Source organism: Leclercia barmai (genome assembly GCF_049312895.1).
Taxonomy (GTDB): Bacteria; Pseudomonadota; Gammaproteobacteria; order Enterobacterales; family Enterobacteriaceae; genus Enterobacter; species Enterobacter barmai.
Genome location: NZ_JBMNWZ010000008.1, coordinates 57506 through 104688, shown reverse-complemented (window position 1 = coordinate 104688; position 47183 = coordinate 57506). Strand labels below are relative to the sequence as shown.

49 protein-coding genes (1 of these 49 cut by a window edge) are annotated in these 47183 nt (G+C 47.3%); 17 read left to right on the top strand and 32 right to left on the bottom strand.

The window, feature by feature from the left end; all coding sequences use genetic code 11:
• Positions 1-633 precede the first annotated feature (633 nt).
• The 5 genes from ACOYA6_RS21670 to ACOYA6_RS21650 all read right to left on the bottom strand — a co-directional run bounded on the left by ACOYA6_RS21670 (position 634) and on the right by ACOYA6_RS21650 (position 3058).
• Positions 634-831, bottom strand: coding sequence for a hypothetical protein (locus ACOYA6_RS21670; protein WP_422655403.1), 198 nt, complete (start codon positions 829-831; stop codon positions 634-636).
• Positions 832-884: 53 nt separating this feature from the next.
• Entirely contained in the window at positions 885-1316 is a 432-nt protein-coding gene (locus ACOYA6_RS21665; protein ID WP_234115809.1) for an antirestriction protein, read from the bottom strand.
• A gap of 356 nt (positions 1317-1672) precedes the next feature.
• On the bottom strand, positions 1673-2095 hold the full coding sequence (locus ACOYA6_RS21660) for a DUF1380 family protein (protein WP_422655402.1): 423 nt from the start codon (positions 2093-2095) through the stop codon (positions 1673-1675).
• Between the two features lie 52 nt (positions 2096-2147).
• A complete protein-coding gene (locus tag ACOYA6_RS21655) occupies positions 2148-2369 on the bottom strand; it encodes a hypothetical protein (RefSeq protein ID WP_148569892.1) in 222 nt (73 codons plus the stop codon).
• Positions 2366-3058, bottom strand: coding sequence for a DNA methylase (locus tag ACOYA6_RS21650; RefSeq protein ID WP_422655401.1), 693 nt, complete (start codon positions 3056-3058; stop codon positions 2366-2368). Before ACOYA6_RS21650 ends, ACOYA6_RS21655 begins: the two co-directional genes overlap by 4 nt.
• On the opposite strand from ACOYA6_RS21650, the gene ACOYA6_RS21645 reads away from it, so the two are divergent.
• Complete coding sequence (locus tag ACOYA6_RS21645) at positions 3057-3188, top strand: hypothetical protein (protein ID WP_262364825.1); 132 nt, start codon at positions 3057-3059, stop codon at positions 3186-3188. The genes ACOYA6_RS21650 and ACOYA6_RS21645 overlap by 2 nt on opposite strands.
• 258 nt (positions 3189-3446) lie before the next feature.
• On the opposite strand, the gene ACOYA6_RS21640 is transcribed toward ACOYA6_RS21645, so the two are convergent.
• Entirely contained in the window at positions 3447-3914 is a 468-nt protein-coding gene (locus ACOYA6_RS21640) for a hypothetical protein (protein WP_422655400.1), read from the bottom strand.
• Between the two features lie 351 nt (positions 3915-4265).
• On the opposite strand from ACOYA6_RS21640, the gene ACOYA6_RS21635 reads away from it, so the two are divergent.
• Complete coding sequence (locus tag ACOYA6_RS21635) at positions 4266-4757, top strand: DinB family protein (RefSeq protein ID WP_422655399.1); 492 nt, start codon at positions 4266-4268, stop codon at positions 4755-4757.
• A gap of 183 nt (positions 4758-4940) precedes the next feature.
• Here ACOYA6_RS21635 and ACOYA6_RS21630 read toward each other — a convergent pair whose 3' ends face one another.
• From ACOYA6_RS21630 to ACOYA6_RS21605, 6 genes are all read right to left on the bottom strand, one after another.
• Complete coding sequence (locus ACOYA6_RS21630; protein WP_422655398.1) at positions 4941-5261, bottom strand: hypothetical protein; 321 nt, start codon at positions 5259-5261, stop codon at positions 4941-4943.
• 57 nt (positions 5262-5318) lie between these two features.
• Positions 5319-5456, bottom strand: coding sequence for a hypothetical protein (locus ACOYA6_RS21625; RefSeq protein ID WP_422655397.1), 138 nt, complete (start codon positions 5454-5456; stop codon positions 5319-5321).
• A gap of 231 nt (positions 5457-5687) precedes the next feature.
• Entirely contained in the window at positions 5688-5891 is a 204-nt protein-coding gene (locus ACOYA6_RS21620; protein WP_148569878.1) for a hypothetical protein, read from the bottom strand.
• A 27-nt stretch (positions 5892-5918) separates the two neighbouring features.
• On the bottom strand, positions 5919-6182 hold the full coding sequence (locus ACOYA6_RS21615) for a hypothetical protein (protein WP_422655396.1): 264 nt from the start codon (positions 6180-6182) through the stop codon (positions 5919-5921).
• 12 nt (positions 6183-6194) lie between these two features.
• Positions 6195-6593 carry a plasmid partitioning/stability family protein gene (locus ACOYA6_RS21610; RefSeq protein WP_375148022.1) on the bottom strand — a complete coding sequence of 133 codons (399 nt, stop codon included), beginning with the start codon at positions 6591-6593 and terminating at the stop codon, positions 6195-6197.
• A gap of 4 nt (positions 6594-6597) precedes the next feature.
• Entirely contained in the window at positions 6598-7554 is a 957-nt protein-coding gene (locus ACOYA6_RS21605) for a plasmid segregation protein ParM (RefSeq protein WP_404528507.1), read from the bottom strand.
• A gap of 239 nt (positions 7555-7793) precedes the next feature.
• Between ACOYA6_RS21605 and umuD the strand changes: the two genes are divergently transcribed.
• Together umuD and ACOYA6_RS21595 are read left to right on the top strand one after the other, a co-directional pair.
• Positions 7794-8225, top strand: coding sequence for a translesion error-prone DNA polymerase V autoproteolytic subunit (umuD, locus tag ACOYA6_RS21600; RefSeq protein ID WP_422655395.1), 432 nt, complete (start codon positions 7794-7796; stop codon positions 8223-8225).
• Complete coding sequence (locus ACOYA6_RS21595; RefSeq protein WP_234115801.1) at positions 8225-9496, top strand: Y-family DNA polymerase; 1272 nt, start codon at positions 8225-8227, stop codon at positions 9494-9496. Before umuD ends, ACOYA6_RS21595 begins: the two co-directional genes overlap by 1 nt.
• A 579-nt stretch (positions 9497-10075) precedes the next feature.
• Here ACOYA6_RS21595 and ACOYA6_RS21590 read toward each other — a convergent pair.
• The 8 genes from ACOYA6_RS21590 to ACOYA6_RS21555 all read right to left on the bottom strand — a co-directional run bounded on the left by ACOYA6_RS21590 (position 10076) and on the right by ACOYA6_RS21555 (position 17607).
• Positions 10076-11035, bottom strand: coding sequence for a ParB/RepB/Spo0J family plasmid partition protein (locus ACOYA6_RS21590; RefSeq protein WP_422655394.1), 960 nt, complete (start codon positions 11033-11035; stop codon positions 10076-10078).
• Positions 11035-12201 (bottom strand): plasmid-partitioning protein SopA, encoded by a 1167-nt coding sequence (gene sopA / locus ACOYA6_RS21585; RefSeq protein WP_148569871.1) that lies wholly within the window; start codon positions 12199-12201, stop codon positions 11035-11037. Before sopA ends, ACOYA6_RS21590 begins: the two co-directional genes overlap by 1 nt.
• 692 nt (positions 12202-12893) lie before the next feature.
• Complete coding sequence (locus ACOYA6_RS21580) at positions 12894-13754, bottom strand: RepB family plasmid replication initiator protein (RefSeq protein WP_148569870.1); 861 nt, start codon at positions 13752-13754, stop codon at positions 12894-12896.
• A 771-nt stretch (positions 13755-14525) separates the two neighbouring features.
• Positions 14526-15317 carry a site-specific integrase gene (locus ACOYA6_RS21575; RefSeq protein ID WP_422655393.1) on the bottom strand — a complete coding sequence of 264 codons (792 nt, stop codon included), beginning with the start codon at positions 15315-15317 and terminating at the stop codon, positions 14526-14528.
• Entirely contained in the window at positions 15307-16134 is an 828-nt protein-coding gene (locus ACOYA6_RS21570) for a hypothetical protein (RefSeq protein ID WP_422655392.1), read from the bottom strand. The genes ACOYA6_RS21575 and ACOYA6_RS21570 overlap by 11 nt, the downstream gene beginning before the upstream one ends.
• 88 nt (positions 16135-16222) lie before the next feature.
• Positions 16223-16636, bottom strand: coding sequence for a hypothetical protein (locus tag ACOYA6_RS21565; RefSeq protein WP_422655391.1), 414 nt, complete (start codon positions 16634-16636; stop codon positions 16223-16225).
• Between the two features lie 50 nt (positions 16637-16686).
• Complete coding sequence (locus tag ACOYA6_RS21560; protein WP_148569867.1) at positions 16687-17376, bottom strand: hypothetical protein; 690 nt, start codon at positions 17374-17376, stop codon at positions 16687-16689.
• A gap of 69 nt (positions 17377-17445) precedes the next feature.
• On the bottom strand, positions 17446-17607 hold the full coding sequence (locus ACOYA6_RS21555) for a hypothetical protein (protein WP_422655390.1): 162 nt from the start codon (positions 17605-17607) through the stop codon (positions 17446-17448).
• Positions 17608-18331: 724 nt separating this feature from the next.
• Between ACOYA6_RS21555 and pifC the strand changes: the two genes are divergently transcribed.
• Together pifC and ACOYA6_RS21545 are read left to right on the top strand one after the other, a co-directional pair.
• Entirely contained in the window at positions 18332-19420 is a 1089-nt protein-coding gene (gene pifC / locus ACOYA6_RS21550; protein WP_422655408.1) for a transcriptional repressor PifC, read from the top strand.
• Position 19421: 1 nt separating this feature from the next.
• Positions 19422-21650, top strand: coding sequence for a KAP family P-loop NTPase fold protein (locus ACOYA6_RS21545; RefSeq protein ID WP_422655389.1), 2229 nt, complete (start codon positions 19422-19424; stop codon positions 21648-21650).
• A gap of 473 nt (positions 21651-22123) precedes the next feature.
• Here the strand turns inward: ACOYA6_RS21545 and ACOYA6_RS21540 are convergent, their stop codons facing one another.
• Both ACOYA6_RS21540 and ACOYA6_RS21535 read right to left on the bottom strand, forming a co-directional pair.
• The gene (locus tag ACOYA6_RS21540; RefSeq protein ID WP_422655388.1) at positions 22124-22837 is read right to left on the bottom strand and encodes a siderophore-interacting protein; all 714 of its coding nucleotides are present in this window, start codon (positions 22835-22837) and stop codon (positions 22124-22126) included.
• Complete coding sequence (locus ACOYA6_RS21535; RefSeq protein ID WP_422655407.1) at positions 22834-22944, bottom strand: GntR family transcriptional regulator; 111 nt, start codon at positions 22942-22944, stop codon at positions 22834-22836. Before ACOYA6_RS21535 ends, ACOYA6_RS21540 begins: the two co-directional genes overlap by 4 nt.
• Positions 22945-23580: 636 nt before the next feature.
• Between ACOYA6_RS21535 and ACOYA6_RS21530 the strand changes: the two genes are divergently transcribed.
• Together ACOYA6_RS21530 and ACOYA6_RS21525 are read left to right on the top strand one after the other, a co-directional pair.
• Positions 23581-25443, top strand: coding sequence for a beta-glucoside-specific PTS transporter subunit IIABC (locus tag ACOYA6_RS21530; RefSeq protein WP_422655387.1), 1863 nt, complete (start codon positions 23581-23583; stop codon positions 25441-25443).
• Between the two features lie 11 nt (positions 25444-25454).
• The gene (locus ACOYA6_RS21525) at positions 25455-26858 is read left to right on the top strand and encodes a glycoside hydrolase family 1 protein (RefSeq protein WP_422655386.1); all 1404 of its coding nucleotides are present in this window, start codon (positions 25455-25457) and stop codon (positions 26856-26858) included.
• Positions 26859-26959: 101 nt separating this feature from the next.
• Here the strand turns inward: ACOYA6_RS21525 and ACOYA6_RS21520 are convergent, their stop codons facing one another.
• Positions 26960-28141 (bottom strand): MFS transporter, encoded by a 1182-nt coding sequence (locus ACOYA6_RS21520; RefSeq protein WP_422655385.1) that lies wholly within the window; start codon positions 28139-28141, stop codon positions 26960-26962.
• Between the two features lie 100 nt (positions 28142-28241).
• On the opposite strand from ACOYA6_RS21520, the gene ACOYA6_RS21515 reads away from it, so the two are divergent.
• Positions 28242-29036, top strand: coding sequence for an AraC family transcriptional regulator (locus ACOYA6_RS21515; RefSeq protein WP_422655384.1), 795 nt, complete (start codon positions 28242-28244; stop codon positions 29034-29036).
• Between the two features lie 48 nt (positions 29037-29084).
• On the opposite strand, the gene ACOYA6_RS21510 is transcribed toward ACOYA6_RS21515, so the two are convergent.
• Positions 29085-30536 carry a Na+/H+ antiporter NhaC family protein gene (locus tag ACOYA6_RS21510; RefSeq protein ID WP_422655383.1) on the bottom strand — a complete coding sequence of 484 codons (1452 nt, stop codon included), beginning with the start codon at positions 30534-30536 and terminating at the stop codon, positions 29085-29087.
• A 270-nt stretch (positions 30537-30806) separates the two neighbouring features.
• Between ACOYA6_RS21510 and ACOYA6_RS21505 the strand changes: the two genes are divergently transcribed.
• The 3 genes from ACOYA6_RS21505 (at position 30807) to ACOYA6_RS21495 (ending at position 33286) form a co-directional block, all read left to right on the top strand.
• The gene (locus ACOYA6_RS21505; RefSeq protein ID WP_422655382.1) at positions 30807-31478 is read left to right on the top strand and encodes a helix-turn-helix transcriptional regulator; all 672 of its coding nucleotides are present in this window, start codon (positions 30807-30809) and stop codon (positions 31476-31478) included.
• A 180-nt stretch (positions 31479-31658) separates the two neighbouring features.
• Positions 31659-32039 (top strand): RidA family protein, encoded by a 381-nt coding sequence (locus ACOYA6_RS21500; RefSeq protein ID WP_422655381.1) that lies wholly within the window; start codon positions 31659-31661, stop codon positions 32037-32039.
• 80 nt (positions 32040-32119) lie between these two features.
• Complete coding sequence (locus tag ACOYA6_RS21495) at positions 32120-33286, top strand: MalY/PatB family protein (protein ID WP_422655380.1); 1167 nt, start codon at positions 32120-32122, stop codon at positions 33284-33286.
• A 130-nt stretch (positions 33287-33416) separates the two neighbouring features.
• Here the strand turns inward: ACOYA6_RS21495 and ACOYA6_RS21490 are convergent, their stop codons facing one another.
• Positions 33417-33782, bottom strand: coding sequence for a transcriptional repressor (locus ACOYA6_RS21490; RefSeq protein ID WP_422655406.1), 366 nt, complete (start codon positions 33780-33782; stop codon positions 33417-33419).
• A gap of 115 nt (positions 33783-33897) precedes the next feature.
• On the opposite strand from ACOYA6_RS21490, the gene ACOYA6_RS21485 reads away from it, so the two are divergent.
• The gene (locus ACOYA6_RS21485) at positions 33898-34263 is read left to right on the top strand and encodes a transcriptional repressor (RefSeq protein ID WP_422655379.1); all 366 of its coding nucleotides are present in this window, start codon (positions 33898-33900) and stop codon (positions 34261-34263) included.
• 50 nt (positions 34264-34313) lie between these two features.
• On the opposite strand, the gene ACOYA6_RS21480 is transcribed toward ACOYA6_RS21485, so the two are convergent.
• Together ACOYA6_RS21480 and ACOYA6_RS21475 are read right to left on the bottom strand one after the other, a co-directional pair.
• Positions 34314-35519 carry an MFS transporter gene (locus ACOYA6_RS21480; protein WP_422655378.1) on the bottom strand — a complete coding sequence of 402 codons (1206 nt, stop codon included), beginning with the start codon at positions 35517-35519 and terminating at the stop codon, positions 34314-34316.
• Positions 35520-35619: 100 nt separating this feature from the next.
• Entirely contained in the window at positions 35620-36807 is a 1188-nt protein-coding gene (locus ACOYA6_RS21475; protein WP_422655377.1) for an MFS transporter, read from the bottom strand.
• 86 nt (positions 36808-36893) lie between these two features.
• Between ACOYA6_RS21475 and ACOYA6_RS21470 the strand changes: the two genes are divergently transcribed.
• Entirely contained in the window at positions 36894-37685 is a 792-nt protein-coding gene (locus ACOYA6_RS21470; protein ID WP_422655376.1) for an AraC family transcriptional regulator, read from the top strand.
• Here the strand turns inward: ACOYA6_RS21470 and fhuB are convergent.
• From fhuB to fhuA, 4 genes are read right to left on the bottom strand one after another with little or no spacing between them, the layout of a single operon-like run.
• Entirely contained in the window at positions 37668-39617 is a 1950-nt protein-coding gene (gene fhuB, locus ACOYA6_RS21465; protein ID WP_422655375.1) for a Fe(3+)-hydroxamate ABC transporter permease FhuB, read from the bottom strand. The genes ACOYA6_RS21470 and fhuB overlap by 18 nt on opposite strands.
• Positions 39614-40531, bottom strand: a complete 918-nt coding sequence (gene fhuD / locus ACOYA6_RS21460) for a Fe(3+)-hydroxamate ABC transporter substrate-binding protein FhuD (protein ID WP_422655374.1) — start codon at positions 40529-40531, stop codon at positions 39614-39616. Before fhuD ends, fhuB begins: the two co-directional genes overlap by 4 nt.
• On the bottom strand, positions 40521-41318 hold the full coding sequence (locus ACOYA6_RS21455) for an ATP-binding cassette domain-containing protein (RefSeq protein ID WP_422655405.1): 798 nt from the start codon (positions 41316-41318) through the stop codon (positions 40521-40523). The genes fhuD and ACOYA6_RS21455 overlap by 11 nt, the downstream gene beginning before the upstream one ends.
• A gap of 35 nt (positions 41319-41353) precedes the next feature.
• Positions 41354-43558, bottom strand: coding sequence for a ferrichrome porin FhuA (gene fhuA / locus ACOYA6_RS21450; RefSeq protein ID WP_422655373.1), 2205 nt, complete (start codon positions 43556-43558; stop codon positions 41354-41356).
• Between the two features lie 487 nt (positions 43559-44045).
• Here fhuA and ACOYA6_RS21445 point away from each other — a divergent pair, with 487 nt between their 5' ends.
• The 3 genes from ACOYA6_RS21445 to lpxC all read left to right on the top strand — a co-directional run bounded on the left by ACOYA6_RS21445 (position 44046) and on the right by lpxC (position 46545).
• Positions 44046-44183 carry a hypothetical protein gene (locus tag ACOYA6_RS21445; protein WP_422655372.1) on the top strand — a complete coding sequence of 46 codons (138 nt, stop codon included), beginning with the start codon at positions 44046-44048 and terminating at the stop codon, positions 44181-44183.
• 86 nt (positions 44184-44269) lie between these two features.
• Complete coding sequence (locus ACOYA6_RS21440; protein ID WP_422655371.1) at positions 44270-45508, top strand: FAD-dependent monooxygenase; 1239 nt, start codon at positions 44270-44272, stop codon at positions 45506-45508.
• 113 nt (positions 45509-45621) lie between these two features.
• The gene (gene lpxC, locus ACOYA6_RS21435; RefSeq protein WP_422655370.1) at positions 45622-46545 is read left to right on the top strand and encodes a UDP-3-O-acyl-N-acetylglucosamine deacetylase; all 924 of its coding nucleotides are present in this window, start codon (positions 45622-45624) and stop codon (positions 46543-46545) included.
• A 106-nt stretch (positions 46546-46651) separates the two neighbouring features.
• On the opposite strand, the gene ACOYA6_RS21430 is transcribed toward lpxC, so the two are convergent.
• Positions 46652-47183, bottom strand: the 3' portion of a protein-coding gene (locus tag ACOYA6_RS21430) for a flavin monoamine oxidase family protein (RefSeq protein ID WP_422655369.1). 563 nt of this gene lie beyond the right edge of the window; only the last 532 of its 1095 coding nucleotides appear in the window; its start codon lies beyond the right edge, outside the window; it ends in the stop codon at positions 46652-46654.

Sequence of the window (47183 nt, the reverse complement as noted above, 5' to 3'; positions counted from 1 at the left end):
AGCGTGCATTTCACCCCTTGGATGACGACCCGACGGTGCTACGACCAGCCCTCCGCGGGAGGACACACAGGGTGATGGCCTCACCGGGGGAACAGGATGCACGCACCCGACACGTCGGAACGGCGTGGCGGCATCAGAGCGACGACATCAGCCGGCGCGGTGGAGGCGACGCGACCGGCACGGTCGCTGTGAGCCGGGAAGTTGACCTTCGCCATCAGACCCTAGCGAAGCCCGAAACCCGCAGGGGTTCGGCGGAGACTGGCCGGTGCGCAGCAGCGGCCCTGGCGGAGTGGGGCTCGACGACTGAACCGCGCAGCGGGTCAGGAGCCGAAGGGGGCCATGTGTAATATTCCGGATAATTTGCTGATCGGGTTTCACTGCCCGGGCCGGCCCGTAAACCCGGGCAAACGGAGCCTGCTGGCCTTCACACCCTGCAGATCAGCAAATGACATGATTTCCGGCAGATACGGCGTTGTTTTTACCCTCACATAATTTACCCGAATGAGTCTGCTGTTGTTCCGGACTCCGGGCGTAGATGCAGCGCCGCAGGCGCTGTCACTTCAGCCCGTCAGCCCGCAGGGATGACAGGGTTTTCAGCGCGCGAACAGGCGGAGCTGTAGCCCCGCCCTGCTGTTACTGTTTGTCGCCCTGCCCGCCCTGAAGAATAAAATGACCGCATAAGTATACGGAACATTGGCGGGTTGCGGACTCACACAATTCTTCCACCACTTTTGCGGTAGTAACCGGGCTGAGTCCCAAATCACGTCGTCTGGTGTTGATCTGGTCTTTGTACTGACGCAGGATATTTCGTGTTTCGGCTGATAATTGCATTACGTCTCTCCTCTTCTTTCAGGATACCGGGCGGCAACGCCGCCCGCGGTCATTCAGTCCAGGGCACGCCAGATGGTTGCGCTTTCCGGGTGAGTGTCAGCAAACGCCATCAGTTGATCATGGCGGCGGCAAAAGTGGCGACACAGTTCTTCGTGGTCATGGTTGCTGTGGTGCCAGCTCCGGTGATTAAGAACCAGCGCAGTGAGGATGATCCCCGCCACTTCCCCGCTGACGGTCTGCTCAAACCAGTTTTCCGCATTGCAAAACGTCAGGCTCTCCATGTCGGGCGCCATAAATCCGCCCCCGTCCGGCAGACGGTAAAACTGCCAGAATCCCCCCACATAGTCGGGGCAATAGCGTCTGGCATAGGCATAGATGGATGCCTCGGACGTTATAAAATCGCCGCCAAACACATCCGGTAAGAAAGTCAGACGCTGCGCGCCCTCAAGACGAACGGCATCACAACGGGTCAGGGTCTGGTTCATACATCCTCCACGGTTAACATATTCTCGGTTCCGGCATCGCCGTGACGACACAGAAGACCGGCGAAAAGCGGAGGACGCAGGGGCGACGCCGCAAGCCGCAGCGCAAAGCCTTCACGGGCTGAATGCACCGTGAAGGGTGCGAACGGGTGAGGACGGCGGCGAAGCGAACCCTTGTGGCCGATGCGGCCGGGCTACAGTGAAGTCACGGCGCATGCCGCCACCGCACGGTATGTCAGGGGAGTTTTACTGTCCCGCCGCGGCCCGGCGGGCTGCGGCGGATAAAAGCGGAAGGCACTGACCTCCTTTTTCGCAGTGGATGGCCACTGGCAAACCGGGGGCATCCCCCCGGCTCACTATCAGGCAGCAAGCGCCTCTTTCAGCCGGTACACGTCGTTTCTCGCCTCCTGTACGGCCTGCGGCTCGGGCCGGCCCGCCTCCCATGCCTGACCCGCCCTGTGCTCCAGCTCACACTCATAGTCCTGCAACACGCGTGTGAGCAGGGCCGCCGGCACGCTTACCTGCCGGTTTGCTTCTTTCCTGTGGAGCGTGAGCATGTCGTTCACGCTGGCCTGTGTGACGCCCTTAATCTGGTAAACAGCCATATGCGTGTCACCGATCGCTTTCATTAGCCTGCGTGCTTCCTCTTCAGTCGGGAACTGGTTGTGTTTCCGGCACGCCGCTAATACCGCGTCCGTTGTCCAGACCAGCAGGGTCAGCGGTTCACAGGCAGTGAACATGTTTTCAAGCTTCACACAAAGTTCTTCACGGGTTCCGTACATGTTTTTACTCTCTTATCGGGTTAACAGGCCGGGCATCGCCCGGCAGGGTCAGTCAGTCCTGAAAGGTTTCGTCCAGCACCAGGGCTTCGCGGTACGCTTCCAGTAAAAGGGTGTTTATCCGGCGCAGGGTCTGCGCGGCCATACGTTCAGCCAGCGTGGCCGCATCGTGCCTGTGCTGAGATTCGAGGCGGTTCAGCAGCATCCGCACATCACACATGGCATTGCTGAGGGTGGCGACGTCCGTGCGCAGATCCTCAAGTCCCGCATAGTTCATGCTGCCTCCGGATAGTCGGGATAAAAGGCCCCATCATTTGCGGCCGGCATTCTTCTCGACCTTTCAACCTGCGCCAGGCGACGAACGCCAGCGGCGTGATACTCTTCAAGCATCTCGATCCCGATATAGCGCCGGCTGGTTTCGGCGGCCGCCACGCAGGTGGAGCCGGAACCGGCGAACGGATCCAGAACAATGGCGCCCGGTCGGGTCAGGGATTCAATAAGCGGGCGCAGGCTCTGCACCGGCTTTTCAGTCGGGTGGTGACGGTTGCCCGTATATTTCCAGGGGATCACATCCGGGATGGGACGGTCCGGCGCCTGTGGCCGGCCCTTCGCCAGCAGGTAGGCACTTTCGTGGGCATAGCCGACAAATGTTGATTTCGACGTATACGATTTTGCAAAAACGATATGCCCCACAATCCGGAAGCCAGCCGTTTTCCAGGCATTAAGAAACAAATCTGCCCGGTTCCAGGCGTAGAAGCTCACCATCAGGCTGTCGTTTTTCAGGACGCGATACATCTCATGACAGGCCGGTTGCAGCCATTCCGGCGTGTTGTCGCCGGCAAGGGTACGCCCGGTGCGATCCTTATAGCCGACCAGGTACGGCGGATCGGTCAGAATAAAATCCACTGCACGCGACGGAAAACGGGACATGACCTGCACGCAGTCACCCAGGATAAAACGGGACATGGCACTCTCCTCTCTGATATACGGCACCCTGTTGCGCCGTGCCGCCACAAAAACCCGGCGTAAAGCGGAGGGCGCAGGGGCGATGCCGCAGGCCGCAGCGCAAGCCTTTCACGGGCTGAATGCGCCGTGAAAGGTGCGAACGGGTGAGGACAGAGACGAAGTGAACCCTTGCGACCGTAGCGGCCGGGTTAGCGTGAAGGCACGGCGTTGAATATGCCGCCGGCAGGCGGCCATAAGGCGGAGGGAACCGACATCCTTCGGTACCGGTTCTGATAGCTTATGAGTCCAACAGGGGGATATTCAGTGATGGCAGATTCGTGCCTTTTTCTGGCATGTTTGCCTTCGATTTCAGGACACCCGCCTCCCCGGAGGGTGTCCTTCTTTTTCGTCAGCGCCCCTTCACCCTGTCAATCGCAAACTGCAGCGTGTCCCAGTTAAATCCGATTCCGGCATCGTGGCTGTGGTCGCAGATACGCATGGCTTCTGCAATTTCCTCTTCAGACAGACTTTCATCGAGCGTCAGAAAATCGTCTGCAAGCCAGAATGTCCCCATACACAGAGCATCCTGCGGATACTGCTGCAGTCTGGCGATGAGCGCCGCCACCGTCATATCATCGTGGCAGGCAGGTAGCGACGGCAGCACGCGATCGGCGATGTCGTTCCAGCACCAGTCATCGCCCTCCGGCATAGGTTCATGCAGGGTCTTTGATTCCACGCCCGGGAGCCGGGAAAGCTGCTCCTTAATCTCGCCCAGGCAGAGTCGCTCACTACTGGCATCCTCGCTCCCCAGATAATGGTTGTTGATATACACGGCAAACTCGCCGTTAATGAGTTCAATACAGGTCAGTCTGAACATAGTTGCGTCCTCAGCATCTGGCACACTGTTGCGCCGTGCCGCCACAAAAACCCGGCGTAAAGCGGAGGGCGCTGGGGCGATGCCGCAGGCCGCAGCGCAAGCCTTTCACGGGCTGAATGCACCGTGAAAGGTGCGAACGGGTGAGTAAAGAGACGAAGTGAACCCTTGCGACCGTAGCGGCCGGGTTAGCGTGAAGGCACGGCGTTGAACACGCCGCTGGCAGACAGCTGGAAGGCGTAGGAAACCGGCATCCTTTATTTGGTCACAGTCTGCTATGTGCCAAAAGCGGAAGTAAGTAGAGAACCCTTTATGTTACTGATAGGATAACAAAATGTATAAAAGAGGTGACGCATGGATACTGACAAGTTAGTTACGCTGTTTAGATACAAGCGCTGGATAGATATTGAAACACTACAAGCGATTAAAAGAATCGATGCGTCTGCAAATGCAGAAAAGCACCACCTGACGCTCAGATTGATGAATCACGTTCATGTGGTTGATTTGATCTTCAGAGCTAACGTTACCGGTCAGAAGCATTCCTTCACAGCATTGAACACGCCAGAGACCCCCTCTGCTGATGAGCTTCTGATAACGATGACTGAATGTACAGACTGGTATATTCAACATGTCAATTCCATGTCTTCCGCTGATCTTGCTGAAACAATCAAATTCCAGTTTGTTGATGGCGGATATGGTGAGATGAAGGCGGTCGATATGCTCAATCATGTGCTTTTTCACGGGACATATCATCGTGGCGCAGTGGGTTGGCTAACCTCAGAAAGTGGTGTAACCCCGCCCAAGGACGTATTGACCGTTTTTCTAAGAGATCATAACCACGAGTAAACGAGACTGGCAGGGGCATGCAAATTTATAACTCCATTGAGCCCTTACACAAAAATAAGTGCAAAAATGAATGTCATTGAGTGTCCGCTTCTCGCTCACAGCGGACCTTCAGCTCAGTTGCCTGGTCCGCTTCGTGTCAGTAGCAGCCCCTTCGATTGTGCAGAACTGTGATGAAAAGGAAACTCATACCTCTTCCGTTTTGAGTATGCGGATATGATGCGCAGCACCTGCAAAAATGACCGTACATCTGCCTTTGTATCGGGTATTCCCACAACCTCCCTGTATGTTATGTGCCCCCATAATACCGCAGCGGGAAAACAGCAAATCAATTAAGTCGCTGTTTTCACCTATTTTTCCGGAAAGAACAGCCCATCGGGTTAGCAGGTGAGTTCCCCAGTTACGGCTCTCTGTTGGAAGTTCAAAGGCCAGTTCAACTGGCAGGGTGTCCCTCAGACGTTCCAGGATTTTTGGCTGCGAAGAAAGAGAAGCATCCAGGTCTGCCACAGGCAAATGGTCAGGGAATTCGCAGGTATAGACTCTGGGAGTATGAACAGGAAGACGCTATATCATATGAGCGTGGTAATCGGCACCGTCAAAATTATCAATAAACCAGAACGCCAATCCTGTACCCTCGCCTGTACCAAAAAACTGGGGGTCAAAACTGTCAAATAACGCGCGTGAACCGTGATAAATTTTCACAACAGCTCCTGTCTGCTACCCGTAAATCAGATCGTTATTAATCTCGTTGATTACTGTTTTGACTACTTTATGTATGCAGGAATCCGCAGCATAAGGCATTAATCAGAGAAATTTTACTTGAGGTTAGATTGTGTTTTACATCACAATTTAAAACTCTATAATCGCCGAAAAATTGAGCGCTCGTTTTAACGGCAGGGATGAGATTTCTTCCTGCCGTTTTTTATGCTGCTTTTATCGCGCGGGCGCTGCCCCAATACGACGCAGCGCGTCCTGCACTTCATGCAATCCAAAAATATCATCCGGAGGCGGGGTTTTTCCGGCCAGCTGGCAGAACGTAAAGGCGGCATTGGATGCAGTTAACCGCTCGCGGTGCAGCGCCTGCAGGGCCACCACAACCAGCGTTCGGTCTTCATCTTTCAGTTCTTCGAGTCGCATACTGTTTCCTGTAGGTTGATGTTCATATCATGACCGTCCTTTTGCCGTTTTATTGTCAAAGGCCAGGATAACTCCGAGGCACATCAGACAGGCATAGGCTAGCTGCAGCACAATGGTCACCGGCAGGGGCATCGCATCGACGAGTAATAACGGGACGACCAACGCCACGCCCAGCAGGATCATTCCCCTGCCAGTCTTTTTGACGAGGTCCGCCCACTGGTCCTCTGGAACGTTTCTGGCACGCAGAACATGGCAGATCATGCGTTCAGCATGGTGCTTTACGAGTGACATAATGGATTTACCTTATTTATCCTTCGCGCCACCAAACATGGCCCGGGCATTGCTCAGGGTTTCATTGTCATCTTCCGGGGGCGCGGGCGGTGCACTGCCCTGCACTTTTGCTGGCGTCTGCGCTGCTGGTCGGCGGTTGCCGAACGCTTTCATTTCTTCCGGGAAAACCGCCTGCATCAGCAGAACCATCTCCTCGAACGTGGTCGATTCATTCAGCTGGGCTGCCAGCAGATGCGGCAGCCTTTCATCCTGTTTTCTCAGGGCAAAGCCGGACAGAAGCGCAGCACGCCAGACGTTCCCCCGCTCCCCCTGGGGCAGCCTGTCTGTTTCATCGCAGACGTAGCGCTCAGCAGCGTTGCTTTCGGGGTTCAGGTAAAACGTAATTTTTCTACGGGTGTCCGGTTTATCCATCTCATTAACCAATTGCGAACATGCCATTGACCAGGTCAAACTGGGGATCTTCGCTCAGGTAAAACCTGTCATCGCGCACCCCACAAAATTGTCTGACCGCACTGGCGATGAGTTCGGCACCGCCACCAATTACCATAACATGAGAATAACTTTCAAAGCTCTTCACGGCATCGATCACCCGGTTCACAAGACGGTGATGTGAATCGCGAAGCGCTTCCTGCACGACGGCCAGTCTGGAGGCATCGTTAATGCGCTGCCGCATAAAATTCTCGTCTTCTCGGTGGATGATGAGTTCGTCAGCAAGATAGCTGCTGCCCCGCGTTCTGGCCACTGCCATCGCCGCCCTGACGTCCTGCGTCATCAGTGATACCCCCAGGCCGGAGTCGCCAAAGATACGCGAAATCCCCCGCATTTTGGCCCTGACATGTGAAATATCGAGCGTGGTGCCTCCCAGGTCAACAATGAGCAGTGAGTCAAGGTCGTCCAGTTTGCTCACCACATCAAAGCCTGCCGGAATGGACTCAGGCATGACGCGCACACTGCGAACGGTGAAGGTCAGTCCGTCATTCAGGGTGACCGGCCGCATCAGGTTTTCCTCTTTGCGCCGGATATTCTCAGCACAGGGTTGATTGTCACGGTTGTAATACTCCGCGAGCGGCAGCGTCACGACAATATCGACCTCCCGGGGTTCAAGTCCGGTCTGCAGCAGCGCATGGTGGACGGCAATGACGTTCACATCACTGTACTGCCATGCAATGTTGGTCGTGACCAGCGCATCGGCGCTGATGGGATCGAAGGTGTAGTGCTCTCCATTGAGCGAATAGTTAAAAACGCGCTGGCCACCAAAGCAAACCGCCCACTCACGCTTGAAACTGTTCGGACTGATCGCCCGATGAACTTTTTCTCCGTCCTGCCACATCAGCTTAATGTTGGTTGATCCATCATCGATGAAAATTTTCATATAACCTCACGGTAATTTCAAATACAAAATCAGGTTTTTATTTGAGAAGTATAAGAGAACAATTTGGAATTTACACAGTGTGATGGGGTTTATCAAGGACAATCTAGAGAAAAACTAGAGAACAATAAGGGTTGAATGTGGGACGTGTTAAAAAAGGGCATTCTGCGCTCGAAGTTGATCGCTTACGGTAAAAATACTACTGTATATAAAAACAGTATAATTAAAGTCGTGAGGGATACATGAAGTTACAGTTGCTTAGGCCGGGGAAAGAGATTCCGCCGCAAACGCACCCTTTTTTTTCAGATCTGGCCAACTGCGGATTTCCCAGCCCGGCCCAGGATTACGTTGAGTCAGATCTGGATTTGCATGACTACTGCATTCGTCATCCGAGTGCGACCTACTATCTGCGCGCGAGCGGCGACAGCATGTCAGATGGTAGCCTGTTTAACGGGGATCTTCTGGTCGTCGACTGCGCGGAAAAACCTCAGCACGGCGATATTGTTGTGGCCAGCCTGCAGGGTGAATTTACCGTGAAGCGCCTGCTGCTGAGGCCGAGACTGATTCTGCAGCCTATGAACGCCGGCTGGGCACCTATCTACCCCGACCCCAATGAGCTGGAAATTTTCGGCGTGGTGACCCACATCATCCACCGGACACGGGAGATGTACTGATGTTTGCCCTCGCTGATGTGAACAGCTTCTACGCCAGCTGCGAGCGGGTATTTCGCCCGGACCTGAAGGGTAAGCCTGTTGTGGTGCTCAGCAATAACGACGGCTGCGTAATCGCCCGCAGCGCGGAGAGTAAAAAATACGTGCGTATGGGTACCCCATGGTTCCAGATGAAAAACGAAAGTTATCCGGAGAAAATTTACGCGTTCTCGAGTAATTACGAGCTTTACGCTTCAATGTCGGCCCGCGTAATGAGCTGTCTCGAGGAACTGGCACCTCGCGTGGAACAATACTCAATTGATGAAATGTTTTTAGATATCAATGGAATACATAAATACAATAACCTGGAAGATTTCGGTCGGCAACTGCGTGGACACGTTTATGACTGCACCCGGCTGACGATCGGCGTCGGTATGGGCCCCACTAAAACGCTGGCCAAATCTGCTCAGTGGGCCTCAAAGGAATGGAAACAGTTCAGGGGCGTACTGGCCCTGACCCCGGGTAATCCGGCCAGAACGCGGAAATTGCTCTCCCTGCAGCCTGTTGAAGAGATCTGGGGCGTCGGCAACCGTATTGCGAAAAAGCTGCATGTTCTGGGAATCAGGACGGCGCTGGATCTGGCTCTGACGAACCCGACCTTTGTGCGTAAAAATTTCTCTGTTGTGCTGGAAAGAACGGTACGTGAGCTGAACGGTGAGAGCTGTATAGCCCTCGAGGAAGCCCCTCCCACCAAACAGCAGATTGTCTGCAGTCGCAGTTTTGGCGAGAAAATCACGGAAGCGGATTCGCTCCGCCAGGCCATTTGCCAGTATGCGGAACGGGCGGCGGAGAAGCTCCGGGGGGAACACCAGTTCTGCCGGCATATTTCTGTCTTTATCAAAACGTCTCCGTTCACCGTTAAAGAGCCTTACTACGGCAACGTGGCCACGGAGAAACTGCTTACGCCCACTCAGGATACCCGGGACATCATTGCGGCCGCCACAACGGCGCTGGAGCGTATCTGGAAGGATGGCCACCGGTATGCCAAAGCCGGTGTGATGCTGAATGACTTCACAAGTTCCGGCGTGTCGCAGCTGCAGCTGTTCGACGAACGTCCGCCCCGACCTCATAGCGCAGAACTGATGAAGGTTCTCGATGGTATTAATCATTCTGGCCTGGGCCATGTCTGGTTTGCCGGACGAGGCATTGCACCATCCTGGCAGATGAAACGCGATATGCTGTCCCCTGCGTACACCACCCGCTGGAAAGATATCCCGATAGCAAGGATTAGTTAAATCCTGCTTTTCAGAAAGAGCCAGTAGTGCTCGCCGCAGCCGAACGACAGGGCGAAGCCCGCGAGTGAGCGAGGAAGCACCAAAGAGACTAACTAACAAACATTACTTACGCGCCTTAGCTAGAAAATACCCATACAAAGGCTTGACTGACTATAGGTTGGTACCAAAGTCCCAGTTGAGTGGTTAGGATCACAGTCCCAGTTGAGTGGTTAGGATGACAGTCCCAGTTGAGTGGTTAGGACCACGGTCCCAGTTGAGTGGTTAGGACCGTGGTCCCAGTTGGGTAGTTGGGACCACGGTCCCAGTTGGGTAGTTGGGACCACGGTCCCAGTTGAGTGGTTGGGACCACGGTCCCAGTTGAGTGGTTGGGACCACGGTTCCAGTTGAGTGGTTGGGACCATGGTCCCAGTTGAGTGGTTGGGACCACGGTCCCAGTTGAGTGGTTGGGACCATGGTCCCAGTTGAGTGGTTGGGACCATGGTCCCAGTTGAGTGGTTGGGACCACGGTCCCAGTTGAGTGGTTGGGACCACGGTCATGAGGATCGTAAATTAGAAAGATAGTTATGAATAATTACTTTTTTACTTAATAGCCAAATGCTCAAGCATTTCTTCAAACTTCCCAATGTCTTTTTCTGAAAGCTTAGAGCGATCTAGGCTAATGATTAATTTATTGCCTTTATACTGCGCTGATGCTCCCGGAATGAAAACGCGCTTTTCAGGGGTCTGATTTAATTTTTTGCTGTGATCTTTTAGTAAGGCTGTAAGAAAATGGATTATTTCATCAGTCTCAAGTACTACACCTGCCTTTCTTTTTTCTGAAAGTTCATAAGCCCCTTCGAGTAAACGAGCCTCGTTCTCAGCAAAAATTTTCTGTAAATTTTCACCAGCTCTGGCAGAAAGCTCGCCTGGATGAGAGAAAAGGGCGATGACATCTCTTGGTAACTTAGAGGAACTGATGCATCTGGTTATGATTTTCCTTGAAATATTTTCAGCGTCAGCCAGAGCAGAAATATTCCCATTAAATTCATTTTCTAATCGCTGAGAATATCGCTTACCTCTTTCATAAGCACTTGTCGGTCTATAATCGTTTCCAAGCTTGCATAAAGCATCCATCTGTTCGTCATCAAGGGCACCGACGAGTATGCGATACTCAGTTGATGTAAGAATGGCAGACATGCGACGGCGGCTACCATCGGCAACCTCTATATGTCCCCCGACCTTACGACCAAAAGCCGGATTTTGTTGGCCAGTTAGTAAAAACGATGGTATGAGATCGTCCAATGCCTCCTCTGTTAAAAATGCCTGATCACGTTCATTACCAACCCAGACCTTTGTAGAGTTTGCTACATCTACTCCTGGTATAGTTTCAAGAACAAACTTTACATCTCGGCCACACACGGGAAGGGTAATAGTATTACCTTTTGCCATAGCGCCCACTCGAGCAATGAGCGTATCAACCATAGGAGCAGCTGGAGCTGTTGCAGTAGTTGCAGGAGCGACTGAAGGATTAGATTTAGGAATAATAGGTGCACGTTTCATTAACGGATCTCCCAACGTGGTTTAATGAGACGATCAAATATTTCATTACAAACCGGCTCCCAAATTGCGAGTGCATTCCTCCATGCTCCAGTAGAAGAACGCTGATCTATGGCTTGTTCGAACACTGTTCTCATTCGGATCTGTCCTTTACCCACTTCATCCGTTTCACGTACTACGTTCTTAAGAACCATGCTTCCCCATGCATCCCTAATTTGCTCTTCCATCCAGGGCGACTGGGAACCATTATTATTGTTATATTTAGTAAGCAAGATCCTGACATCTGGCTCGAAGCCCTTAAGGTCCACGTTCTTCAGCAGATCCCTGAGCATGTCGAAAAACTGAAGAGCAGAGGTATAGTCAAAGAGTTCAGCGGGAGTAGGGACTAACAATACGTCAGCAGCACAAACAACGTTGATTGTGCCGATACCAAGGTTAGGAGCACTATCGATGACAACCACATCATAATCATGCGCAACCGTTTCGATGGCTAGTCTTAGCATCATATGAGGGTCTGTCGGCAGCTTACCATCGTCGTAACGCCCCATAAGCTCAGTTTCAATACGATGCAATGCGAGACACGAAGGAATAATATCCAGACCAGGCCAGCAAGTTGGTTTTATGGCATATAAAGCATCATCTCGTTCACCGAGATAAAAGGGGAGGAGCGTATCTTCAGAGTGAATATGTAAATCGGGAACCCAACCGTGATACATCGATGCCGTACCTTGCGGATCGTTACCTTCAACTAACAGTACACGAAGCCCTTTCAAAGCCAGATCCTGAGCAAGATGAACGGAGACAGATGTTTTATAAACCCCACCTTTATGAGCTGCAACACCAATAACCGGAGGCAGGCTTTCATCAGGACGACGGAGACGGGTACCAAACACATCTCGCATATGATTTATTTGTTCAATGGTATAGCCAACACGCTGCTCTACGCGCCCTCGTAATTCCATATCTGGATGAGGCAAGCGCCCTGCTTTTTCAGCGTCACGAATAGCCTGGGATGACACACCGATCAGATCGGCAGCTTCACCAACTCGCCACCGCCGGGTGATTTTCCTTGCTTCAGGGCTATCATCATTAAATTGAGCGATAGCGATGGCTTTCGTCATCTCATGACCAGCGGTAATGCATTGATTTAGCGTATCCATTAATCCCATAAGAAGTTCCTTTCAATTAACTTTGCATCATTCTATTAAATCTTGAGAAAACAAGCAAAGCAACATAAAACATGCAAACCACCTAGAAAAGTGCAAAGCACATCAAATTTTGCAAAGTTGATAACTTATTAAACAGAATCCTTCTACAAAATGAGGTGATTACGATAGTTTTACGATCAGGAGGCCATAGCTAACCATCAACCCCTCAAAAGACAGGGCATCTTTGGTACGTTCAGATTGGTCTTTTCATAAGTTCGACATACGATGTATCGAATAATTAACACTCACTGCCTTAAAAAGACGAGGTATCCCGGGGTCACTTGTTAAGTCCCATTTCTTGATATGCATCAGACCAGATGTGAGCTATTTTTATGGTCACTTATACGTATCGAGAAGCGCGTTCTGTGAACGCCTTAATCATAAAGGTGGGTCATAGCATGTATAAGGTGTGTTGTAACATGCTATGAAAAAAGATCGTTAAAGGATCTCAAAAAGGTGGGTTGGAACATGTTAAAGGTGGGCAGCGATATGCAAAAGGTGTGTCACAGCATGTAAAGATATCCCAACTGCTCAAAAATCAGCCTAACAAAATACGCTCAAACGCAACTGTGCCACGATACCATGTTATGACACACCTAAAATCATGGTACGACCCGCCAATGCTGAATATCCTGCATAATGCGACCCACCTTCTATGATGCCAATTCTTTAAGTTTTTTGTTTCGCTTATGAATCAACACCGTTAGAGTTCGCCCATCTTTTACAATAGAATATTCAATGTAGCCAATATCTTGTAGTTGCTTAAGTGCAGCCTTGATCAGCCGGTTCTGCTCCTTTACTGGAGAGGTCAGATTTAAACGTTCGATGATGCGATCAAACCGGATTGGGGCAGGGTTATCAGGCAGACTGGCGATATAGGTATAGAGCGTCTGAGCAACCTCTTTACCTTTAAGCATATGATAAGGACGTTTACGCAGAAGGATGTTGTAGTCGATCTGATACAGCTCATGCAAACGCTCATCGGCTTGAAGCGTGATCGTATCGGATTCTCTGGTGTACTTACCGCTCTTAAGAAGCTGAGTGAAAAATTTATCTCCAGTTTTCTTGCTGTTAAACTGAACTGTCTTGGTACCGATCCTGGTAAGTGCATCGAAGATGGTGTCACGCAGGCGCTTGTTAAACTGACGAGAGTCGTACTGACACAATGCGGCGAACTCAGTGAAAGGCAGCTCGATAGTGTTCGATTTCAAACCGTATTTACTGAAGGCACCAATAATGCCCATCCAGACACTAAAGTCCGTTGATATGTTAAGTCGCTCACCAAAGATCCTGACTTCGTCATAACCTTCCTTACGGGCGAATTCAAGCTGAGAAAATGAAGAAGAAACATCAATACCGGACTTCTGCCCCTTGGGTATTGCTCTGCTGCCAGGAACAAAGACACCCAAGCGCAGTAGAATAGCTGGTTGAACTGAAGAATTACTTGTGACTGTTAATTGATGTACCTCTCCTTCATTTGTAATTTGAGAAGGGATAAAATTGTTATCAGTCATAGAGTTATGCCACTTAAGTAGGAATCCATTCAAGGTTATCCACAAAGGGTGAATAGTTCGGTATTTCACATGCTATGACACACCATTTTGCATGTTATGACACACTAAGTGCATGATGTCACCCACTTTGATCATGGTATGGCACACTAATTACATGTTGTGACACACTTACTGCATAATGTGACACACCCAAATCTTCTGTATGCCTTGTCTGGCGTGGTCTGTAACGATCTGGGATCTGTTTGGAACTGTATGGATCCATTTAGGATCTTCAATAGGATCGTATTATTGGATCTAGCTATGTATATGTTGATAACTTTTAAATCAGAGAGTATGAAAGAGGATAGATAACATCATGCCAGTGACAGTATTCATGTTGCAGAAAGACATGATTAAATGTTATGACCCAATACATAGAAATGTGGGCTAAACATAATTGCCTTAGCTTGATCACGTTGATCTGCAAGTGGCTACGCTATCAGTGCACTTGTAATCACCACAACTGCATAGTCCAATGCGAACACACAACGAATATTCGGCTTATCCTGTACATAGCAGATTAATGAGCACGTGGCCGTCTATAGACGCGTCACACTGGCATGCAAAAATACTTTCTACTTTGGACGTGTTGGCACTATCGGAAAAAGTATCCAGAAGATACTTCTGATGATCGGATTTATTTTTATTGATTTAATAGCATATCGTGACTCATTTCTGAACAGGGGAGGGGTTAGACAAGTCCACCAAGCGCTTCAGGTTGCAATCTTAATATTAAGATTGGCCTTTCAATAATGCCACCGCCTCGATCCCCGGCATCTGGAACTGAACCCGGTGCCGTGCAGCTACATCCAGTGCGAACACTTTCGTGTACACCTCCGTTGAGCTTAGCGATTTATGTCCCATCAGGCTCTGTAGTACCTTCAGTGGAATACCTGCATACAGCATGTGCATAGCGTAGGAGTGGCGGAACGTGTGCGGCGTGACCGGTATGGAGAACGTTACTCCATCGGCAGCGGCCGATTCTACCGCTTCATTCAGCCAGGTCCGGACCGTGCGGTCAGTGATCTCCCAGATGCGCGCTTTTTCGTTTCTGCCGGTGCGTTTATTACGGCGCTCCAGCGGAACTTTCAGGGTGGCCACCATCATCTGCAGCTGGCTGACGTACTGATGATCTGACAGCGGCACCAGGCGATGCGCCTGGCTTCTGGCCGGCGCCCGACCAGCCGTCCGCGCGGCTTTCTCCGCACGCTGTTTCAGGGTCGCCAGCTGTACGAACGGCAGTGATGACGTCAGCGAAAAATCGGCCCGGGTGAGCGCCAGCGCCTCGTTGATTCGGGCACCGGTATTCCACAGTGTGGCCAGAAGCATTTTGCGGTGCAAATCAGGCACGTAATGGAGCAGGGCGCTGACCTCCGGTGCCAGCAGATACCTCGGCATTTCTTCATGCACCAGTGCCATCTGGCGCAGCGCCAGTGCGGCCGGATAATCGATGGCGACGGGTAACGAGGCCGCCTGCGACGGGAGGGCGGGAAAGTTATTCATGGTCACTTGGTTATCCTTCATGATCGTCCGTGTGGGTGTTCTTTTGCTGGTCATTCCTGGGAGCATAATGTCGCTTTACCTGATGAACGAGCAAGGACAGCAGCGTAAACGGGGCGCGGATGGCCCGGATAATCAGCTTATGGGGCTGCCGGCGGGTGAGACGAGCTATCTCATCATCTTTGCCCTTAAGCGTACGTGATTTTGCCTCCATATCCAGCCTGTACCTGTCGTTGTCCTCAACAAGTGAAAGCACCCCCCTGTGCAGCAGGACGACATCCGGTTTCGCACGGCTGCCTGCCGGCAGCTTCAGTTCATTAACCGTCAGGGGAAGCGACGTTCTGCTGCCGGGCGGAAAGCGGAACCCCATACCGTGCCAGAAACGGTCACGCCGGGCGTGGTTTACTGCATCTACTTCGTCGCCCGGGTTAGTCCTGATTGTTTTCACCGGCGTATCAGGCGGCAGGGTTTTTGCCCAGCTGACCAGCTGCTGCATGCACCACGAACCGAGTCCGCGGCCCTGCAGTTCTTCCTCCAGAATAACGTAACCGTTGGTCAGATCCAGCTCAGCAGTATTGGTATAGGGGCTGACGTTGAAGCTGGCCGGAAAGGATAATGTACCGTCGCGCCAGAAGAGTTTCAGCTCACATACCCGGCTCTTCAGATGACGCGGACCGCGATTCTCTATGCCCGCAGGTAAATACTCATCTGAGATGATCCTGATGGCCACAAAAGTCAGGGGCCGGGGATAGCATGCCCCGTCCTGCTGTTTTGGCAGGGTGATCAGCCAGGCGTTTTCGTCTTCGCGGTAACGCGTTGTTGCGGAAAGGTGCTCAGTCATGGTCAGCGATGATCCCGATAGTCACTGGAGGTGGTGGATGACAGCAATGAAGGTCACCGGCCAGGGGACGGCGGCCCGGGATGAATCCTTAATGGGCCTGCCACGGCGAGAAGTCGGGCAGTGTGCCCACGACACGGTATTTGCCCGGATATTGCAGCTGGCTGCCGCCGCGCGTCCATACCCTTACCACAAAGTCTCCGCCCTGTTCTGCTTCCGTCTGCAGGCGATCGGACTGCTCCAGAAGGATGTGCACCACGAACGGTGTATCGCTGCCGTCTTCAAAAAGGAGTTCCAGCGCGGCACGGCCTTCAGGCTCGCCCTTGCTGATGATAACGTACTGCGAGCCACGCACCTCCTTCAGGAGCGCTTCAGATGCATCCGGAACCAGTAAGCGAGCGGCACCGGCGTTCCAGCTCAGAAAAAGATACCCGACTCTGGCCTGCTCTGACTGCCAGTAGTCCGTGTGTTTAATAGCCTGTCCTTCATTCACTACAGAAATCATGTCTGAAATCCCTTTTAATAATGTCAGAGGGTGAAATCATTATTTTAAGGTTAGCTGCGTCTTTGTTTTCGTTCATGACGCAGAACACGCAGCATTACAGGTTGCGCTGACCAGGCTGACTTATTGAGACGGGAGCGCGGCAGTTTGCAGAGTCTGCGCAGGAGTCTGGCAAGGTGTATAGCTTTCAGCCCCATCCGTGAAGACTCATATTGCCGTGCACTGAAGTAATATTCGCGATCCGGAGGCCACGAATTTTCCCAGCCATCTTCGATTGCCCGCATTGCCTCATTGCGCATTACCGGCAGCTCCCGGATACGATACATGAGATCTGCCGGTAGGCTCCGCCAGTCACCGGACACCGTTTCAAAATTAAGTGGGACGGGAAAACTTATTTTAGACACGCGCTCAGCTTGTCGGTTAGGCTCATAAAACAGCTCACCGTCATCACTGGCAACAGCTGCACAGTCTTCAGCATACTGCTCTAGGAGAGTAATCAGTTCCGTCGCGATAAAAAGCCGCTCCCGTTCCAACTTATCGTCTGACACCTGTCTTTCACGCTGGAGCGTGAACCGGTGCGTCAGCCAGATACCTGTCAGAGTAATACCGCCGGCCAGCAGACCAGTTATCAGCCCTGTAGCCACGTTTCCCCAAATACCAGTCCCCTGGGTTATCAGCTGCACGGTAACCGGATGGGATATCGCAGTAGCTACGCTATCTGCCGTGGCCTGAATATCTTCCATTGATCTTTTACCTCTTTATATTTCTGAGAAATCCCGCCAGCAGTTTTTGATGGGGGGCGACAGACAATATCAATCATCAAGCGTCGCTAGGTATGAAAGCAGACGATCGACATTCTCGTCACAGAGCGTCAGGTGGAAAAGCTGTTCATCCTTTTCATGCAGCTCTGTTAATCCTTCTCCATCTGGCACACTACCCAGAGGATAGTCGTCCACCAAGGCAGCATTTTTCACGAAACACCATGTATTCAGGCCGCGCTCAAAACGAGCAAGACGTCTGTTTTCAAAAAGTAACCATGAATAACAGATCGCCTGACTTGATGATTCGTAACCAGATACGCTGGTGACCGAGCTGCGCCAGCGACCTATACATGCTCGTCATATCAACTTTCTTCTTACCGCCCATCAAAAGCGTTCCCCTTTAAATAGTCACCAAGAGTAATTATGACGAGCGGTTCAATCGTCTGCCCGCCCCGCATCTGTCATCCGGATGATTTTCCCCTGCCATTATCATTTACAGGCTAATAATAAGCAGCAATATAGAAACTACGTTAAATTACCGGATGACCGTTTTACGTTGATCCGAGTTTTTGCATATTTACAAGTTTCCGGAAGTGTACCGCGGTCAGGAAATAAGCAAAGCGGCAATATCTGCCGCTGCACGACGGGTACCGTTCAGGACCTGAAACACCGCTCAGGCTCTGTCATCCCTAATATAGGTCATAAATTTTTTTCGTATCACGGAAATTTTCCGGCGGCAGGAGAGAAGATCCGGGACTCAGGGTTTTCGGATCTCTGCTGAAATGAGAAGAGAAAGGTACAAGTATACTAACCTCATCATCACTTTCAGCAATGACTGCGCTATCACAAATCACAGCTTTAAAGGACATAAATTAGTAACACACCTTATGAATGCTAGGTTAGCATAATGAGCAAAACAAAGATAAAAGGAACGATGATGCTCAGCCAGCTTAACCTGCGTTTTCACAAAAAGCTGATCGAGGCGCTGAAAGTGCGCGCCGGTCGCGAAAATACTTCGGTCAACGCCCTGGCCGAACGCTTCCTCGATGACGGCCTGAAAACAGTCGCGCCCGGCGACGGGTATTTTCAGCTGATCGCCGATCCGGAGGCCACCGTCCGGCAGCTGTACCGGCATATCATTCTTGGCCAGACCTTCGGTACCGCACTTGTCTCCCGGGATGAGCTGCGCTTCATTCTGGTTCATGCCCGGGAGGCCTTCATGCGCGGGCATAACAGGCTGGCCACCCTCCCGGCCATGGACACCCTGCTCGACATCACCCGCAACCTGCTGGCCTGGCAGGTGGAGCATGACCGTCCGGTGGATGGCCACTATATGAAGGGGATCTTCCGCCTGGCCGGGGAAAACTGGACGGAAGAATTTGATGCCTTCCGGGCAGGGCTGCGCCCGGTCGTGGATCAGATGTATGCCGAACACCTTCTGCGCCCGCTGGAGAGCGACTGTTTTAACCTGACGGAGATGCCGGATGCAGAGCTGGCAGAAATCTTCACCCTGCCGCGGCTGAAGGCCGTTTTGCCGCTGGTTCTGCGCGGGCTGGACTGGACAGAAGGGAATGCCACCGCCCTGGCACAGGATCTGCGCCCGGCGATCCCGGCCGTGACGGAAACTATTGAGGCCGGCACGCTGCGCCTCCAGATCCGCACCGACGGCCAGCATCCCGGCGAGCGCCCGGGGGCCTGGTACAGCACGCCGCGCCTGCACGTGCTCATCACCGGCCAGGACTTCGTGGTGCCGTACGGCTGGGAAGCATTCTCTGAACTGCTGGGCCTGCTCACGCTGTACGCCCGTCATCCGGAAGCCCTGGCGCACGGCCATCAGGGGGAACGCGTGATGTTCTCCCCGCCGGGACACGTATCAGAGGAGGGATTTTTCGGCATCGACGGGCTGCGGATTTTTATGACGGCGGAGGCCTTTGACACCCTGGTCCGCGAGCTCACCACGAAATGTGCGGAAGGCACACTGGCAGAGGCCCTGACCGGGTTGCGCTGCCTGTACGGAGACCTGTGATATGGCTGATACTGACGCAATGAGACTGGATCAGTCTGTCACCAGCCCGGAACAGGATCGCTATGGCTTCCGCTATATTGCCTCACAACTGGCAAAGTCTGTTCAGGCTATTGGTCGCGAAGGAAACGCCGTTATCGGTATTGAGGGAGCCTGGGGCTCGGGAAAAACCAGTCTGCTGAACCTGCTGCGTGCAGCACTGGATGAGGAGGATAAGGAGGATAACACCTATGTCCTGAATATCTCCCCCTGGCTTGATGGCAGTGATACCAGTCTGGTGGCGTCGTTACTGCTTCCGGTTGCTGGCATCATTGCTGCAGAGGAAGAGCGCCGGCTTTCACATGAAGAGCGGGAAAGCCTCGAAAAGAAAAAGACGATGACCCGGACCGCCAGAACAATCATGGACTATACCAGAGCGACGGCCCGCCATCTGGCTCCGCTGGCTCAGGCCGCGACGGTGATCCCGGGCGTACCTGATGCGAGCGGTGCGCTGAACGCGCTGTCGGAAACCGGATGGTTAAAAGAAAAGCAAAAAACCGCCGCGGAGATGCGTACCGAAATCGCAGAAAAAATTGTCGAAATGGATCTCAGCTTTATTATCCTGCTCGATGATCTGGACAGGCTGGAACCCGCACAGGCCGTGGAAGTTGTCCGCCTGGTCAAATCCGTCGCTGATTTCCCCCGTTTCCGCTACATACTCTGCTATGACAAAAGAGTGCTGGCGCAGGCCATCAAGAAAGGACTGGGCGTGGAAGATGGCGAACTTTACCTGCAGAAAATCGTGCAGATTTCGTTCAGTCTGCCAAGGCCGGAATCATTTGACCTGCGCCGGGAGTTTCTGTCAGGCGTTGTAAGGCTGTATGAAACCGTTAATGGAACGCCTCCAGGTGAAGAGTTTATCGATGATTTAAACCGGGTAACGGATATTTACGGTGCGGCACTGAGCACCCCGCGTGAGGTACACCTGGCGCTGAATAATCTGAGCTTCAGGTACAGAGGTATACGCGATTATGTTTATCTACCAGACCTTTGTTTCCTGCAGTTGCTCCGTACAACTAACTCCGGGCTCTATAGCTGGGCAGAAGAATATCTGACAGAGCGGGCTATCGTGGAATCCGGGGACGGAAGTGTCAGCAACGAGGAACAAAAATTACTGGTGCAAAATTTGGTTGATTGTCTGTCTCATTTCCGTTCCTCAGCAGCAAAATCAGCAACCTCCCTGAGTCACTGGATTCCGGGAATTTCAGGGTATCAGGCTGCTAATCTGAAATTGTTCGTTCAGGCAGACGAGGAAGAAAAAGCAATAATGACAGCCAACCGCCGTCTCGGGAGCTCCGCATACTGGCGTTATTACTTTGCATTTTCTTCACCTCAGAACGTTCTGCCGCCAGCGTTTTTTGATGAGTTATTCCGTAAAAGCAGCCATCCCGACGAACATCCATCGATGACCCTGGAACTCTTGGACAGGATTGACAGCAATGGTGTGTCCTCGCGCACCTGGTTTGAGCATATATTGAGCCAGCTGACCTGGCCGATGATAAAAGTACGCACAGCCGCAGAATGTTATGGTCTGCTGGCATTCTTCTTCAATTCAGGTGATGAGATACATGCACGTTACCGGCATAGAAATCGCTGGTTTTCCCGGTATGATCTCGATGTAAACAAAGTAGCTGCTCGTCTTCTGAAAAGGTTGCTGGATATTGACCGGGAGAAGGCGATAGAAACCCTGCTTTCATTGACGATAAAAGGAACCGCCTGGGTCTGGATTGCACATTATCTCCGCGATTTGCTGTGGCAGAATGGGCTGGCCGGCCACCGGCCCGAGCCGGAACGTGAGCGTATACTAAAAGATGATGAACTGAACTCTGTTCGCCATCAATTCTGCGAAAGACTGAACGACGGTGAACTGAAGTCACTGTTTGACCGGGAAGATGTGCTGGGTGGTTTTGTCTGGGCCTGGCAGGACATTGCAGGTCCTGAATCGGTTATATCTTGGATCGCCCAACAAAGTGACAGTGATAAAGCATTTCTGATGTTGTTACTGAGCCTGCGTTCACACATTATCTCCAGTGAAACCGGACACTATCTGGCCCTGAAAATAAGGGATATCGCTCACCTGTTCGGAGAAGAGAACAGGCTCCTGAAAAGACTGGACCGTATAGAGTCCGAAGAGAATTACCCGGATCTGGTAAAAGAAGTCAGGACCGCTATCCACCTCAGTAAGTCACACTGACGCCGCTGGCATGCTGATATTTCAGCTCTGTTCAGGTACCGGACCGGGAACTTCAAATCTGAGTTAGCTGACGTTAAAAAAACAGAAGTGAGGAATGTCCGCTTTGTGCCAGAAGCGGACGTAATTAACCTATCCAAAGCTATCTCGTGCTTACAGCAAGTTTAGCCGCGAAGCATAAAACTCTCCAGTTGCTCTGTCCATACCTTTGATAACGCTACTTTTCTTCAATATGGCTGACTCTAAATGCGTGGAGAAAAATGAGTGTGACTGACCACATAGTCCCAATTATTACGTGGCGATTCACTTAAGGACAAAATGCTCTTCTGAGGCCCGTGTAGCAACGTAAGCCTAAAAAAATACATTCTGGCTTATAAAGGATAAAGATTGTGGATATTATCTAAAACAGCACAGGCCCGAGGCTATCGGTTCCAGCGCTGTTTAAATCACAGAGTGGAGTAACTGCCAGAGCGTGATTAATCATCAATATCGCGATGATCAGCTTCCCCTGATTTCCAGTAAGCCGTAATGGTGGTATTTTTCCTGCTACGGCCAAAAGCCTGAAAAAGATATCTACGCAGAGGAATAACTACGCTGTGCTCACCGGAGCCCCATACCATCTCAGGGCTATTTTCCTGAATCCAGGATATCACATGGTCTGCCAGTTCATTATCATCATTAAGCCAGGTCAGCGATAAGACAGCCCGGGTATCAGGCACCGTATAAGTCGCTTCCGTCTTTTTCGCAACGAAAGCCTTAACAATAACATTTTCTTCTAGCGCTTCGATGATCGCAAAAATCCCCGGTATTGCAGTTTCATCGCCAAATAAGAGTAGAGATTGAATACCTTCAATAGCAAGACCTTCACGTGGGCCGGCAATTCTGATGACATCGCCTTTCTGAGCAGAACGGCTCCAGCTGGCTGCAGGACCTTCGCCATGCTGTACAAAATCCAATACCAACTCATTCTGCGTGCGTGAAATGCTACGAATAGTATAAGCACGTCCTGGTCCTTCTGGCTCATCGGGTCCGGTGAAAAATACCTTTACCCAGGCTGCTGGTAGTGCATCAGCAAATTCCGCAATGGATACCCCCCCGAGGTGGATACGTTTCATACGCTCGTTAAGATCACTTACGTGGGTGACGTGTACCGGTCGTAGTTGTCTAATTTTCTGTTTATTCATATTCATAATCTATCAAGCGCCTCACGCACTACATTCAGACTAACGTCAAAACGACTAGTCAGTTCAGAAATTTTAAACTTACTGCCTGGTATGAACTGGCCTGTAAGTATCAACTCACGTATCAAGGCATAAATCGTCTCGCTTCACGATTTTGCCATGTCACATATTCAGAGGTATCCAATTTTTCATGTGCCTGAAAGCACCTTTTTAAGCATTTATTTTCATAGCCCCGCATGCACCGAATGGATATTCCCACAAAATATCTATTAATGTCAAAAAACATTTCATTCATCGTAGGTCATTTATTTAAATATCTTTTGTTTGTTAACAGATTTTACGGGAAAGCAATGGATGGCATAAAGCCATGATTAAAGGTGGAACAACCGTGGGGTTAAATAGCTTAGCGCTCCACCGATGCAACTGTAAGAGACGTATGATTTTTCTCGAGGATTCATTCCCATTAATAATACGGTTTTAAGTATCTCTTAAGAAAAGTATCTGTAAATCGCCTTTTTATAACGATAATCCGACAAGATGAGTTTGTTATGTTTTTTTTATGTCGTGACTGGTATACAACTTAACTGGCGAAAATGATGATTTTCTTCAGGGCGAAAACTCTGCAGAAGGCGTTATAAATTGTTTTTGTGACAAGACTGGATTGTTACTGCATATGCAGGCAAAACCTACTTCGAACCAATTTGGATTGGTTTGGGTGGGTTTTTTTTTGTTTTTCTGAAAGGTAAATACCTATGAAATATCAGTCACTTGCAGAATTCATAATTGATAGTGTTGGTGGGAATAAAAACATTAAAAGTGTCAATCATTGTGCAACCAGACTGCGCTTTGAGTTAAAAAATAATAGCATTGTTAATAAGAAAGTACTCCACGATCATGCAGATATAATTATGGTTGTTGAGAGTGGTAGCCAGCTTCAGATTGTGATCGGGAACACTGTTTCTGAGGTATTTCAGGCAATTGAAGCTTCAGGGGCTACGGAGGAGATGTTCACTGATAGGGTTGAGGATAAGGGGGATAAAGTAAAAGAAAGTTTATTCTCCCGATTTATTAACGTTGTTTCAGGTATCTTTACGCCTTTTCTGGGTGTACTTGCCGCTTCAGGTATCATGAAGGGGCTGCTGGCCCTTGCAGTAGTCTGTGGAATAATATCGGAATCAAGTGGAGCCTATAAGATTTTCTCAGCTGCCGGGGACGCTCTGTTCTATTTCTTTCCTCTGGTGCTGGGTTACACGGCGGGTAAAAGATTCGGTGGTTCTCCGTTCCTTTCAATGGTGATTGGTGGCGCTTTAATGCACCCAAGCATGATTGCGGCTTTTGAGGCTCAACTACAGTCGGGAGGGACGTCAGACACCTTTTTTGGTATCCCAGTTACATACATTAATTATGCTGGTTCAGTTATACCCGTTATTTTCGCATCCTGGCTAAGCAGTCTTGTCGAGAAGAATTGTAATAAAATACTGCCGTCAGCTGTAAAAAATTTATTTACTCCGTTTATCGCATTGGCCGTCGTCGTACCGTTCTCTTTTTTACTCATCGGTCCCATTGCTACCTGGCTTAGCCAGTCAATGGCGAACGCATTCCTGGCCGCATATGAGTTTGCACCAGCTGTTGCGGGTATCATAATGGGGGCATTGTGGCAGGTCTGCGTTATGTTTGGCCTGCACTGGGGTCTTGTACCCGTGATGCTCAACAATGTCACTGTGTTGGGTCATGACATTATGCAGCCATTGCTGGTGCCTGCTGTTGTAGGACAATTGGGTGCAGCTTTAGGTGTGTTTCTCAAAACAAAGGATTCGAAGCTAAAAGCGCTCTCAGGTTCAGCAGTGAGTGCAGCCATATTCGGCATTACAGAACCAGCTGTATACGGTGTCAACCTACCGAACAGAAAACCATTTATTTTCGGGTGTATTGCTGGCGCTGTTGGTGGGATGATAGTCGGCAGCTTCCACGGCAGTATTTACTCTTTTGGACTGACCAGCTTCTTTACCCTTGCACAAATGATCCCGCCTACCGGTATGGATATGACGGTATGGGGAGGTATTATCGGTACGCTTGTATCGCTGACACTTTCCACTGTCCTGACGCTGTTTTTTGGTTTGCCAAAGGCAGAACAGGTCATGATAGATAAAAATGACAATAGTGAAATAATTATTCAATCCCCGTTAACTGGGAAAGTTATAAACATCGTCGAGGTTAATGACCCCACTTTTTCCAGTGGATTATTAGGTCAAGGTGTAGGGATTATTCCAACATCAGGTAAAGTTGTTGCGCCATTTAATGGCGTAATTTCATCCCTGTTCAGTTCTAAACATGCAATCAACATGGTTAGTGATGATGGTGTCGAATTATTAATTCATGTCGGTATAAATACGGTCAGATTGAATGGTGAAGGGTTTATTGCTCATGTTAAATCTGGCGATAGCGTCAAAGCCGGAGAGCTTTTGCTTGAATTCGATATCGATTTTATTCAGAAGGCTGGATATTTATTGGATACACCAGTATTGATTAACAATAGTGATAGTTACAACGCGATACGTCTGACGGAAGAAGATAAAGTGACTTGTAACGCATTCTTAATGAGCGCCAATAAATGATGGAGGATAAAATGAAAAGATTTCCGGATAATTTTTACTGGGGTGGCGCCATTGCTGCAAACCAAGTCGAAGGGGCATGGAATCAGGACGGAAAAGGACTCTCAACCTCCGATGTTCAGCCTAAAGGTATTTTTGGTGGAGTGATTGCGCGTAAAGAAAACGTTAGCAGTATCAAAGATGTTGCCATCGACTTTTATCACCGGTATCCGGAAGATATAAAGTTATTTGCCGAAATGGGGTTTACCTGTCTGCGAGTGTCCATTGCATGGGCGAGGATTTTCCCTGATGGCGATGAACAAACTCCAAACGAAGCCGGTCTCGCTCATTATGATCGGTTGTTCGATGAGTTACTTAGCCACGGGATTACCCCTATGGTGACGCTATCTCACTACGAGATGCCGTGGAATTTAGTCACGCGTTACCATGGCTGGGGAAACCGGCTTCTTATTGACCTTTTTGTCAAATATGCAGAGACAGTGTTTGAGCGCTATAAAGATAAAGTTAAGTTATGGTTAACATTCAATGAGATAAACATGTCTCTGCACGCACCTTTGACTGGTGTTGGATTACCGGAAGGCAGCAGTCAGTCTGAAATATATCAGGCGATCCATCATCAACTAGTGGCCAGCGCTGTCGTGGTAGGGAAATGCCATGAAATTATTAGCGATGCAAAAATCGGTAACATGCTGCTGGGAGGACTATTGTATCCGCTTACCTGTAGCCCGGATGACGTTCTTAAAGCTATGGAAGAAAATCGCGGTTGGTTGTTCTTTGGTGATGTTCAGAGTAGGGGTTGCTACCCCGGTTATATGCTGCGTTTTTTCCGTGAAAACATGATTGAACTGGATATAACGGAACAAGACCGGGAGCATCTTAAGACGAACACGGTCGATTTTATCTCCTTTAGCTATTATAACAGTGGTTGTGCCAGCACGGATGACGAGATTATTGAAAAATCGCGTGGGAATATACTTAGCATGATTTCAAATCCTTTACTTCCATGCTCTGAATGGGGATGGACTATTGATGCGACGGGGATGCGGATCTTGCTAAATATCCTGTGGGATCGTTATCAAAAACCATTATTTATCGTCGAGAATGGTCTGGGGGCAAAAGACACTCTTAAAGATGACTTCACTGTAGATGATGATTACCGTATTGCATATTTGAACAACCACCTGTACCAGGTATACGAAGCAATAGAAGACGGTGTCGACGTAATGGGGTACACGTCTTGGGGCCCTATTGATCTAGTAAGCAATTCCACGGCAGAACTAGGTAAACGTTACGGATTTATCTATGTTAATCGCGATGATAAAGGACATGGTGATCTTGCTCGTTACCGTAAGGCAAGTTTTTATTGGTACCGTGATGTTATTCGCAGTAACGGAGAAACGCTGGTTCCCAAAATGTGATTTAAAAGAGTAGATGGTTGAGCCTGCTGGTTGCTGTAGGCGGTACCATGAAGCCTGATGGAGTAAACCCCGCTCAAACGAGCGGGGTTAAGGTGAACGTTTCAGATTGTCTTATTTCTACCTGCAAAGATACCAACTAGTGCCATAATTGCAGCCAATAAAATCCCTGCGTACAACGTTGAGAGCCAACTTCCTGAAAGTGCATACATTTTACCAGCCAGGGCAGGTCCAAATGCTCCAATCAGGAAGTTAACACACTGAGCCATACCTGATAGTGATGCGGCTTCTTGTGGGCTGGATGTTCTGAGGCCAATGAACATTAGAGAAATTATCAATGCACCTCCACTGCCCATGCCAAACATAAAAGCCCAAATAAACGCAAATGATGGCTGATAAATGAATCCGCCCAGTGCCACTAACTGAAGGATGCTTAACAGCGCTGCAGCAAGACGCTGATCTCTCATTCTGGCAACAATTGGACCAAGGACTAACCCAGGCACAATTGAGGCAAGTTGCATAAAGCCATGTATAGACCCTGCGGCTTCTCTGGTATTACCTGCGTCCGTTAAAATAGAAGGTAACCAGGTCACAATTGCATAAAAAATTATTGAGTTAAGTGACATGAATAAAGTCACTTGCCACCCGAGCATTGAGGACCAGACGTTTTTATTGCTCTTCCCGAGAGATGTCATTACGGGGGATCGGTTCCCTTCCTGGCCTATTCTAAGGATCACTAGCAGTAGTGCAATACCTGGAAAAACCAATGAACATGCCAGCGCGGTCTGCCATCCAAAATAGTTCATCAATGGGACAGCGGTTGCTGATGTTAAAGCCGCTGAAAGCCCAATAGCCATTCCATAATTGCCTGTAACTTTGGCAATTTTATTTGGGAAGTCACGTTTTACCATTCCGGGTAGCAGAACGTTACCTATAGCAATGCTAACGCCAATCAACACTGTGCCAAAGTATAATTGCCATTCCTGTCCTGCGGAGCGTATGCATACTCCAACAATCATAATAAGCAGAGCTATCACAATTGATTTTTCAAAACCGATGTACCGGGACAGTTTTCCTGCAAAAGGAGCAATCAGTCCTAACGCTATGAGAGGAAATGCGGTTATGAAACCTGCCATAGTACTTGTCAATGATAATTCTGACTGGAGTGTTTGCACCAGTGGGCCAACACCCAGTATTGGGGCTCTAAGCGTCGTTGCAATTGCCAACAAGCTGATAAGTATCAAAGCTGGCTTTTTGACTTGAGCCGCCAGACGTTTTTGTTCCATGAATAGTCTCTACATGTATAAAAGTTGGCCTAAGGTAACAACTTCCCCAGTGGAAAAATATAGATATAATGACTTTCTATACCTAAAAATGGACAAATTTATGAAACCAGTACGAACAGCTGAACTATGGGATTTCGATGGAAATGATTGTTTGGGTCCTGTCGCAGGCATGAAAATTGGAATGTCCATGGATGCACTACTGCCTTTTCATGTGCATAGACATGGTCAGCTAGTGATGTCACTCTCAGGTGCTGTATCTTGCGAAGTTGTAAATCAACTCTGGGTAGTTCCGCCTCAGTGTTGCGTCTGGATCCCTGGTGATATGCCACATAGTATTCGTGCTACAACAGATGTCAGGCTATGTATGCTCTTTATTGAACCAGTGTTTACCGCGGAATTACCGCTCAACTGTTGCACTATCTCTGTTTCTCCATTAGTGCGTGAACTAATTTTAGATATCACTGAACAGCCATCAGACTATGTGAAGGGTAGCTTGACGTTTCTTAAAGCTTCCGTCCTTCTTGAAGAATTAAATAAAATGCCTATTGAAAATTTCTGTTTGCCTATTTCAAAAGAACCAAAGTTAACCAAGATAATAGATACATGGCTCGCAGATCCCTCAGACAGAAGAACTTTGACAGAGTGGAGTAAATTTCTTGGTATGAGCAGCAGAACATTATCAAGATTAATAGTTAAAGAAACAGGATTAACTTTCGGGAAATGGCATCGGCAATTACATTTAAATATAGCTATGAGAAATCTATCTAGGGGAGACTCTGTTCAAAGAGTCGCCAATGATTTGGGTTATGATTCAGTAAATGCTTTTATCACAATGTTCAAAAATTTGGCAGGGAAACCACCAGGAAGGTACTTTGCGGATCGCGATTTAAATTGATAGTCAATAATATTACACTGGCAGATATCTGCCAGTGTAATGATTTAATTATTTTTGAGAGTTAGCATCAGTAGAAACATCATGCATATTAATATCAACTCCATTGCTCGCTTCAATTTTGGTCATTGTTATCCCAAAATATCCATATAAAACTGACAATACAGACGCAATGATATTAAAGAACATGAAGGGTATTACTGAAATAACGTTTATATTAAATGTGGCTGTTACAAACAGACCCGCTAAACCCCATGGAACAAACGGAGCCAGACAGGCACTAAGATTATTAATGATTCGGGTCGCATTTTCAGGTTTATATCCTAATTTTACAAATAAAGGAGTGAGGAGTGTACAATTGAGTATAATTGAGAAATAGTTAGTTGAAACTACCGCCAAACATAACACGCAACCCATGGTAGTCGCTGTAGTAAGTCCAAAGCGTGAAGTTATAACTTTGCTGAAAGATTCTACGATAACATCAAGTATCTGAGTACCTTTCAGTATTCCCCCCATACCGAGCGAGGCGATAATCATGCTGACTAAAGATAGCATGCTGGTAATACCACCACGGTTAAGTATTGGATCTAAGTACTGGTTACCTGTGGCGATCACAAAACCGTCAGCCATAAATTTTCCAACATCTGCTACGGAGAATCCTTGGTACAGAACTGCGATCAATAAGCCGACCAGGTTTCCCACAAGAATAGAAGTCAAAGCAGGTTGTTTAAAGATCAATAAACCAACGATGACGATTAATGGTAGCAATGTGAATGGAGATAATTTCATTAAATGATTCAGATCACCCATAATACTGTTTATCGTATCCGGCTGTAACGCCGTATCAATATAGGTGAAACCGTAAAACATATATAAAATAGTTGTGATTACTACTGCAGGAAGAATAATCTTGGCATTCTGTTTTACTAAAACCATTAAATCAACTTTTGAAGTGCTGGCTGCAAGCAGACAGTTATCAGCAGTTGGTGATAATGAGTTGCCAACATGTGCACCAGATACGGCAGCACCAACGACTATAGCAGGGTGAATACCAAGGCCAAGACCTACACCTAACATGGCTACACCTGCAGTACTCATCGTACCCCATGAGCTGCCAGTTGCAATAGAAACTATAGTGCAAAATAAAAATGCAATAACTAAAAACATTTGAGGAGTAACCAGACTTAGCCCCCAATATGTTAATGTAGGTATTGTTCCGGCACATAGCCAAACAGCGACCATACACCCAATTGACAGAAGGAGCGCGAAAACAGACACTCCGGACTTCAACATTTCATAAACAGTCCCCTCTACTTCAGCAATAGTATAACCTAATCTTAACGCAAATGGGGTTAGCACTAGCCATGATGCGAATAGCGCAATAATAATAGGGATTTTGAACACTGCCAGTGCAGCTATTATATATATAACCAGTGCACCGAGCGTGAAAAGGGCATAGCCCAGCGTAGGCTTTTTCTTTTTTTTGTTGATGGTTATCATCATGCGTACTCCTGGAATTATATATCTATGTAACTCATCGATAGTAGGGACTCATTTGTAAGCTCGAGGCTAAAAGATTCTGAACACATATTCCTTCGATTATCTGGAGCATGTGAAAACCATCTCACGTTACTTTTGTTTAGTCAATGAAGAAAAGTTCACCTTGTGTGATGCCTATCCCATTTTTCAAATTTGAAGAAAAAAAGTAAAATTGCAATGTCATCCTTTGAATATTAAAATCTCGCGTATAATAATTTCCTCAAAGGTTATGCTATGAAAAATAATGTGAAGTTTGACCATAACGACCATGCCATAATTAATTCTTATAAGTCTATTTTAGATGGTTTGTCTTTGTTTTTAGGTGACGGATTTGAATTTGTATTACATAGTTTGGAAGATCTTGATAGATCTGCAATCAAAGTTGTGAACGGACAATTTTCAAACAGGACAGAGGGGGCCCCCATTACTGATGTAGCAATGCAATTACTCAAGGAAATAAAGAAAAGTGGTGATAACAATAAAAACATGGTTTATGTTAATAATCAAAACTGTAGAAGTCCAATAAAATCAGCGACTTTACCAATCACCGGTTCTAACGGCAAAATTATAGGTCTACTTTGTATTAACTTTCATTTAAGTATCCCGCTGCATGATTTTTTGAGTGGATTCTTTAATATTTTTGATGAGAAAGCAATCAAGCCAATAAATGAAAACTACGCAACTAATTCAGAGTACCTAATTACATCAGCACTGGATGTCGCTAAAGCTGAAGTCCATAATAATGATAAAATTACAGCTTCAAATCATAATAAAATTATAATATCTCTTCTTTATGAAAGAGGTATATTCGAATTGAAAGATGCCGTTCACATTATTGCCAGCGATCTCAAAATATCTAAAAATACTGTATATTTGCACATAAGAAATTGTAGCAAGCAAGCCTAGTAAATATTTCTTTATATGAGCATGCCCCGGATATCAAAGGGGCATGCACTCTGGATTTCGGCATGTCTCACAGCCGTTATGTAACATGTTAAAAATGTGACGTGACGATAATTTACTTCATTGACTAAACTTTTTTAATGCTGTAGTTTGTTCTTTAGGTGAACAAATGAGGCTCATTCAATGAATATTATCAAGCACTTACATACGGACCTTGCTCCTTTAGCTATTGGTCCTTATTCCCAGGCTGTGATTGTAAACGACTGTCTGCATACATCAGGCCAGATTCCACTTGATCCTATTACAGGTGAAATTGTTGGAGGCGGTATTGAAGAGCAAACTCTTCAGGTAATGCGAAATCTTTCTGCAATTCTAAAGGAAGCCGGTAGTTCTTTTGAAAAGGTCTTTAAAACTACATGTTTTTTAGCAGATATGGATGATTTCGCTAAATTTAATGAAATCTATGCTGAGTATTTTGTAAGCAAACCTGCCCGTTCATGCGTTGCCGTCAGAACGCTTCCTAAAAATGTAAAATGTGAAGTTGAACTAATCGCAATCATTTGAGTTTAACTAAACGGTCATGTTTTTCGTTTTCAGTTTCGTTTGGGAAGCATAACGTGACCTCTTCTGAAAGGATCAAGAATATGTTATCTACCTACGATAAAAAAATAGATCGTAAAAATACTTCTTCCATGAAATGGGCAGGTATAAAAGATGGAGAAACCATAGCTGTTGGGGTTGCAGATATGGATTTCATGACCTCAGACGCTGTAGTTGCTGAAGTAAGGAAAGTGGCAGAAAAAGGGGTGTTTGGTTACTCTATTATTCAGGAAGGGTATTACAATTCGTTCATTAGTTGGTGTAATAAGCGTTATAACTGGCAAGTTAAAGAAGAATGGCTTAGCTATACTCCTGGGGTGATCGCGGGTATGGGGGGGGCGGTAAGAGCTTTCTCTGAAGTCGGAGATCATGTTATTTTCCAGACGCCGGCATTTTATTTATTAAATGAACTGACTGTAACTAACGATAGAATTCCAGTTAACAACCCTCTGGTTTTGAAAGATGGTAAATATCATATTGATTTTGATGATTTAGAGGAAAAAGCTAAACATCCTAAAGCCAAAATTTTTATGCTTTGTAATCCTCAAAACCCCTCTTGCCGGGTTTACACCAAGGAAGAGTTGACAAAGATTGCAGATATTTGTTTGAAAAATAATGTCCTGATTGTATCCGATGAGGTGCATTGCGATATGGTTTATCAGCCGCATAAACATATCCCTATTGCGTCCTTAAGCCCGGAAATTGCAGATATAACGGTAACCTGCCTTTCACCAACAAAAACTTTTAATATGGCAGGTTTGCAAACATCTGTTAACGTGATTTCTAATGATAATCTTCGTGCCAAATTTTCCAAAGAACTGCTTTCTCGTGACAGTAAACGACCAAATATTTTTGCTAACATTGGTTTCAAAGCTGCATACGAAAAGGGAGAAGAGTGGCTGGATAATACTCTTGAATATATCAAGGGGAACGTGGATTTTGTTATTAAATATATTGAGAGTAACATACCTGAGATGAACGTAATTTATCCAGAAGGTACATACCTTATCTGGATCGATTGCAGTCAAACCAAAATAAAAGGTTCTGAACTCAAATCATTTTTCCTGGAGAATGCTAATGTATTAGTTTCTGCTGGCTTAGAGTACGGGGAAAACTGTGCCAATTTTATTCGCATCAATCCTGCATGTCCCAGAGAGGTACTTGTAGAGGTTATGGATAGAATAAACCATTCTCTTCACTTAATTCGATGATACCCATGGATACTGGCTCCTTTGAGCCAGTATCCAACTATTATATAATTTTTCATGGCTTCGATTTAAATAATAAGGTTCTTTTGATTTAAGCGTCATGTCATCAAGTCTGAATGTTGTCATTATAACTTTAGTCATGTTGACATATGTGGCTGATATGAGATACATATATTTTCAGATTGCTTTCTGCGACTTTCCTCTTATTTTCACTTGCTATCGTATGTAATAACCCATCTATTCGCTTGTCACGAATCTTTAGTTCTTTATGGCATGTAGTACAAATTATTTTTACATTTTTACCTTCGTCACACTTTTCGTAGCGACAAGATCTTTCATTACTCGTTATTTTTTGTAGTTTTCCCAATTTAACAAGGTTTACGACCGCTTTGTATATCATTGATTGTGGTATATCATATCCATTTGCTAAGCAGAATTTGAATATTTCTGTAACGGTGAAGTCTCCTGTATCTAGTTCATTAATTACATTGAGTATCATTTGATCATGTATTGTCGCATTTTTCATATTAATCTTTACTTTCTTTTAGTAGGTTAATTCGGTTTGAATGTCATTTTATGATTTGCTAAAATTAATTCTTTCAGTAGGTGTTTTCATGTTAAGAAATTTAAATGCTCAAGAGGTTGCGGTTGTAAATGCCATCGATATGGCTGGAGATGAAAAATTAACAGCCGTGGATGTTTATAATTCTCTACGGTCAAGTAATAAAATCGCGCAGTCTACCGTGTATAATATACTCAGGCGTCTGGTACATAATGGAGTGCTAAGAAAAGTACTAACTTTATCTAACGATGCCTTTTATGAAATCAAAAAAATAAAAAAGACTAAGCATATCTCTTTCATCTATCCAAGAAAGATCACTGAACTTACCGATGCTCGACTTGATATCTTAATAAGCCAAATTGCCGCGGAAATTGATGCGAAAATGTTGGATTATGAAATATCTTTAATTCTTAAGTAGAATCAGAATATGAAGCAGAACGTGTCAACGTACTGCCTCATATTTTTAGTTCAATCTTTCTTTGGCAAAAATACTGTCATTAATCCAATCAGAGGCAGGAAAGAACATAGTTGGAAGACCGTGTCGATTCCAGAATGATCAGCAATAACACCTAGCCCTGCTGCACCAAGTCCACCCATGCCAAATGCAAATCCAAAGAACAGACCTGAGATCATACCAATGCGGCCAGGTACGAGTTCCTGAGCAAATACTAATATTGCTGAAAATGCAGATGAAAGTACCAGACCAATTATTATTGTAAATAAACAGGTCATTTCCAGGTTCAGATATGGCAGGAAAAGACTAAATGGCGCAGCGCCCAGGATTGAACACCATATAACCTTTTTCCGCCCGAAGCGATCCCCTAGTGGCCCTCCAATTACCGTTCCGGCCGCAGCTGCAAACAGAAAAGCAAAAAGATAGAGCTGTGCCTTTTGCACAGGCAAATTAAACTTGTTGATGAGATAGAAGGTGTAGTAACTACTCAAGCTTGACATGTATACAAACTTGGAAAATATCAATATTAGCAAGACACTGATGCCAGTGATAATCGTTTTTCTCGGGAAAGGTGATATTTCACGTGCAGCGTTTGCAGACACTGTGTTTTTAGTCTGTGCCCTGTACCAACGGCTAACCTGCATTAAAATGATCATAGCTAGCAAGGCTGCCAGCACAAACCATGCCACATGACCTTTGCCGTACGGTGCAATAATTATCGCAGCCAGCAAGGGCCCTAAAGCGCTACCAAGATTACCCCCGACCTGGAATAGTGACTGAGCCAGCCCGTGTCTACCACCTGAAGCCATTCTTGCTACCCTTGACGACTCGGGATGGAATACAGACGAACCGGTACCAACTAAAGCAGCCGCAATCAGTAATTCAGGATAGGTTTGAGCTAATGAGAGCATAATCAGACCGACAAGTGTAAATCCCATCCCGACAGGTAACGAACGCGGTTGTGGATATTTATCAGTATAAATGCCAATAAGAGGTTGCAATAAGGAAGACGTGACCTGAAACGTTAATGTAATCAGTCCAATCTGAACAAAGCTGAGTGAAAATTCAGGCTGAAGCAATGGATACAGAGCCAGTAGTAGCGACTGAATCATGTCATTCAACAAATGAGCTGCGCTTATTGCCCCCAGTATTTTGAATGACGTCTTCGCTATTTTAGGAATGTGTACTGGATCGGCAGTGACGGTTTTACTTGAGTTCATTAACATGTTTCCGAAGAGGCATGATGTTCAACATGACAATACCAGTAGGCCTGATTCCTATCAGGCCTACTGAATGTGACAATCAGTTTTTGAAACGCTTTCAGTTTTCTTCTGTTTTCGACATAACTACTGTAACTATGGAAGCCGAAAGCAGAACAACGACGCTGAGTGAAATGAAAGCATTCGTCAGACCAATAAAATGCGCTGCATAACCAATCAACGCTGGCCCAAGCAATACCCCCAGGTACCCGAGAATACTTGCTGCTGATATAGCCAGTGTTGCTGGCATCGATTTTTGACGCCCAGCCAAAGAAAACAGTACAGGGACGACATTACCGGCAGCAAAACCAGCCACTGCCATTGCAGCAAGAACCCACTCGTAAGTGTTGAAAACAGTCGCAAGGTAAATACCAATAGCGGTTAATACCACTCCTGAAAGGAGCATGGATTTTTCACCCATAATGGTAACCACGCGGTCGCCGATAAAGCGGCTTAACGCCATAGCGATTGCAAACACCACATATCCTGTTCCTGCCACACCTGCTGCCACGTTTTTCACTTGAATCAGGAAGATAGCTCCCCAGTCAAGCATGGCTCCTTCCGCAAGGAAAATAATCATTGCGAGCACACCGATCCCAATAACCTTGCCTTTTGGCACCACGAAAAGTGGATGATCTTCTGTCGAGCGGTTGGTGAAAAAACCTGATGCAGCTAAAGAGATACTAATCAATACAACCAGCGCGGCTGCACCAGCGGCGATTTTGATATCCAGTCCTGAAGCAATCAGTAACGTAACAAAGCTTGCGCCCGCAAGTCCGCCGATACTGTAGAAGCCGTGAAAGCCAGACATCATTGGACGGCCAGCTGCATTCTGTACTTCAGTGCCATGAATGTTAGCTGCGACGTCCGTTGCGCCAATTGACGCTCCGAAAAGAAGCAAGGTCAGGCCCAGTGCTATTGGTGTAGAAACCATTGCAAGTAATGGCAAAGCAATAAATAAACCACACGCACCCGCAAGGATTATTTTTTTGCTGCCGACTTTTCCTGCGAGCCCACCCGCAGTGGGCATACCAACCACGGCACCAAGCCCCAGGCAAAGAAGAATTGAACCCAACATGGCAGAATCCGCATGGATCCGTTGTTGAGCATAAGGTACTAAAGGTGCCCAGCAGGATAGGCTAAAACCTGCTATAAAAAATGCTACACGTGTAGACCATTTCGCGGAACTCAGCTTTTTAGCAAGCTGAGCGTCGTTGATGCTATCAACGTTGCTTTCATTTTGACTCATAATCATTCTGTTCCTGATAATCATTTCGATTGAGGACAGATTCTACGTATTGTATGCTTGGTAAAATTCATCTGTTATGACGAAATATGTCGATAAATCGCCAAAACTCAGCTAACCCTGATAATGCTGCTGCTCTGATCGTAGGTCAGACAGAAATTTGTGAACCTTACACAACGGCACAACATAGTCATCAGCGGCATCAATTGATTTATGCCACCCGTGGGGTGGTTCATATGTCTACTGCTGTTGGGGAGTGGATCTTGCCACCGAGTCGTGCGCTATGGATCAGCGGCGGCACTAAGCATGCTCTTACGGTCAAGCGCCCGGCAGAAATCAATATTCTTTATATTGACCCAGTTATCTATCCATTCACTAGCTTTGCGCAATGTTGTGTCGTTGAGGTCACCGCCCTGGTACGGGAGTTGATTGCAACCTGTTCCCAACATGCCTGGGATTATGAAACTAATACGCCAGAATACAGGCTTTCTGCAGTCTTGATCGACCAGATCAAAAAGCTTGATCTCTCTCCGCTTGATTTGAATCTTCCCAGAGATGAGCGCGCGCTGAGAGTGGTAGAGCTCTTAAAAAAAGACCCGGGAAACCGGGATCCTCTTAACGTGCTCGCTCGCGAAGTTGGGGCGAGTACACGTACGATTGAGCGCCTTTTCTCAAAGGAAACGCATCTATCTTTTGGCGCATGGAGACATCGTCACCGTATGCTGTTCGCCGTTGAACGACTGGCTTACGGTGAAAATGTCACCCGGGTCGCACTTGAGGCAGGCTATGAATCATCCTCAAGCTTTATTGCCTCTTTTCGGGCGATGTTTGGCACTACGCCATCGCGCTATTTCCGATTTGAATCAGCGGCTTCGAATTAGCCATAAAAAGAATGGAACGCCAACTAATGCCGCGATTAAGCCCGCAGGTAATTGCCATGGAAACACAGCCATTCTACCTACCCAGTCTGATACGACCATCAGACTGGCTCCTGCCAGGCCTGCTACTGCCAACTGTCCCGTCACTCGCCTGAAGCCCAGATATCTGGCAATATGCGGAGCCATAAGGCCGACAAAACTTAGTGGGCCGACAATAAAAGTGGAAAGGGCGGTTAGCACAGCCGCAAGTGACATTAACGCGAGACGGCTCAGTGACAGGGGCACTCCTAATGAACGCGCAACAACCCCGCCAAATGGAAGTAATGACAGCCATCGATGAACCAGCGGAATACAAAAGGTAAGCACTAGCGCAGCCAGAGACACGCTAATAGCTTTTTCAGCCGTTAAACCATATGTTGAACCCGCAAACCACGATAGCAGCATGGAGGTTCTGGGATCGCCACCTGAAATCATAAGCATTAGTAAAGCCAGAAATGCTGCGTTTAGTGCCATCCCGGTTAACATCATACGTTGGGGGGAAAAATCTCTGATACCAGCGATGGTGGTAACGATGATCAGCGTGGCCACTGAACCCAGACAGGCTGCAGGAAAATACCAGGCTGTTATGTTTCCAGGAAATGCCAGCATTCCAATCACCATACCTGCTGCCGCACCGGTACTTACGCCCATGACCTCCGGGCTGGCTACCGGGTTTCCGGTCAGGCGTTGAATAATACAACCAGCAAGGGCGAGCATGATTCCTGCAGAAAACGCGCCAAGTACCCGTGGGATTCGGAACGAAAGCACGGATTCTGTAGCCCAGGCCCAGCCGTCAGCATTTTTCCCCAGCCCTGATGCTAATAGCGTCAGGGCTGAAAGTATAATTACACCTGACAAAAGCCATTTTTTCAGGCTTCTTTTGGAAGCTGAATAGTTTTCAGATTCCCCGGCTGTTGAATACATACGCTCTTTGAGCCGGGGAAGTAATAAAATGAGCCCTGGTGCACCAACAACGGCCGTGACAGTGCCAGTAGGGATCTCCTTCCAGTAAGATGCCAGTAAAATGACGATTTGATCCGAAATGAAAAGCAACAGCGCGCCGGTTACTGGCACCGTCAAGATCAGCGTTACCAGACGTCTAACACCAAGTAGCCTTGTAATCAGAGGCGCAAATAGCCCGATGAATCCAATGATGCCGACAGATGTCACCAGAGTAGCCGTAAGGTATATGCCTACCAGAAGCGCAAAGGGCCGTATGAGCTGAAGCTTAAGCCCCAGGTTTCTGGACATCATTTCATCCATGCCAAGTAACGTCAGGGGCCGAAGTAGCGCCAGAATAATGATGAAAGCAATCAACAACTGCGGAAGCAGGCGCAGGACGACCGCCCAGTCGGTTTGCGTCAGCGAACCTGTTCCCCACAGAAGAACGCTCTGTAATCTTTCGTGAAAATACAGACCAATCAGTTGGCTGACAGCGCTGCAGTAGAGGGTCAGGACTAACCCTATAAGAATCAACCCTACCGGAGAAAGCTGTTTTCCTCGCGTCATAAACGCGATGACAGCCCCCATAAAAACAGCGCCAAGGAGCGAACCCGTACCTGGAGAAATTATATTACAACCCCAGAGAGTCGCCATTGTCATGCCTAGCTGAGCCCCGTTAGCAATACCTAACGTTGAAGGTTCTGCCAGAGGATTACGTAGCACCTGCTGGAAAAGCAGACCGGCCAGCCCAAGCCCTGCACCGATCATCACAGACATCGCTGAACGGGGTAAAAAACTGTACTGAAGTAAGGTTATTTCAACCGCGTAATGTGTATTAAAAGGACTGTAAGCAGCCCAGAACTCTATCGGTAAAATGTGATTTACGTTGAAAATGACTAAGATGCTGGCCGTTATCAGCGCGACGGGTAAGGCGGATAAGCGAAGAGAAATCATATCTCCTCCAGAATTGCATCGAGCAGATGACAAAAGCGCAGCGCTGTTACTGGACCTCCGTAATACCAGATACCGGGTACCCGTCTGAATCGCTCTTCTTTTACAAATGGCATCATCTTCCAGAGTGCGGTATCTGCAAGGTTTGCCATTGTTGTATCATCATTTTCAGTGAAGCAAATAACCTCGGTTTCTTGCAGACCTATTAGTTGTTCTATCCCAACGACCGCACTTCCCCAGAAACTGGTGTCTCCCTGCCATCCTCCAGGAATACCTGCTTTGCTCATAACCTCAAGGAACAGGCTGTTTTGTCCAAAAACCAGAGCATGTCGCTGGTCAACAAGCGACATTAAAAGTAGTGGTTTTCTTTTCTTTTGAGCATATTTAAGCCTCAGGGCAGAGATTTCTGACTCGATGGTAGCAATAATTGCTTTCGCCCTGTCGTATCGACCTAATCGGACAGAGAGCGCCGTCAGGGATTGGCAGGACGTTGTGAGCGGTCTGCCATTTTTATCGCTGTATACAAGACCAAAGGATGGGGCAATCGAGTTATATACTGACGGTGAAGGGCCATAACCTTCCGCGTAAACGATAAGATCGGGTTGCATCGCTGCTAAGAGTTCCGTATTTGGCTCTGTTCTTAAACCGAGTTCCGTGGCGCCATCAGGCAAGACGGGCTCCTTAACCAGTGAGCGGTAATTCTCAATTTCTGATACAGCAAAGGGCATTACACCCAGCGTCAGAAGCATTTCAACGGCCAGCCATTCTGTGGCTGCTATTCGCTGCAGATCGCGCGAGGGAGCGGGACTTTTACCTACCGCAGGTAACCCCAGGAATAAAGATAAGCCAGCCAGATACTTCAAAAGTTGCCGACGTTTAAAATCTGCCACTGCAGGAGAGGGGTTATTACTGAACATAACAGACAGGATGCCCTTCAACCGGATGGGAAAAGGTACCCATCTGAATGCCATAAATAGTATTTAATGACGCCGGTGTAACAATCTCAGCGGGCGAACCCAGAGCAATTAGATGACCGGATTTAAGCGCGAGAAGATTACTGCAATATCGGGCTGCCATATTTATATCGTGCAGTACCGCGATGATTGTGATTGCCTTTAGACGGCATAATTTTTTTAGCAGATACAATATTTCAGACTGCTGGGCAATATCCAACGCTGAGGTTGGCTCATCAAGTAAAAGACATTTAGTGTCCTGAGCAATAGTCATAGCAATCCATGCTCTTTGTCTTTCACCGCCGGACAAAGAGTCAACCAGCCTCTTAGAGAGTTGTGACAGTCCTGTGTCAGCGATTGCCTCATCGACTTTCTGCATGTCGTTTTGGGTAAATCGGCCCAGTGCGCCATGCCAGGGATAGCGTCCTAATGCAACCAACTCCCTGACTGTCATGCCCTGTGCAGAAGGGAGGTGCTGAGGTAGGTATGCAACTTCGCGCGCAAATTCAGCATGTCCCCATTGTTCGACAGGTCGCCCCTGAAATATGAGGTTCCCGGTTGAAGGAGAAAGATGTTTGCCAAATAGCTTGAGCAGCGTTGATTTACCCGAGCCATTATGTCCTATCAGGGCGTTAAATTCCCCGCCAGGGATAGTGACCGAGGATGGATATAATAATTGTTGTCCGTTAATTTGAAATGCTACTTCGGATAATAGAAATAGCGGATCATGGTTTTTAGTATTGTTCATCAGACTCATAAAGCGGGCAGCTGCCTGCCCGTTTACCCTCAGAAATGGAATGTGGCAGTGGCTGTCATCTGGCGCCCAGCGCCACGGAAACAGCCATAGTCGGCAAAACAGCTTGAAACGTATTTTCGGTCCAGAATATTAGTAACGTTAAGAGCAATGTTTGCCCCTCTCAGTCCGAGCTGGCTAAGTTCATAGCTAACAAGTCCGTTCCAGACGGCAACACTACCCACTTTGAACGTATTCTCTGAATCGCCCCAACTGGATCCAACAAAACGCCCTCCGCTTCCAAGGGTCAACCCATTCAGTGTTCCTTGACTGAAGGTGTAGTCGAGCCAGAGGGAAGCCTGATGTGTAGGAACCTGATCAGGCGTCTTTCCTTTCAACTGTGTGTCTTTGGTATATTCAGCGTGTGTATAGCTGTATGAGGAAATCAAGTTCAGATTATCTGTTAATCCGGCTTTTGCTTCGAGTTCAATACCCTGGACTTCAATTTCACCAGCGGCCACTTTAAACAGAGGGTTATCTGGGTCTGTTGTCAGATTATGCGTTTTGGTGAGTTGATATACTGCTGCACTGAGCATGGCAGGACGCCCATGTGGCACATAGCGCACGCCCGCTTCGTACTGTTCACCCCGTGATGGCGCATAGGAGACAGGTGGAGTTGAAGATAAACCGAAGCTGTTAGGTTCAAATGACTGGCTATAGCTGATGTAAGGTGTGATGCCATTATCAAACAGGTAATTTAATCCACTTCGCCAGGTAAATTGATGATCGTTACGGGATATGCCGGTATTTGTCTGGCGAAGATAGGTTTCCTGACGTGACCAGTCATATCGTCCCCCCAGCGTAAGCACCCAGTTTTGATACTGCGCCTGATCCTGGACATATATACCTGTCTGACGAGTCTTGTCATGCGCATAAGGTTCTGCGTCACCAAAAGCAAAATCACTCTGCTCTGGGTTATACAAATCCAGAGGTGTCGCAGAACCATACAGGTTACTGATGTCATTGTTTAAATTTCTGTAATCGACACCTGATAAAAGAGTGTGGTCAATATTCGCTGTGTGAAAATCACTCTCAAGCTGAGTATCCACAGAGAAACTATTCATCCGTTCGTTATCAATAAATTGCCCGCGGGAGATCGTGTGATTTAAATCGGCAGAAGGTACATCAGGGCAATCAGTCGTGGAGCAAATTCCTCTTCCGTAGACACTTTGCTGTGACGTTTTGACTCTGGAATAACGCAGATTCTGCCTGAACGTATAGTTGTCGGACAATACCCGTTCGAAGCTATATCCTACGGATCGCTGGTAACGTGACCAGGTATTATTGGGTGCGCTGTCGTCAAAATCGTCAGGCAGTCTAGCCCCGTCAGGCAACGGATCTAAAGTACCTTGTCTTGGCATCCATCCGTAATATCCCACCTCAGGTTCGTTCTGAATGCTGGACAAGAATGTAAACGTTGTGTTTTCGTCCGGACGCCAGGTAAAAGAAGGCGCTATTGCGAAACGCCGCTGCCTGGAAAGCCTTTGTTCCTCATCGGAAGAACGGGCCATACCTGTAATCCTGAATGCGTAGACCCCCATGTCATCCAACGTATCACCGAAATCAAAGCCAGTTTGCAGGAGGTTATTCGATCCCATTTTAAACTGTACTTCACGTACGGGGGTGTATATCGGGCGCTTGCTTACCATCGAAACAATGCCACCAGGATTACTCATTCCATAAAGCACTGAGGCGGGGCCTCGAAGTACCTCAATCCGTTCGAGCAAATAGGGCTCTGTAGACATCTCGTTCCAGTTGTCGCCGGTGAGTTTGAGGCCATCCAGATAGTTGTTTTGCCCTTGTCCGGATGAAAAACCACGAATCTTAACCATATCAAAAGCGTTTGAGCTACCTCTGTCAGATACGGTTACCCCTGGTGTATATCCGAGCGCGTCCTTTAACGATTTAGGCTGCAAAATATCGATTTCTTTTCGCGTTATCACGGAGATGGACTGGGGGATGTTTTTTATATCAGAGCTGGTTTTTGTGCCACTAGCTGACCGTTTTGAAACCAGCACAGACGCTGATCCCCAGGGATCTTCGCTGCTGTTTTTTTCAGCATCAGCGCTTACCAGAATGCTATCTTCTGCGTAGACGGAGTTTGTTGTAAGGGCTGACAGTAAGGCGATTTTCAGGGTTACAAAAAGGGGGCTTAGTCCAGATACTTTGCGAGACGCATTTACGGAAGAGCGATACATGTTTTGTTCCCAATATAAACAACCTGAATGCCAATGAGAGTGATTTTTATTAACATCACAGGGCGGAGTGGCCCCGGATTGATCGTGGATACAGTATTATTTTGTTCTGACAGAGAATATTGATAAAGCGACAAATAACATTGCTATCTCGCCATGCTGAACTACAAAACGAAAGGTGAAGGATTTATATGATAAGAGGGCGTGTTTCACCTTGGTACAATAGGCATTAAATGAAAAATTAGCGCTTAAGAATGTAGGTTTTACGACATCATATGTTTAATTGTCGCCAGCTACACAAGTAATTAATTGATAAATATGGGCTAAATCAATTGCTTATGCCCTGCAATCTTTATTAGAGCATTCAATTTGTGATTGACCCAATAAAGATGGAGCCTTAACATAGTATTAACTTACTGTGCAGGTGAACTGATAGTTCAGCACATTCCTTGAATGATTCAGTCGAATCATTAGCAATGTGGGGATACTCATGAAAATTCAACTGTCAGGTTTCTGTGTAATATTTGAAAAAGTTATTTATCCTGTTTTGATTCCTTTAAATCAAAGAAAACGTTGCCGTTCAGAAAGTTATTTTAACGCTAACGCTGGTTTTACTCGTTTTTGCTGAGCTCTGTTTGAAGCAGTCTACAAATTCTCTGCATCATTCTTAGCGCTCTGCGTGGAATTGAAAAATTAGATAACGATGGTTTAAATATGAAACAGATAGTTCAAAAAAAGAACATTCTCATTTGTGGGTCAGGAATTGCCGGACCAACACTGGCGTTTTGGTTAGCCAAGCAAGGGCATAAGGTCACTGTCGTTGAGCGAGCATCAAGCTTACGCTTAACGGGGCAAACTGTAGATATTCGCGATGAAGGCCGCGATGTGGTTGAGCGCATGGGTCTTCTTAAAGACATCTTGGAATTAATGACAAATGAAGAGGGTTTGCGCTTCGTTGACAGCAAAAATATTATTCAGGCTGAATATCCAAGTGCAGGTGGGAAGAAGTCATTTGTTACAGATATAGAAATACTCAGAGCCGATTTATCGACGCTTCTGCTAAAATCCACACAAGATGATGTTGAATATATTTTTGGAGATTACGTCACTTCCTGTCATGAGAATGAAGCTGAAGTCGTTGTTAACTTCAAAAATCATGCTCAGAGAACTTTTGACCTTATGATGATCGCTGAAGGGATGCGTTCATCCACGCGCGAACTCGTTTTTGGTAAGGTTCCTGTTCATCACATTGGTCTATATACCGCCTATTTTGCGATGCCTTACCAGTCTCAGGATGGTACATGGGTGCGCTGGAGCAATTGTACGGGTGGAAAGTCGATTCTGTTACGCCCGGACCAGGGGCGCTCGACTCGTGCATATCTGTATATCAGAAGCAGTAAGCGAGGCATTGACCTGACAGGCCGAAGTGCCGTTAATAGCTTCATAAAAAACATCTTCAGTACAGATGGCTGGGAAGCACCACGTATTCTTGAAGAACTTGATAAAACTGACGATATCTTCTTTGAAGATCTTGGGCAGATACGAATGGACTCATGGTCCAGGGGAAGAGTTGTATTACTTGGGGATGCGGCTTATTGCGCGACACCTGTAAGTGGCATGGGTACCACTCTTTCAATCGTAGGTGCATATATTTTGGCCAAGTCGCTGTTGACCAGTGAGGATCATCATGCTGCATACAAAGCGTACGAGCAAAAAATGCGACCCTATGTACAACAAGCTCAGTCGATAAAACCCTGGACTATAAGACTTGAACAACCTTCAACCAAACTGGGTATTGCGCTATTTTATAAGTGGAAGCGACTTGAAAAGACAAAGCTCATGCAGTTCCTTATGAGTCCTTTTGGGCCTAAAAGAGAGCATGTGGATTTTTTGGGCGCTCCCATCGTTTACGACACAGACATCACTTGCGCGCCTGAGAAATCAACTTTGTAGGGAATAGATTTAGTCAGCGATATCTAAGCGAATCGCTGACTGCGTTGTTATTGATTTAATTTACTACTCGAATACATTTGCAATGAGAATTAGTTTCGATTACAGGCCTTGATATGATTAAGCAAAAAACTATCAGAACCTCTGTTTCAATGACAGGTTTAGGGTTACATAGTGGATTAAAAGTCCAAATGAATGTCATTCCTGCAGGAATCAATACGGGGATCGTTTTTCGTCGCGTTGACCTGCATCCTGCAGTCGATATTCCTTTACGTGCTGAAAATATTAATGAAACGACACTTGCTACTACTATCTTCAATGATGATGGCACACGCGTTTCAACAATCGAACATTTACTCTCGGCAATATCCGGGTTAGGAATCGATAATCTTTTGATAGAACTTAACGCAGGTGAAATTCCTATTGTAGATGGAAGTTCTGCACCATTTGTATATTTACTACTCAATGACGCGGGTGTAATTGAGCAGAGTGCCCCTAAGAAATTCCTAAAAATCAATGAAGAAATACGCGTAGAGCTTGACGATAAATGGGCAACCTTAGCCCCCTTTAACGGCTTCCACCTGGATTTTACTATTGATTTTAATCATCCAGCGATAAGTCCAGAAAATAAAAGATTTACAACCACTTTGAATCCAGAGGTTTATATTGCTGATATCTCCCGGGCCCGTACGTTCGGTTTCTTGCGCGACGTTGAGTATCTTCAGTCGAAAGGTCTGGGTCTTGGTGCGAGTTTAGATAATGCAATTGGCCTTGATGAGTACCGAGTGCTGAATAAAGAAGGGCTGCGATACGAAGATGAGTTTGTCCGGCATAAAACACTTGATGCAATAGGTGACCTTTTTGTCTGCGGCTATAACATTTTGGGCGCATTCACCGCATATAAATCCGGTCATGCTCTTAACAATCTCCTCATCAGAAGTGTTCTACATAATCAACAGGCCTGGGAGTTCGTACAGTTAGACTCTGCGCCGTTTTCCGAAGTACTGGCAGGTTCCATGATGCCTGCTTACGCCAGATAGTTTTTCTTTACAACAACAATGCCAGACCATAGCTTAGAAATCGTGCAGCCCAGGTGGCTGCACATGAAAAATGGCCCGGTCAAGCGGTACTGAGGCTTACCTTAATTTATAATCGCTGCAGTAAATGATTAACTCCCTCTGATGCAGCATCAACCGCGCCCGCAAGATAACCTGAAAATTGTGGCGACCATTCACTGGCAATTCCCATCATTTTACCCGCCCATTCTTCGTTCACTGGCGTCTGTTCAGGTAATGCGTGCACGAACTCCTGCCGTAAATCCTGTTCTGTCGCTGTAAAAGGATCGGCTGCCCAGTCTTTTATAAATTCCCTTAGGGGGTCTGCCGCAGACTGGCCAAACAATCGTACAAGTTGTTCCCGGCACATCTGCATTAGTACAGCTTCAGAGACTGTCTGTCTCGCCTGTGCTGGCACACCAATAAAGCCAAATATCGCGGTGATACCTGATTCTGGCTCAGATACATCGTGAATTTCTACCATAGGCCCAACATGACTGCTTGCATCACCAGAGAGGTTTTGTTGCTGCAGGAAGTCTTTATTATATAAGGCGACATACTTCGCATGAGGAGCCATCCATGTAGGGATCTTACCCCAGCCAGAAAGCAGCCCATCGGGCAAA

Bases quoted from the DNA above. Each gene is read 5' to 3' on its own strand.
- ACOYA6_RS21670 (WP_422655403.1), bottom strand. From the start codon at position 831: ATGCAATTATCAGCCGAAACACGAAATATCCTGCGTCAGTACAAAGAC.
- ACOYA6_RS21665 (WP_234115809.1), bottom strand. From the start codon at position 1,316: ATGAACCAGACCCTGACCCGTTGTGATGCCGTTCGTCTTGAGGGCGCG.
- ACOYA6_RS21660 (WP_422655402.1), bottom strand. From the start codon at position 2,095: ATGTACGGAACCCGTGAAGAACTTTGTGTGAAGCTTGAAAACATGTTC.
- ACOYA6_RS21655 (WP_148569892.1), bottom strand. From the start codon at position 2,369: ATGAACTATGCGGGACTTGAGGATCTGCGCACGGACGTCGCCACCCTC.
- ACOYA6_RS21645 (WP_262364825.1), top strand. From the start codon at position 3,057: ATGGCACTCTCCTCTCTGATATACGGCACCCTGTTGCGCCGTGCCGCC.
- ACOYA6_RS21650 (WP_422655401.1), bottom strand. From the start codon at position 3,058: ATGTCCCGTTTTATCCTGGGTGACTGCGTGCAGGTCATGTCCCGTTTT.
- ACOYA6_RS21640 (WP_422655400.1), bottom strand. From the start codon at position 3,914: ATGTTCAGACTGACCTGTATTGAACTCATTAACGGCGAGTTTGCCGTG.
- ACOYA6_RS21635 (WP_422655399.1), top strand. From the start codon at position 4,266: ATGGATACTGACAAGTTAGTTACGCTGTTTAGATACAAGCGCTGGATA.
- ACOYA6_RS21620 (WP_148569878.1), bottom strand. From the start codon at position 5,891: ATGCGACTCGAAGAACTGAAAGATGAAGACCGAACGCTGGTTGTGGTG.
- ACOYA6_RS21615 (WP_422655396.1), bottom strand. From the start codon at position 6,182: ATGTCACTCGTAAAGCACCATGCTGAACGCATGATCTGCCATGTTCTG.
- ACOYA6_RS21610 (WP_375148022.1), bottom strand. From the start codon at position 6,593: ATGGATAAACCGGACACCCGTAGAAAAATTACGTTTTACCTGAACCCC.
- ACOYA6_RS21605 (WP_404528507.1), bottom strand. From the start codon at position 7,554: ATGAAAATTTTCATCGATGATGGATCAACCAACATTAAGCTGATGTGG.
- umuD (WP_422655395.1), top strand. From the start codon at position 7,794: ATGAAGTTACAGTTGCTTAGGCCGGGGAAAGAGATTCCGCCGCAAACG.
- ACOYA6_RS21595 (WP_234115801.1), top strand. From the start codon at position 8,225: ATGTTTGCCCTCGCTGATGTGAACAGCTTCTACGCCAGCTGCGAGCGG.
- ACOYA6_RS21590 (WP_422655394.1), bottom strand. From the start codon at position 11,035: ATGAAACGTGCACCTATTATTCCTAAATCTAATCCTTCAGTCGCTCCT.
- sopA (WP_148569871.1), bottom strand. From the start codon at position 12,201: ATGGGATTAATGGATACGCTAAATCAATGCATTACCGCTGGTCATGAG.
- ACOYA6_RS21580 (WP_148569870.1), bottom strand. From the start codon at position 13,754: ATGACTGATAACAATTTTATCCCTTCTCAAATTACAAATGAAGGAGAG.
- ACOYA6_RS21575 (WP_422655393.1), bottom strand. From the start codon at position 15,317: ATGAAGGATAACCAAGTGACCATGAATAACTTTCCCGCCCTCCCGTCG.
- ACOYA6_RS21570 (WP_422655392.1), bottom strand. From the start codon at position 16,134: ATGACTGAGCACCTTTCCGCAACAACGCGTTACCGCGAAGACGAAAAC.
- ACOYA6_RS21565 (WP_422655391.1), bottom strand. From the start codon at position 16,636: ATGATTTCTGTAGTGAATGAAGGACAGGCTATTAAACACACGGACTAC.
- ACOYA6_RS21560 (WP_148569867.1), bottom strand. From the start codon at position 17,376: ATGGAAGATATTCAGGCCACGGCAGATAGCGTAGCTACTGCGATATCC.
- pifC (WP_422655408.1), top strand. From the start codon at position 18,332: ATGCTCAGCCAGCTTAACCTGCGTTTTCACAAAAAGCTGATCGAGGCG.
- ACOYA6_RS21545 (WP_422655389.1), top strand. From the start codon at position 19,422: ATGGCTGATACTGACGCAATGAGACTGGATCAGTCTGTCACCAGCCCG.
- ACOYA6_RS21540 (WP_422655388.1), bottom strand. From the start codon at position 22,837: ATGAATATGAATAAACAGAAAATTAGACAACTACGACCGGTACACGTC.
- ACOYA6_RS21530 (WP_422655387.1), top strand. From the start codon at position 23,581: ATGAAATATCAGTCACTTGCAGAATTCATAATTGATAGTGTTGGTGGG.
- ACOYA6_RS21525 (WP_422655386.1), top strand. From the start codon at position 25,455: ATGAAAAGATTTCCGGATAATTTTTACTGGGGTGGCGCCATTGCTGCA.
- ACOYA6_RS21520 (WP_422655385.1), bottom strand. From the start codon at position 28,141: ATGGAACAAAAACGTCTGGCGGCTCAAGTCAAAAAGCCAGCTTTGATA.
- ACOYA6_RS21515 (WP_422655384.1), top strand. From the start codon at position 28,242: ATGAAACCAGTACGAACAGCTGAACTATGGGATTTCGATGGAAATGAT.
- ACOYA6_RS21510 (WP_422655383.1), bottom strand. From the start codon at position 30,536: ATGATGATAACCATCAACAAAAAAAAGAAAAAGCCTACGCTGGGCTAT.
- ACOYA6_RS21505 (WP_422655382.1), top strand. From the start codon at position 30,807: ATGAAAAATAATGTGAAGTTTGACCATAACGACCATGCCATAATTAAT.
- ACOYA6_RS21500 (WP_422655381.1), top strand. From the start codon at position 31,659: ATGAATATTATCAAGCACTTACATACGGACCTTGCTCCTTTAGCTATT.
- ACOYA6_RS21495 (WP_422655380.1), top strand. From the start codon at position 32,120: ATGTTATCTACCTACGATAAAAAAATAGATCGTAAAAATACTTCTTCC.
- ACOYA6_RS21490 (WP_422655406.1), bottom strand. From the start codon at position 33,782: ATGATACTCAATGTAATTAATGAACTAGATACAGGAGACTTCACCGTT.
- ACOYA6_RS21485 (WP_422655379.1), top strand. From the start codon at position 33,898: ATGTTAAGAAATTTAAATGCTCAAGAGGTTGCGGTTGTAAATGCCATC.
- ACOYA6_RS21480 (WP_422655378.1), bottom strand. From the start codon at position 35,519: ATGAACTCAAGTAAAACCGTCACTGCCGATCCAGTACACATTCCTAAA.
- ACOYA6_RS21475 (WP_422655377.1), bottom strand. From the start codon at position 36,807: ATGAGTCAAAATGAAAGCAACGTTGATAGCATCAACGACGCTCAGCTT.
- ACOYA6_RS21470 (WP_422655376.1), top strand. From the start codon at position 36,894: ATGTCGATAAATCGCCAAAACTCAGCTAACCCTGATAATGCTGCTGCT.
- fhuB (WP_422655375.1), bottom strand. From the start codon at position 39,617: ATGATTTCTCTTCGCTTATCCGCCTTACCCGTCGCGCTGATAACGGCC.
- fhuD (WP_422655374.1), bottom strand. From the start codon at position 40,531: ATGTTCAGTAATAACCCCTCTCCTGCAGTGGCAGATTTTAAACGTCGG.
- fhuA (WP_422655373.1), bottom strand. From the start codon at position 43,558: ATGTATCGCTCTTCCGTAAATGCGTCTCGCAAAGTATCTGGACTAAGC.
- ACOYA6_RS21445 (WP_422655372.1), top strand. From the start codon at position 44,046: ATGAAAATTCAACTGTCAGGTTTCTGTGTAATATTTGAAAAAGTTATT.
- ACOYA6_RS21440 (WP_422655371.1), top strand. From the start codon at position 44,270: ATGAAACAGATAGTTCAAAAAAAGAACATTCTCATTTGTGGGTCAGGA.
- lpxC (WP_422655370.1), top strand. From the start codon at position 45,622: ATGATTAAGCAAAAAACTATCAGAACCTCTGTTTCAATGACAGGTTTA.